Source organism: Sphingomonas sp. 2SG (assembly GCF_005503285.1).
Classification (GTDB): Bacteria; Pseudomonadota; Alphaproteobacteria; order Sphingomonadales; family Sphingomonadaceae; genus Sphingomonas; species Sphingomonas taxi.
This window is the reverse complement of record NZ_SCMZ01000003.1, coordinates 1-55,539: the sequence shown is the minus strand read 5'-3', so window position 1 is coordinate 55,539 and position 55,539 is coordinate 1. Positions and strand designations below refer to the sequence as shown.

Sequence of the window (55,539 nt, the reverse complement as noted above, 5' to 3'; positions counted from 1 at the left end):
TCTGCTTTTCGGGCAGCTTGGTGCGATATTGGTCGAAGCGCCACGCGCGCTGCGCGGCGGCGGCGGCGAAGCGCGCGGCGGCCTTCGCGGTCGGGCTGGCGGCGGAAAGATCGGTGGTAACCTCGGTGGCGCCGGAGGTGAGCAATCTCGCGACGAGCGCGCCGCCCGCTTTCTCCCAATCCGCCTCGCCATTGGCACCGACGCCGAGCAGCAGCACCTGGCGCGTGGCGTCGCCCTCGGCGACGAACAGCTCGACGATCGCGCCGGCCTCGCCGTCGAAGCGCGCGGCGCGGGCCGCGGCGGTGGCGAGCGCTTGATGCCCGTCGCCGAGCCCCGCCCAACTGGCGCGGCCGGCGAGATCCTTCTCGATCGGCAGCGCGAGGATCGCAGGGGCAGTGGAAGCGGCGGACGAGAAGGCGATCTGCATATAGGGTGACTTCCTGGGACGAGAACAGGCGCATGATCTAAGGTCGCCGGGCGGCAAGCACAACGATTGCAGCGCCGCGCGGGTGATGCGATAGGCGGGCGTGGGTGCGGCACCGTTCAGGGCGGGGCCGGCCACGCCGAAAGGGTATTCGGATAATCGTGTTGCGTTTCGACCTTATGGCCGGCTGTGCGCTCGCCGCGGCCCTTCTCGTCGCACCGGCGGCGGCGCAGGACCTGCAGAACCGCCCGGTCGCGCCGCCACCGGCGAGCGATCCCGCCTTGGCGACGCCCGCCGGCGACGATCAGGTGCAGTTCAGCGCCGGCAGTCTCGACTATGACAGCAATGCCGACATGGTCACCGCGCTCGACGAGGTGCGGATGTTCCGCCAGGGCGACCGGCTGCGCGCCGACAAGGTGGTGTGGAACCGCAAGACCGGCAAGGTCGTCGCGACCGGCAACATCGCGGTCACCAATCCGCAGGGCGACGTCGCCTACGGCGATTCGATCGAGCTGACCGATTCGCTCAAGGACGGGGTCGTCCAGAACATGCTGGTCGTGCTCGAACAGGGCGGCCGGATGGCGGCGGAGCGCGGCACGCGCCGCATCGACGGCTCGATGCAGCTCGACAAGGCGGCGTATACGCCGTGCGCGGTGCAGACCTCCGAAGGCTGCCCGAAGACGCCGTCGTGGCAGATCACCGCGGTGCGGATCACCTATCGTCCCGATCGCGAGCGCGTCTATTTCGGTGGCGGCCAGTTCCACCTGTTCGGCCTGCCGGCGCTCCCCCTGCCCGCTTTCTCGATGCCGGTCGGTGGCGGATCGGAAAGCGGCCTGCTCGCGCCCGACCTTCAGCTCGACCGGGTCAACGGCCTCGAACTGGTGACGCCTTATTATTTCCGGCTGGCGCCCAACAAGGGGCTGACGCTCACCCCGCACGTCTTCTCCGCTGTGCTGCCGATGATGCAGGCGCGCTACGAGGCGCTCGGCACCAACGGCGCCTTCCAGGTGACCGGCTACGTCACCGAGAGCCGGCGCAGCGACGATCTCAACACGGTGACGCCGACCGATACCGAACGCGCGTTCCGCGGCTATATCGACGGCATCGCGCGCTACCAACTGACCCCCAATTGGAGCGTCAGCGGATCGGCGCGCATCGCCAGCGACCGCACCTTCCTGCGCCGCTACGACATCTCGCGCGACGACCGGCTGCGCACCACCGCCTCGCTCGAGCGGATCGATCCCAACACCTATTTCGCGCTGACCGGCTGGTACATCCAGACGCTGCGGGTCAACGATCCGCAGGGCAACCAGCCGATCGCATTGCCCGAGATGGACTTTCGCAAGCGGATCGATCTCGCCGGCGGCAAATTGCAGTTGCAGGCGAACACGCTGGCGATCACCCGCACCGAGGGACAGGACACGCAGCGCGCGTTCGTCGCCGGGCAATGGGACCTGCGGCGGCTGACCAACTGGGGCCAAGAGGTGACGTTCACCGCCTACGCCCGCGCCGACGCCTACAACACGCACGATTCGCTGCTGACGACGGTCGCCAGCTATCGCGGCATCGACGGCTTCCAGGCGCGCGCGATCGGCGCGCTGGCGGCGGACATCAAATGGCCGTTCGTCGGCGAGTTCCTCGGCGGCACGCAGCGGCTGACGCCGCGGCTGCAGATCGTCGCCAGTCCCAAGGTCGCCAATCTCGACGTGCCCAACGAGGATGCGCGCGCGGTCGACCTGGAGGATTCGAACCTGTTCGCGCTCAACCGCTTCGCCGGCTACGACCGGTGGGAGGACAGCAGCCGCGCCACTTATGGCGCGGAATGGGCGGTGGCGGTGCCCGGCGTGACCTTCGACACGGTGATCGGCCAGAGCTATCGCCTGTCGGAGCGCCCGACGATCCTGCCGAGCGGCACCGGGCTCAGCGACCGTTTCTCCGACTTCGTCGGGCGCACGACGCTGCGCATCCGCGACTTCGTCTCGATCATCCACCGCTACCGGCTCGACAAGGACGGCCTTGCGGTGCGCCGCAACGAGGTGGATGCGACGATCGGCTCGCGCTCGACCTATGTCCTTGCCGGCTATCTAAGGCTCAACCGCAACATCTTCCCGGCGATCGAGGATCTCCAGGATCGCGAGGAGGTGCGGCTCGCCGGCCGGGTGCAGTTCGCGCGCTTCTGGTCGGTGTTCGGCTCGACCGTCATCGACCTCACCGACCGCAGCGAGGACCCGCAGTCGCTGTCCGACGGCTTCGATCCGATCCGCCACCGGCTCGGCGTCCAATATGAGGACGACTGCCTGCGGCTCGGCATGACGTGGCGGCGCGATTATCAGGATACCGGCGACGCGCGTTCGGGCAACAGCTTCCTGTTGACGCTGGCCTTGACCAACCTCGGTCGCTAAGCCGCAGTTCAGATGGATCGGGGCATGACCGGAACAGGCGTCGTGCCCGATGCGCGACGCCGAGCTTTGGGGTAACGGAAGAACGTGACGCAGAACAATCGACGCAGCGCCCGGATCGGTCGCACCATGAGCTGGCTCGCGCTGGCGGCGATCGCCACCGGCGCGGTCGCGCAGACGGTGCCCGACCAGCAGGTGCCCGAGACCAACCTCAACATCCCCACCAATCTGCAGATCTTCGGCAAGCTCGACCCCAACGTGCGCAAGCCGACCGCGATCGTCAACGACACGGTCATCACCGGTACCGACGTCGACCAGCGGCTGGCGCTCACCGTCTTCAACAACGGCGGCCGCGGCCCGGCGGCGGAGCAGGTCGACGAGTTCAAGTTGCAGATCCTGCGCCAGCTGATCGACGAAACGCTGGAGATCCAGGAGGCGAAGACCGCCGAGATCACCGTCACCGCGGCCGAGCTCGACCAGAGCGAGGCGGGTCTCGCCAAGCGGTTCAACATGACCGTGCCGCAATTGCGCGTCGCGCTGCGCAAGGCCGGATCGTCGGAGCGGTCGCTGCGCCGTGCGATCGAGGGCGAGCTCGCCTGGAGCCGCTATCTGCGCCGCAAGATCGAGCCGTTCGTCAACGTCGGCGACGAAGAGGTGAGCGCGATCCAGAAGCGGATCGAGGCGTCGCGCGGCACCGAGGAATATAATCTGCGCGAGATCTACCTGAGCGCGAACGACGCCAACCGCGCCGAGGTGTTCGCCAAGGCCAAGCAGATCATCGGCGAGATCCAGAAGGCACAGCAGCCGTTCGAGCTGTTCGCGCGCAACTATTCGGAAGCGTCGACGCGCGGCGTCGGCGGCGATCTCGGCTGGATCCGGCTGGTGACGCTGCCGCAGCCGCTCGCCGATGCGGCGCAGCAGATGCAGGTCGGCCAGGTCGCCGGCCCGATCGAGACGCCGGGCGGCTTCTCGATCCTCTACCTCACCGACAAGCGCACGATCGGTGCCGCCGACCCGCGCGATGCGCGGCTCAGCCTGAAGCAGCTCACCGTCGGCTTCCCCGCCGGCACGACTCAGGCGCAGGCGCAGGTGCGCGCCGCGACCTTCGCCAAGACGGTCCAGTCGATCCAGGGCTGCGGCACGGTCGAGAAGGTCGCCGCGACGATCGGCGCCGAGGTGGTCGACAACGATTCGGTCCGCATCCGCGACCTGCCGCCGCAGTTGCAGGAGATCCTGCTCAAGCTGCAGGTCGGCCAGGCGACCCCGCCGTTCGGCTCGCCGACCGAGGGCGTGCGCGCGCTGGTGCTCTGCGGTCGCGACGATGCGCAGCAATCGGCGGTGCCGGGTGCGGCGCAGATCCAGGGCCAGCTCGAACAGCAGCGTGTCAATTTGCGCGCGCAGAGCAAGCTGCGCGATCTGCGCCGCGACGCGGTCATCGAGTATCGTTGACATGAGCCAGGCGCCGCTCGCGATCACGATGGGCGATCCCGCCGGGATCGGACCGGAGATCGTCGCCAAGAGCTGGGCGGTGCGGGCGCTGCGCAGCCTGCCGCAGTTCGCGCTCGTCGGCGATCCCGCTGCGGTGCGGCGGGTGTGGAGCGGGCCGGTCGAGGCGATCGACGATCTCGATGACGCTGCGGCGGTATTCGACCATGCGCTGCCGGTGCTGGCGGTCGGCGATGCCGGACCGGTGACGCCGGGCGCGCCCGAGGTCGGCGGTGCGAAGGCGGCCTTGCAGGCGCTGGAACGGTCGATCGCCTTGGTCCGCAGCGGCGCGGCGCGGGCGCTGGTTACCGGACCGGTATCCAAGGCGCAATTGTACGGCATCGGCTTCAACCATCCCGGCCAGACCGAATTCGTCGCCGAACGCTGCGGCATCGCCGCGGAGGATGCGGTGATGATGCTTGCCGGGCCGAGCCTGCGCGTCGTGCCGATCACCGTCCACGTGCCGCTGGCGCAAGTGCCGTCGTTGCTGTCGGTCGAGCTGATCGTCGCCAAGGGCCGCGCCACGGCGCTGGGGCTGACCCGCGATTTCGGGATCGCCGCGCCGCGGCTCGCCTTCGCCGGGCTCAACCCGCATGCCGGCGAAGGTGGTGCGATCGGGCGCGAGGAGATCGACATCCTCGCACCGGCGATTGCGCAGCTGCGTGACGAGGGGATCGACGCGACCGGGCCGTTCCCCGCCGATACGCTGTTCCACGCACGAGCCCGCGCCGGCTATGACGCGGTGCTCTGCTGCTACCACGATCAGGCTTTGGTGCCGATCAAGACGCTGCATTTCGACGAGGGCGTCAACATCACGCTCGGCCTGCCGATCGTGCGGACCTCGCCCGATCACGGCACCGCCTTCGACATCGCCGGCCGCGACGAGGCGCATCCCGGCGCGATGATCGCGGCGATCGCGCTGGCGGGTCAGGCGGCGGACCGGCGCGCGCGGGCATGACCGACGCTCCTGCGGGCGGCAAGCTGCCGCCCCTGCGCGAGGTGATCGCGCGCTACGGGCTCAACGCCAGCAAGGCGCTGGGCCAGAATTTCCTGTTCGACGGCCAGTTGCTGGCACGGATCGCGGCGGTGCCGGGGGATCTCGATGGCGCGGAGGTGCTCGAGGTCGGGCCGGGGCCCGGCGGGTTGACCCGCACGCTGCTGGCGGCGGGGGCGAACGTCACCGCGATCGAGCGCGACCGGCGCTGCATCCCGGCGCTGGCGGAACTAGGCGAGGCCTATCCCGGCAAGCTGCGCGTGATCGAGGGCGACGCGCTGGCGGTGGATGCGCCGGCGCTGTTCGCCGGGCGGCCGCATATCGTCTCCAATCTGCCCTATAACGTCGGCACTGCGTTGCTGGTCGGCTGGCTGACCGCGGAATGGCAGCCGTGGTGGCAGTCGTGCACGCTGATGTTCCAGAAAGAGGTCGCCGAGCGGATCGTCGCCTCGGCGAACGACGACGCCTACGGGCGGCTGGCGGTGCTGAGCCAATGGCGCTCGTCGGCGCGGATCGCGATGCCGGTACACCGCTCGGCCTTCACCCCGCCGCCCAAGGTGATGTCTGCCGTGGTGCATATCGTGCCGGGCGAGGCGCCGGAGGGGGTCGAGGTGCGCGTGCTGGAGCGAATCACCGCGGCGGCGTTCGGCCAGCGACGCAAGATGCTGCGGCAGAGCCTGAAGGGCGTGCCGGGGGCCTTGGCCGGGCTGGAGCAGATCGGGATCGATCCGACGCGACGGGCGGAGACGGTGAGCGTCGACGAATTCGTCGCGCTGGCGCGGGTGGTGGGCGGCGCGAGTTGAGCCTAGAGGCCCAACGCGTGCCACACCGAGCCTCTCCTATGGCTGCGGTATGAGGCTTGATCGGTTCCCTAATTAGATCCGTCACCCCGGACTTGTTCCGGGGTCCACCGGGCCGCAGGAGAACGGTGTCCGCTCAAGCCTTTCTCCTCGCCGCGGAGTGGACCCCGGAACAAGTCCGGGGTGACGAGGTGGGTTTGGAACACGAGGGACTCACACTAACAACCATATGCGGTCCCCCGCCCCGTGCCGGGCGTTTATTCCTTCGGCGCGGTCGGCTTGGTTTCGGTCTGCGCGGTGGTGACCGGCGGTCCCTTGGCGATCGCTGCCGCCAGCTGGTTCGCCTCCGGGCAGCCGGCCTTGCAGAGCGTGCGGATCTTTGCGAGATTGGTCTTGGCGATCGCCACCGCACCCTTCGCGACCAGCGCCTCGCCCTGCCCGCGCAACGCGACGACGTCATTGGGTTCGAGCGTCAGCGCCTCGCGGTACAAGCGGATCGCCTTGCCGGGCAGGCCACGGCTCTCGGCGACCTCGGCAAGCGTGACGAACGCCTGACGGTTGCGCGGATCGACCGCGACCGCGGTCTCGAGCAGGTCGGTCGCGCCGTCGAGATTGCCGGCCGCTTTGGCGGCGCGGCCCTGCGCCAGCAATTGCAGCGAGCGCGCGTCGATCTGGTCGTCGGGTCGCTGGCCGCTGAGCGAGGTCGAGACACAGACGAGGGTCAGCGCAGCGGCAAGAGCGACGGACGTAACGCGCATGAAGGTCTCCACTGGGGGCACGGCTGCCGGATTAGCAGGGGCGGGTCAGCCGCGCGACAAAAAAGCCGTCGGTGTCGTCGCTTGCCGGATCGAGCCGATAGCCCTTTCCGCGCGGCGTGCCGGCGGGCAGATCGAGCGGCGCGGCGGTCCAGCCGGGATGATCGGCGAGGAAGGCGTCGACCTGATCCATGCCCTCGGCATCGAGCAGCGAACAGGTGATATAGACCAGAGCGCCGCTGGGCCGGACCAGCGCCGCGCCGACGGCGAGGACGTGCCGTTGCTGCGCGGCAAAGCCGGCGAGCCGGTCGGGCGTCAGCCGCCAGCGTGCCTCGGGATTGCGCCGCCACGTGCCCGTGCCCGAGCAGGGCGCGTCGATCAGCACGCAATCGGCGGCGTCCTGCCAGTCGGCGAGCGCCTCGGCTTCGCGCCGGGGGTCGAGCAGCCGCGTCTCGACGATGGTCACGCCGGCCCTGGCGGCGCGGGGCGCGAGGCGCGACAGGCGGCCGCGGTCGATATCGGCGGCGAGAATCTGCCCCTCGTCGCGCATCGCCGCGGCGAGCGCGAGCGTCTTGCCGCCGCCGCCCGCGCAGAGATCGACGATCCGCTGGCCGGGCTGCGCCAGCGCCGCGAGGCTGACGATCTGGCTGCCGGCGTCCTGCACCTCGGCCTGACCGGCGAGCGTGTCGATATTGGTGCCGGCGGGCAGCCGCAGCGCGTCGGGCAGACCGGGAATCGGTGTACCGCCGAGCCGTTCAGCGAGCGTCGCCGGATCGGCGAGCAGCCGGTTGACGCGTACGTCGAGCGGGGCGCGACCGATCAACGCCGCCTGCTGCTCCGCGCCGATCCCCGAGGCGGCGAGCGCGTCGGCGAGCCAGGCGGGCATGACGCCGCCGGGGGCCGCGCCCTCGCCGGCGGCGATCGGTGCGGGGCCGTGCGTCGAGCCATCGAAGGTGGCGGCGATCGCCGCGTCGTCGGCGGCGACCGCGAGCAGCGCGGCACGGCCCGAGGGGGGCACTTCGCCGGCGCGGCGGATCGCGGCATAGACGAGCTCGCGCACCGCGCGGCGGTCCTTCGACCCGGCGTAGCGGCGGGTGGCGAAATAGCGCGCGATGAGCGTGTCGGCGGCGGCGCCACCGCCGCGCGCCGCGGCGATGACCGCGTCGAGCAACTCGATCGCGGCCTGGGTGCGGGCGGCGGGGGTCACTTAGCGGGTCGGGTAATTGGGGGCTTCCCGCGTGATGGTGACGTCGTGGACGTGGCTTTCCTTGAGCCCGGCGCCGGTGATCTGGACGAATTGCGCGCGCTTCTGCAGATCGGGGATCGTCGCCGAGCCCGTATAGCCCATCGCCGCCTTGATGCCGCCGACGAGCTGGTGGATCACGTCGCGCGCCGGCCCCTTATAGGCGACCTGCCCCTCGATCCCCTCGGGGACCAGCTTCATCTGGTCCTTGATGTCGCCCTGGAAATAGCGGTCGGCCGAGCCGCGGCCCATCGCGCCGACCGAACCCATGCCGCGATAGCTCTTATAGGCGCGGCCCTGATATAGGAACGTCTCGCCCGGCGCCTCCTCGGTGCCGGCGAGCAGCGAGCCGACCATGCAGGTCGAGGCGCCCGCCGCCAGCGCCTTGGCGAGGTCGCCCGAGGTGCGCAGGCCACCGTCGGCGATCACCGGCACGCCGTGCTTGGCGGCGGCTTCGGCGCAATCCATCACCGCGGTGAGCTGCGGCACGCCGACACCGGCGACGACGCGGGTGGTGCAGATCGACCCCGGGCCGATGCCGACCTTGATGCCGTCGGCACCGGCGTCGATCAGCGCGCGCGTCGCCTCGCCGGTGGCGACGTTGCCGGCGACGACCTGCACCGAGTTGGAGAGCTTCTTCACCCGCTCGACGGCGCGCGCGACGTCGCGATTGTGGCCGTGCGCGGTGTCGATGACGATCAGGTCGCATTCGGCGTCGACCAGCGCCTCGGTCCGTTCGAACCCCTTGTCGCCGACGGTGGTCGCGGAGGCGACGCGCAAGCGGCCGGAGGCGTCCTTGGTCGCGGTGGGATAGGTCACCGCCTTCTCGATGTCCTTGACGGTGATGAGGCCGACGCAGCGATAGGCCTCGTCGACCACCAGCAGCTTCTCGATGCGGCGCTGGTGGAGCAGCACGCGCGCCTCCTCCTGCCCGACGTCGGTCGAGACGGTGGCGAGATTGTCGTGCGTCATCAGCTCGGCGACCGGCTGTTTGGGATCGCCGGCGAAGCGGACGTCGCGGTTGGTGAGGATGCCGACGAGCTTGCCGTCGCGCTCGACCACCGGAATGCCGCTGATCTTGTGGTGCGCCATCAGCGCCTGCGCCTCGCCCAGCGTCGCGGTCGGCGCGATCGTGATCGGGTTGACCACCATACCCGATTCGAACCGCTTGACCTGGCGCACCGCGGCGACCTGTTCCTCGATCGACAGGTTGCGGTGGAGCACGCCGATGCCGCCCAATTGCGCCATGACGATCGCCATGTCCGCCTCGGTCACCGTATCCATCGCCGAGGACAGGATCGGGATGTTGAGCGCGATGCCGCGCGTCAGCTGCGTGCGCGTGTCGGCGGTGCTCGGCAGGATGTCCGACTCGCCGGGTACGAGCAGAACGTCGTCGAAGGTGAGGCCGAGCCGGATGTCCAAGGTGCCGTTTCCTCGCGGGAGGGATAAGTGGCGGGCCATGTAACCGCAGCGCAGCATCTGCGCTAGAGGGCGGCGAGATGCGCCGCGACGTATTCCGTCACCACGCCGACGAGCGAGCCGCCGAAACGCGGGTTGAGTTCGAGGATGCGCAAGGCGCCCTCCTCCCATTTGTAGTTGAAGCAGCAGGTGCCTTCATAGCCGAGCGCTTCGAGGATCGCGGTGCAAGGGCCAAGCGCCGGGCCGGGATCGGCGGGGGTGATGCTCGCCGGGCGATCGACCGCGCCGCGGACGCCGAGCGGCTGGCCCATGTCGTAGCGATAGGCGACCTGGAAGCGGATCGCGCCGCCGACGCGGAGCAGGTGGAGGACGTATTCGTCGGCACCGGCGACCGCGCGCTGGCGGAAGACGTCGGGATGATCGCTGCCGTCATCCTCGCCGGGACCGCGGATCATCGCGCAGCCGAGGCCGAAATCGCCGCGCCGGGTCTTGCGAATATAGGGATAGTCGGTCGGCCGCGCGCCGAGCAGCGTGGGCACGGTGTCGCCGAAGCCGTGATCGATCAGCCAGAGGTTGAATGCCAGTTTGTCGTCGCACAGCGCGACGAGGTCGGCGGTCGGGAGCACCGCGCGCCCGCCACGCGCGCCCTCGATCTGCCCGACGCGCAGCGGCACGACGAGATCGAAGCGCGACAGGTCGACCGCGTCGAAGGGGGCGAAGCTCGCCTCGTACCGATGATGATCGATATGGCGGGCGATCGCGGGCATCTGCGTGGGATGGTTGCCGAAAAGAATGCGCTGCATGGTGACCTTTGTCGGACGTCGAGCTGTGCTAGGATCGTGCAACGGCGTAGGGATTCGCGCCGGCGGGAGGGCTCATGGGTATCACGATTGCTGCATTCGCACTGGTCCTGGTGCTGTTCTATCTGTTCACCAGCATCAAGATCGTCCGGCAGGGCTATCAATATACGATCGAGCATTTCGGCCGCTACACCGCCACCGCAAGCCCGGGCTTCAACTTCTACCCCGCCTTCTTCTACCGGGTGGGGCGCAAGGTGAACATGATGGAGCAGGTGATCGAAATTCCGGGTCAGGAGATCATCACCAAGGACAATGCGATCGTCTCGACCGACGGCGTGGTCTTCTTCCAGGTGCTCGACGCGCCGAAGGCGGCCTATGAGGTGTCGGACCTGTATGTCGCGTTGCTCCAGCTCACCACGACCAACCTGCGCACGGTGATGGGATCGATGGACCTCGACGAAACGCTGTCGAAACGCGACGAGATCAACGCGCGGCTGCTGTCGGTCGTCGACCATGCGACGGTGCCGTGGGGGGTCAAGATCACCCGTGTCGAGATCAAGGACATCCGCCCGCCCGCCGATATCGTCACCGCCATGGGCCGGCAGATGAAGGCGGAGCGCGAGAAGCGCGCCAACATCCTCGAAGCCGAGGGCACGCGGGCGTCGGAGATCCTGCGTGCCGAAGGACAGAAGCAGGCGCGCATCCTCGAATCGGAAGGGCGCAAGGAATCCGCCTTCCGCGACTCGGAGGCGCGCGAGCGTGCCGCGGAAGCCGAGGCGAAGGCGACGCTGGTGGTGTCCGAGGCGATCGAGCGCGGCGGGACGCAGGCGATCAACTATTTCATCGCGCAGAAATACGTCGAGGCGATCGGCAAATTCGCGACCAGCCCCAATGCCAAGACGATCCTGTTCCCGGTCGAGGCGACGCAATTGATCGGGACGCTCGGCGGGATCGGCGAACTCGCCAAGGATGCGCTCGGCAAGGCCCCTGCCCCGACCGCCGCCACCGGGGCGGCCAGGCCCGAGGTGAAGCGCGGGCCGTTCGAACTGCCGCCGGCGTGACGCTGGACACGATCGGCGGAGCGGGCGGCGCGTGGCTGATCGCGGCGCTGCTGCTCGGGATCGCCGAGCTGGTGATCCCCGGCGTCTTCGCGGTGTTCCTCGCGATCGCCGCGGCGGTGGTCGGCGTCGCGGTGCTGGTGTTGCCCGGCCTGCCGGTGGCGGCGCAGATCGTCGCCTTCGCGCTGTGGAGCATCGTCACCGTCCTGATCGGCAAGCGCTGGTACGTGGATTTTCCGGTGCCGAGCAGCGATCCGCAGCTCAACGACCGCGTCGCGCGGCTGATCGGCACCACCGCGGTGGTACAGGTGGCGATCGGCCCCGAGGGCGGCCGCGTCGTGGTCGGCGACGGATCGTGGCCGGCGCGCGGCGTGGTCGCGGAGGCCGGCGCACGGGTGCGGATCGTCGCGATCCGCGACGGTATCGCGATCGTTGAGCCGGCGGGCGGTTAATTCGCTGCGCACCACGCTTGCCGGGTGTAAGCGGCACGGCGATCTGCTATATGGAACCTGTGACCCAGAGCATCCCCCACAGCTTCCCGATCGGCATCGATCCCGCCGACATCGATTTCATGGGGCACGTCAACAACGCGAGCTACCTGAAGTGGGTACAGGACGCCGTGGTCAGCCACTGGCAGAAGCTCGCGCCGGCGGAAGCGGTCACCGCGCATCTGTGGGTCGCGCTGAAGCATGAGATCACCTACCGCAAGCCGACCTTCCTCGGCGACGACGTGATCGCGACGGTGCTGCTCGAAAAGGTACAGGGCGCGCGTGCCTTCTATGAGACGGTGATCCGGCGCGGCGAAGAGGTGCTCGCCGAGGTCAAATCGAGCTGGTGCTGCCTGGATGCGGAAACGTTGCGGCCGGCACGGCTAGCGCGTGAGATCGTCGAGCAATTCTTCCAGCGGGGCGATGGGCCGTTGCCGGCGGCGGGGCCGGTCGAGCGCGGCTGACCGGGGTCGGGGCAGCGGCGATTACGCGACCCAGGCCATCTGCGAATAGTCCCGCCAGAGCATCCGGGTATCGCACGTGCGGCCTAGGCTCGTGGCGAGTCGCGCGACCTCCCCTGCCAGCTCGGCGCGCGGCGTGACGTCGAAATGCGCGAGCCATGCCAGAAACGGCTTGCGCCAGATCGCCGGCCAGCCCGACTGCGTGCCGAAGTCCACCACCACCAACCGTCCCATGTCGCGCGTCACCGCCAGCCCCTGCGCCAGCGCCTCCCGCCATGGCGGGATCATCGACAGCGTGTAGCTGAACATCACGCGATCGAACCGCGCCAGCCCGAACAACATCTGCGAATCGAAACCGGCGGCATCGCCCTGCGCCAGCACGATCCGGTCCGACAGGCCGGCGGCGGCGACGTTGGCGCGTGCGGTGGTCAGCATCGCGGCGGAGATATCGATGCCGTAGAGCCGGACGCCGGGCCAGGCGCGGGCCGCGCGGATGAGATTGCGTCCCGTGCCGCAGCCGATCTCCAGCAGCGTACCGCCCGCATGCAGGTCGAGCCCGTCGATCAGCCGATCCCGCCCGAACAGATAATATTTGCGGGTGAGATCGTAGATATGTCGCTGCCCGCCGTAGATGCGATCCATCCGGCTGGCATGGTCCCGCTCAATCATCGGCGAGCACGTAGAGATGGACGCCGCCATAGATCGCCGACCGGTCCTGCGCGGTGAACCGACGCGACGCCTCCGCCTGATAGCGCCAGCGCGCGACGATCGCGTCGGGAACGCGGCCGGGGATGATGTCGGCCTCGCCGGCGGTGCGGAACAGGATGCGCGCACCGGGCCGCGCGGTTCGGGTGATCTGCGCCCATAGCTCGCCGAGCTGTTCGTCGGTCATCCAGTCCTGCGCGTCGAGCAGGATATAACGGTCGCGCGATGCGGCGGGCAGGCCGGCGAGATGTTCGGTCATATTGGCGTGGCGGAGATCGACGCGGCCGACGCGGGCGACGATCGCGTCATAATGCTCCGCTTGCAGATAGGGCGGCAGCGGCGCGGCGGGTCCCTCACCGTAACGGCGGCCGAACGCCTGCCAGGCGAAATAATTGTCGCGCAGGTCGAAGCCGCAGGCGAGCTTTTCCAGCCGCTGGCGCAGCACCGCCGCCATCCGTCCGTCGCCGGCGAGCGCCTCGAACTGCGCCGGCGGGATGCCGAGGCCGAACAGCGAGGCGGGCTGGTCGGTCAGCCATTTGACGAAGCCGCGGTCGAACACCGGCGCGAAATCGCGTTCGAAGATGGCGCGCTGCTCCTCGATCGTCTCGGCTTCGAGCAGCAGTCGCGGATCGACGCCGTTGAGCCTGGCGAGCAGATGCGCCGCACCGATGAAGCGGCCGAGCAGCCCGCGCTTGTGAACGCCGCTGGCGAAACCGGCGATCCGGCGCCGGCCGCTGAGATCGCGCCCTTCCCAATAGCGGCGCGTCGGCTCGTCGATATGCGGACGGATATGCCGTTCGTACGCCGCGAGATTGTCGCGGCTGGCGGCGTGCCCGAAGAAGCGGTGGAAGCTCGCATGATCGGGCAGATGGCGGGCCGCGGCGAGCTTGAGCGTGCCGAGCGCGATATGCGCGGTGTTGAGGTCGACCGCGTCGATCGCCTTGGGGTCGGCGGTCAGATAGGACAGCATGTTGCAGCCGCCCGAGGCGATGGTGACGACATGGCTGTCGGGCGTGATCGCCAGCGCCGCCATGTCGACCACCGGGTCTTCCCAGATCTGCGCATAGACGAGGCCGCGGAACGCCCAGGTGAAGGCGCGTTCGAGCAGGCCCTGTCTGGAAAGATGGCCGTGCCGCTGCATCGCGGCTGCCACTGCCTTTTGCGTTCCGCTCATCGTTCCGCCCCTGATTGTCCTGGGGCGGGCCCATGCGCCGCCAATGTGACGGCGCATGGTCGGTTGCGCGATGCTATCGTGACAGCATCACGCCGCTTCGGTCACCTGCGGTGCCGATCGACGCACGCCGGCATCGACATGGTCGTCGAATTGCGCGAAATTCTCGACGAACAAATCGACGAGTTTCGCGGCGGTGGCGTCATAGGCGGCGGTATCCGCCCAGGTGCTGCGCGGGTCGAGGATCGCGCCGTCGACGCCCGGCACCGCGACCGGCACCTGGAAGCCGAAATTGGGATCGGTGCGGAACTCGCCGTGCTTGAGGCTGCCGTCGAGCGCGGCGTTGAGCAGCGCGCGCGTCGCCTTGATCGGCATGCGATGACCGACGCCATATTTGCCGCCGGTCCAGCCGGTGTTGACCAGCCAGCAATCCACCCCGCCCTCGGCGATCCGCTCCTTGAGCAGATTGCCGTAGACCGAGGGATGCCGCGGCATGAACGGCGCGCCGAAACAGGTCGAGAAGGTCGCGTCGGGCTCGGTGACGCCGATCTCGGTGCCGGCGACGCGCGCGGTATAGCCCGACAGGAAATGGTACATCGCCTGATCGGGGGTCAGCTTGGCGATCGGCGGCAGCACGCCATAGGCGTCCGCGGTCAGCATCACGATGTTCTTGGGCACCCCGCCCATATTGTCGCGCGAGGCATTGGGGATGAAGTCGATCGGATAGGCGCCGCGGCTGTTCTCGGCGAGGCTGTTGTCGTCGAGATCGAGCTGGCGGGTGACCGGGTCCATCACGACATTCTCGAGCACCGTGCCGAAGCGCTTGGTGGTCGCGAAAATCTCCGGCTCGGCATCGGGCGACAAGCGGATCATCTTGGCGTAGCAGCCGCCCTCGAAATTGAACACCGCCGTGTCGGACCAGCCGTGCTCGTCGTCGCCGATCAGCGTGCGGCTGGCATCGGCGCTGAGCGTCGTCTTGCCGGTGCCCGACAGGCCGAAGAACACCGCGGTCGCGCCGTCCGCGCCCATGTTGGCCGAGCAATGCATCGGCATCACGCCGCTCTTCGGCAGCAGATAGTTGAGCAGGCCGAACACCGACTTCTTCATCTCGCCGGCGTAGCGGGTGCCGCCGATCAGGATCAGCTTCTCGGTGAAATTGACCGCGATCACCGTCTCGCTGCGCGTGCCGTGGCGGGCGGGATCGGCGCGGAAGCTCGGCAGGTCGATGATCGTATATTCGGGGACGAAGCCCTGCAGCTCATGCTCCTCCGGCCGGACCAGCATCGTGCGGATGAAGAGGTTGTGCCAGGCAAGCTCGTTGACGACGCGGACGCGGACCCGGTTCTCCGGCTGCGAACCGCCGTAGAGATCCTGGACGAACAGATGCTCCTTGTCGCGCAGCGCGGCGAGGAAATCGGCCTTGAGCGCGGCGAAATGCGCCGGGTCCATGCCCTTGTTGGACTTGCCCCACCAGACGCTGTCCTCGGTCTCGGCGTCGCGGACGATGAACTTGTCCTGCGCCGAGCGGCCGGTGTGCGCGCCGGTTTCGACCACCAAGGGCCCGTCGGCGCTGAGCTTGCCCTCGCCGCGGGCGACCGCGGCCTCGACCAGCCGCGCGGTGACCAGGTTCCAGTGGAGATCGGCTCTCGTTTCGATAGACTGGCTCGCGAGACCTGCGTGCGGAATGCGCTCGTTCACGTACATCCTCCCAATGCGTTCGGCCCGGCGCGCGCATCCTGGGGAGGGTCTGCACGCACGCCGGTGATCGGCCTGCGCATAAGCCAGCCGCGACGTAGCGTCAAATCGCCGCGCGACGGACGGTGGGTCGTTACGGGACGGAATGATGGCCTTTCCGGCGTTTGTGAGCCGCTACACAGGGGAGACGATCCTCAGGTTGAGCCTCGCGCCGCTTTGCCCTACCGCAGGCCGATGATGCCGAGGGTCCCCCACGTATGACCGCGACGATCGCGCTGGTCGACGACGACCGCAATATCCTGACCTCGGTCTCGATTGCCCTGCAGACCGAGGGGTTCCTGACCCGCGTCTATTCGGACGGCGAGACTGCGCTCAAGGCGCTCACCGACAATCCGCCCGATCTCGCCATCTTCGACATCAAGATGCCGCGGATGGACGGACTCGAGCTGCTGCGCCGGCTGCGCGAGAAGAGCCAGATCCCGGTGATCTTCCTGACCAGCAAGGACGACGAGCTCGACGAGGCGCTCGGCCTGGCGATGGGTGCGGACGATTATATCGCCAAGCCGTTCAGCCAGCGGCTGCTGATCGCCCGCATCCGCGCGATCCTGCGCCGGACCGAGGTCGCCGCCACCACGGCGGAGGATCCGGCCGCGACCGGCAGCGAACCGCTGGTGCGCGGGCGGCTGTCGATGGACCCGGCGCGGCATCGCACCACCTGGGGCGGCGAGCCGGTGACGCTGACCGTCACCGAATTCCTGATCCTCGAAACGCTCGCGCAGCGGCCGGGCATCGTCAAGACGCGCAACCAGCTGATGGATGCGGCCTATCAGGACGACATCTACGTCGACGACCGCACCATCGACAGCCATATCAAGCGCCTGCGCCGCAAGTTCCGCGGCGTCGATCCCACCTTCGACGCGATCGAGACCCTGTATGGCGCCGGATACCGATTCTCCGACGAGTGAGCCGCGGCCGGAGGGCGGCGATCTCGCGCTGCGCTGGTCGGGGCAGATCTCGCTCACCCGCCGCATCCTCGCGGTCAACATCATCGCGCTGCTGCTGCTCGCCGGCGGCTTCTTCTATCTCGATTCGTATCGCAGCCGGATCGTCGACAGCCGCGTCGCGCAGGCGGCGCGCGAGGCGCGGCTGATCGGAGAGGCACTGGCGATGGTCGCCCCCGACCAGCGCGACGACCTGCTGCTGCGGCTGACACGCGACACGAACGCGCGGCTCAGGGTGTTCGACGCGACGGGGCGGACGATCGTCGACAGCCGCGCGCTGGGATCGCGCAACGCGGTGCTGCTCGATCCCGACAAACAGGCGTGGGACCAGGTGGTGGCGCGCTGGCTCGACGCCGGGATCGACATCATCGTCGGCGCGGCGCGTGCGCCGCTCTACCGCGAGCGGAGCGACGGGCGGCAATGGCCCGACGTGCGGCGGGCGCGTACCGGGCTGAGTTCGGCGAGCGTCTGGCGTGCGCCCGACCGCACGCCGGTGATCACCGCCGCGGCGCCTTTGCCGAGCGGCGGCGTGGTGATGACGACGATCAACGCGCGCGACATCACCCAGACGGTTCGGATCGAGCGCTTCCGATTGAGCCTCGTGCTGCTGCTGGTGACGATCGTGTCGGTCGCGCTGTCGCTGTTCCTCGCGCGGACGATCGTACGGCCGTTGCGCCGGCTGGCGCGGGCGGCGGTGCGGGTGCGCCTCGGCCGGGCGCGCGAGGTCGTCGTCCCCCGTTTGCCCTCGCGCCGCGACGAGATCGGCAGCCTGGCGCGTGCCCTCTCCGACATGAGCCTCGCGCTGCGTGCGCGGATCGATGCGACCGAGGCGTTCGCCGCCGACGTGACGCACGAGATGAAGAACCCGCTCGCCTCGCTGCGGTCCGCGGTCGAGGGGCTCGACGCGGTCAGGGACCCCGACTTGCGCGCGCGGCTGCTGTCGATCGTCCGCGACGACGTCCATCGGCTCGACCGGCTGATCACCGACATCTCCGAGGCGTCGCGCCTCGACGCGCAGCTCAGCCGCGCCAAGTTCGAGGCGATCGATATCGCGGCGATGATCCGCGCGCTGGTCGGCCAGCGGCTCGCTCGCGAGGTCGAGCGCGGCGTGCGGCTGCGCTTCGATCATGCCGGGGCGCCGCTGGTGACGCTCGGCGAGGGCGCGCGGCTCGAACGCGTGTTCGACAATCTGATCGACAACGCCCTCTCCTTCTCGCCCGACGGCGCGCTGATCGCGATCGCGGTGGCGCGCGAGGGCGACGATCTCGTCGTCCGCGTCGAGGATGAGGGGCCGGGCGTACCCGAGGAAGCGCGCGAGGCGATCTTCCGCCGTTTCCAGTCGATCCGCCCCGAATCGGAAGCGTTCGGCCAGCATTCCGGCCTCGGCCTCGCGATCGCGCGGACGATCGTCGAGGCGCATCAGGGCAGCATCGCGGTCGAATCGCGCGAGGACCGGTTGGGCGGTGCGCGCTTCGTCGTCCGCCTGCCGCTCGTTGCCGAATGATCGCGCGCGAACGCCGCCACGCGACCTGCGTCGCGATCCATGGCCGCGCGGTGCTGCTCGAAGGGCCGCCGGCGGCGGGCAAGTCCGACCTCGCATTGCGGCTGATCGATCGTGGCGCGATGCTGGTCAGCGACGACCAGACATTGCTGGTGCGCGACGGTGCGGTGCTGCTGGCCAGCGCGCCGGCGACGATCCGCGGCCAGATCGAGGTGCGCGGGATCGGCATCGTCCGCATGGCCTCGGTCGACGACGTGCCGGTCGCGCTGATCGTCCGGCTCGACGGCGCGCCCGTCCGCATGCCAGAGCGGCAGCGGCGCCGGCTGGCGGGACTCGACGTGCGCGAGATCGCGCTCGACGCGTTTCACGCCGCGACGCCGCTCAAGATCGAATGGGCATTGCGTCAGCCCGAGGCGACACCGGAATGAGGTTCCTGCCATGACCAAGGACATATTGCTCGTCACCGGCCTGTCCGGCGCGGGCAAGTCGACGGTGCTCAAGACGCTCGAGGATCTCGGCTGGGAGGTGGTCGACAATCTGCCGCTGGTGCTGCTCGACCGGTTGCTCGACGCCCCGCTCGCCGCGGGGGCGGCGGACGACAGCCAGCCGCTGGCGATCGGCATCGGCGCGCGCACCCGCGATTTCGACCCGACGCGGATCGTCGAGCGCATCCGCTCGCTGCGCGACGATCATGGCCTCGATATCGGCATGCTGTTCCTCGACTGTTCGGGCGCCGAGCTGGAGCGGCGCTATTCCGAGACGCGGCGGCGCCACCCGCTCGCCCCCGACCGGCCGGCGGGCGACGGCATCGCGCGCGAGCGCGAATTGCTACGGCCATTGCGCGACTGGGCCAACCGGCTGATCGACACCACCGATCTCACCGCCAATGCGCTGGCGCAGCAGGTGCGCACGACCTTCGCCGGCCATGGGCGCGACGCGCCGGTGCTGTCGATCCAGTCGTTCGGCTTCGCGCGCGGGCTGCCGCGCAACGCCGATCTCGTCTTCGACATGCGTTTCCTGCGCAATCCGCATTGGGACCCGGTGCTGCGGCCCGGCACCGGGCTGGACGCCGACGTCGCCGCTTATGTGGCGGCGGACCCCGCCTATCCGGCGGCGATGGAACAGATCGGCAGCCTGCTCGAATTGCTGCTGCCGCGCTATCGTGCCGAGGGCAAATCCTATGTCAGCGTCGCGATCGGCTGTACCGGAGGGAGACATAGATCGGTCCATGTCACCGAGCGTCTCGCTGACCGGTTGCGCAAAGCGGGTTTTTCGCCCACCATTACGCATCGCGACCTCGGGGCCGCACCGCAGGACTCGCTCGAGGGGCCGCCGGCCAGCAAATGAGTAACGTATCTGAGATGATTGGCCTCGTTCTGGTGACGCACGGGCGGCTTGCGGAAGAATTCGTGACCGCGATGATCCATGTCGTCGGCCCGCAGGATCGCATCGCGACGATCTCGATCGGTCCCGATGACGATATGGAGGAGCGGCGCGCCGATATCGCCACCGCGATCGGCGCGGTCGATTCGGGGCGCGGCGTGATCGTGCTGACCGACCTGTTCGGCGGCACGCCGTCCAACCTCGCCATCTCGCTGATGGAGCGCGGCCGGGTCGAGGTGATCGCGGGGATGAATTTGCCGATGCTGATCCGGCTCGGCTCGGCGCGCAAGTCGATGAAGGTCGTCGAGGCGGTCGCCGCGGCGCGCGAGGCGGGGCGCAAATATATCTCGGTCGCCTCCGAAGTGCTCGGCGAGGCGGCGGCGTGAGCGACGAGATCGCCCGCACCGTCCTCATCACCAACAAGCGCGGGCTCCACGCGCGGGCGAGCGCCAAGTTCGTCACGCTCGCCTCGACCCAGCCGGTGGAAGTCAGGGTCAGCAAGGACGACGGCGCGGTGACCGGCACGTCGATCATGGGACTGATGATGCTCGGCGCCGCCAAGGGCGATTCGATCACGATCAGCGCGAGCGGCGACGGCGCCGAGGCGGCGGTCAGCGCGCTGTGCGAGCTGGTCGAGGCCAAATTCGGCGAAGATTGAGCTTGCGCTGACCGGCCGCTGTGCCGGAGGGGGGACCTATGCCCCGTGAGATCACCGCCTTTTCCAACCCCCTCGTCAAATATGCCCGCGAGCTGCGCGACAAGCGCCATCGCCGCGGCGCGCGCCAGTTCATGGCCGAGGGGCTGCGTATCCTCACCGAGGCGCGCGAGACCGGGCGGCTGCCGCGCATCCTGTTCTATGCGGCGGGCAATGCCGACCATCCTTTGGTCCATGCCCTGTCGATCGACGTCGAGATGGCGGGCGGCGAGTCGATCCAGACAACGCCCGACATCCTGTCCAAACTGTCGGGCAAGGACAATCCGCAGGCGGTGGTCGGCGTATTCGACGAGTTCGACCGGACGCTCGCCGATCTCGATCGGACCACGGCGAAGATCTGGCTGGTCGCCGAGCGGCTGCGCGATCCCGGCAATCTCGGCACGATCCTGCGCACCGCCGATGCGGTCGGCGCGGGCGGGCTGATCCTGATCGGCGAATGCGTCGATCCCTTTTCGGTCGAGGCGGTGCGCGCCAGTATGGGGGCGCTGTTCACCATTCCCGTCGTGCGAAGCGAGTGGGCGCCGTTCCTCGGCTGGCTGCGCGAGGGGCCGGGGCAACTCGTCGGGCTGAGCCTCGATACCGAGCATGATTATCGCGCGGCGCGCTACGCGGCGCCGACCTTCCTGCTGACCGGCAACGAGGCGCAGGGGATGCCGGCGGACTATGCCGCGGCGTGCGACCTGCTGGTCAAGATCCCGATGCTGGGCAAGGCGGACAGCCTCAACGCCGCGGTTGCAACGGCGGTGATGGCCTATGAGGTGCTGGCGCAGCTCGGCTAGGGCTCATCCTCGCGTCTTGCCGGGCAGCCAACATGGACGAGTTGGACGCCTTAATCAAAACGATCGAGCCCTATCATTTCGACATCTGCACCGATCAGAAAACAGCCATTCGGTACCACGACGGTCTCAAGTGGACATCAGCGCCGGATACGACCGCCGCATCAAAGCCTTGCCGATCGGCTTAGCCTCCGACCATGCCGCTGACCCGAATCGCGCCGCCACGGTTGACGATCCGGCCGGACACCATGCCGCTGATCCGCGCCCGGGCGCCGGCCTCGACATAGACGTCTCCTGCGACCATGCCGCTGATCCGGACATCGCAGCCAGAGCGAACGATCACGTCGCCCGCCACCATGCCGGACAGCCTGCCGTCGTGATCCATGATGACGTCGCCGTCGTGCATGCCCTTCATCGTCGCGACCCTATTCTGCCGCGTCGGGGAGGCGCAGCGCTTCCTCACCGTAGCGCGCCAACGCCTCGACGGGTTCCGCAACGCCGATCTCGCGCGCACCCGGCTCGATATTGAGGTCGCGGAACTTGCGCGCCGACACCAAGGCGCGGCTTTCGAAGCTCGAGACGAAATTGTTGTAATTGTTGACCGCCGTCGTCAGGCCGCCGCCGACCTTACGCAGATCCTCGCCGGCCTTGGCAAGCCGGTCGTAGAGTTCCTTGCCGAGCGCGCCGATCGCTCGGGCCTCGGTCGCCAGTTTCTCCTGCCGCCAAACCGCCGCCACCGTGCGCGCGATCGCGATCAGATTGGTCGGGGTGGCGAGCAACACCTTCTTGTCGAACGCATAGTCCCACAGGCCGGCATCGTGCTCCAGCGCGGCGGACAGGAAATGCTCGCCGGGAACGAACATCACGACATATTCGGGCGTGTCGTCGAACTGCGACCAATAGGCCTTTGCCGACAGGCCGTTGATATGCGCGCGCATCGAGGCGGCATGCGCGGTGAGACCGATGTGGCGCTCGCTCTCGTCGACCGCGCCGAAGGCGTCCTGATAGGCGTTGAGCGACACCTTGGCGTCGATGATCAGCGACTTGCCGCCGGGAACGCGGACGATCGCATCGGGGCGCAGGCGGCCCCCTTCCCCGTCGGCGACGCTGACCTCCATCGCGAAATCGGTATGTTCGGCGAGGCCGCAGGTCTCGAGCACGTTGCGGAGCTGCTGCTCGCCCCAGCGGCCGCGCGCCTTGGGCGCGTTGCGCAGCGCGTTGACCAATTTGGCCGCCTCACCCGAGACGCGTTCCTGACCGAGCCGCATCTGTTCGATCTGGCCCTTGAGATCGCCGAAGGCGTCGCGGCGTTCGGCCTCGACCTTGGCGACGCCCTCCTCGTAGCGGGCGAGACGGTCGTTGACCGGCTGGAGCAAGGATTTGAGGTTGGTGCCGGCGAGTTCCTCCGAATGGCGGAAGCGCGCTTCGGCGCGGTCGAGGAACGCCTTCTGCGCATCGGTCAGCGCCTTGTTGGCGAGGTCGTTGAACTGCGCCGCCATCTGCTCCTTGGCGTCGCGCATGTCGAGCAGGCGCGCTTCGAACGCCTCGACCTGCGCGCCGGTGCTGGCGAGCGCGGTGCGGGCGGCGTCGCGATCGGCGCGGATCGTCGCGAGTTCGTCGCGCAAGGCATCGAGGGTAGCCGCACGGTCCTCCGACTGGGCGCGCAGCGCGGCGAGGTCGCGCATCGCCTCGTTGCGCTCGCGCTCGACGGCGTCGCGGGCGCGGGCGACCAGTTCGGCGTCGGCGGCCTTGCTCTGCGCCACGGCGAGATCGGCCGCGAGGCTGCCTGCCTTGCGGTTGGCGAGCAGCGCGCCGACGAGCAGGCCCGCGGCCAGCGCGAGGATGGCGATGATGACGATCGTCAGGTCCACGTTCATTCCCTTTGGCGGCCGGCAAACCGCGCCGGCAGTCTTGTCGTGGCGAGGAACATAGATCGAACGTCGGGGGGAGGACAGTCCCTAAATACGGCAGACGGGATGCGAGAGGCTACCAAGGCGCGGCCCCTTCCTTCAGGGAGGGGGACTTGGCAAATGCCTTAGCGGCGCATCTTCGCCAGCTTCTTCATGACCATGTCGCGCTTCAGGCGGCTGATATGGTCGATGAAGAGCACGCCGTTGAGATGGTCGATCTCGTGCTGCATGCAGGTCGAGAGCAGGCCGGTGAGCTCTTCCTCGTGGCGCTCGCCCTGTTCGTCGAGCCAGCGGACGCGGCAGCTCGCCGGGCGGGCGACGTCGGCATATTGTTCGGGGATCGACAGGCAGCCTTCGTTGTAGCTGCTCGTCTCTTCGCTGACCGAGAGGATTTCGGGGTTGATATAGGCGTGGGGCGCCTTGATCGGCTTGTCGTCCTCGTCCTTCTCGTCCTGCAGGTCGATGACGAGGATGCGGCTGTCGATACCGACCTGAATTGCGGCGAGGCCGATGCCGTTGGCGTCGTACATCGTATCGATCATGTCCCGGACGAAGGCGCGCGTCTCGTCGGTGACCTGCTCGACGGGCTTGGAGATCAGGCGCAGGCGCGGATCGGGGACTTCGACGATGGGGAGGACTGCCATGCCCGGTCAGCTAGGTGGCGAGGAGTTTGGCGTCAAGTTCGAGCGTAGTCCTCCCCGGCACGGGGAGGAATTAGACCGGACGTCGCGCGCGCAGCGCCTGCGCGAGCGTGCCTTCGTCGAGATAATCCAGCTCGCCGCCGACCGGCAGGCCGTGGGCGAGCTGGGTCACGCGCACCGGGAAGCGCTCGATGCGGTCGGCGAGGTAATGCGCCGTCGTCTGGCCCTCCAGCGTCGCGTTCATCGCGAGGACGACCTCGTCGATGCCGCCGCCCTCGATCCGGGTGACCAGTGCGTCGATCGCGAGATCCTCCGGGCGGATGCCTTCGAGCGCCGACAGCCGGCCGCCGAGGACGTGGAAGCGGCCGGGAAACAACCGCGAGCGTTCGAGCGCCCACAGGTCCGCCACTTCCTCCACCACGCAGAGCGAGCGCTGGTCGCGGCGCGGGTCGGCGCAGATCGCGCAGGGGTTGGCGGTGTCGACGTTGCCACAGGTGGCGCAGGTCTCGAGCCGTTCGTCGACCGCCTCGAGCGCGGCACGCAGCGGACCGAGCGCCGCCTCGCGCTTCTTGAGCAGATGCAGCACCGCGCGGCGCGCCGAACGCGGGCCAAGGCCGGGGAGGCGCGCGAGCGCCTGGGTCAGGGCTTCGATTTCGGGAGAGGCCATGACGGAACAGATAGGGGGTTGCGCCGTCGCCCGCCAGCGCGTTGAAGGCAGGCCATGCGGATCATCTTTATGGGAACCCCCGACTTCGCCGTACCGACGCTGGAGGCGCTGGTTTCGGCCGGGCATGACGTCGTCGCGGCCTATAGCCAGCCGCCGCGCCCCGGCGGGCGGCGCGGGCGCGAGACGGTCGCCTCGCCGGTGCAGCAGCGCGCCGAGGCGCTCGGGATCGCGGTGCGGCATCCGGTCAGCCTGAAGGGCGCGGAGGAGCAGGCGGCGTTCGCGGCGCTGGACGCGGATGTCGCGGTGGTGGCGGCGTACGGGCTGATCCTGCCGAAGCCGGTGCTGGCGGCGCCGCGGTTGGGGTGTCTCAACGTGCATGGCTCGCTGCTGCCGCGCTGGCGCGGGGCGGCGCCGGTGCAGCGCGCGATCCTCGCCGGCGATGCCGAGACCGGGGTCGGCATCATGCAGATGGAGGCGGGGCTCGATACCGGCCCGGTGCGGCTGGAAGGGCGCGTGGCGATCGATCGCAAGACCGCGGGCGAACTGACCGCAGAGCTGGCCACGCTGGGCGCGCGGCTGATGGTCGCGGTGCTCGGCGATCCGGACGCGCATGCGCCGGTGGCGCAGCCCGAGGAAGGCGTCACTTATGCCAGCAAGATCGACAAGGCGGAGGCGCGGATCGACTTCACGCGTAGCGCGGTCGAGGTCGAGCGACTGGTGCGCGCGATGCACCCGGCGCCGGGGGCGTGGTTCGAGATCGCGGGCGAGCGGGTCAAGGTGCTCGCCGCGGACGTGCTGCCGTTCAGCTTCCCCGGCGGCGAGGGGACGACGGTGGACGATGCGCTGACGATCGCCTGCGCCGACGGCGCGATCCGGCCGACGCTGGTGCAGCGCGCCGGGCGCGGTGTGACGAGCACGGCGGAGTTGCTGCGCGGCTTTCCGGTGCGATCGGGCACGCAGCTTTGACGCGGTTCGCGCTGACGGTGGAATATGACGGCCGGCCGTTCATGGGCTGGCAGCGGCAGAAGCATGGGCCGAGCGTGCAGCAAGCGCTGGAGGAGGCGGTTTTCGCGGTGACCGGCGAGCGGACCGCGGTGCATGCGGCGGGGAGGACCGATGCCGGGGTGCATGGGCTGGGGATGCGCGCGCATGTCGATATCGGCAAGGATATCGCGCCGTTCCGGTTGATGGAGGCGCTGAATGCGCGGGTGCGGCCGGCGCCGGTGGCGGTGCTCGATTGCGTCGTGGTGGCGGACGACTGGCATGCGCGGTTTTCGTGTCTGGGGCGGGCGTATGACTATCGCATCGTCAACCGGCGCAGCCCGCTGACCTGGGAGGCGGGGCTGGCGTGGCAGGTGCCGCAGCTGCTCGATGCCGACGCGATGGCGGCGGCCGCGGCGGTGCTGGTCGGGCGGCACGACTTCACCACATTCCGCTCGGCGCATTGTCAGGCAGACAGCCCGGTGCGGACGCTCGATCGGCTGTCGGTGACGCGGGCGGGTGAACGGATCTCGATACGCGCGGCGGCGCGGTCGTTCCTTCACCATCAGGTGCGCTCGATGGTCGGGTGTCTGGCGCTGGTCGGTATGGGGCGCTGGTCGGTGGACGACGTGCGGGTTGCTTTGGAGGCGCGGGACCGGGCGCGTCTGGGGCTCAACGCGCCGCCGGACGGGCTATTCTTCGTGTCAGCGGTATATTGAGTTCACGCGGAGGCGCGGAGGCGCGGAGATCCCGCCCTTGGCGCAAGTTGCGCGATCGGGAGACGTTGGCGTTTGTGGCTGCCGCGAGCGGGAGCTGGCGACGATCGTTGATCTGGCCGCGGGCGCAACATCTCCGCGCCTCCGCGCCTCCGCGTGAACCATTCTTCTTTTCAGGCCGATGATGGTTTCGCGCGAAGACGCGAAGACGCGAAGGTGTTGCGATCGGGATAGCTGGGGCGCGTTCCCCATGCGGCGCATTGTCTTCCGGTCGCTTCGGTCGCCGCTTGGCGGGGCCTCGTCGCGTCTTCGCGTCTTCGCGCGAAATTACCGCACGAAGCGGGCCGCGAGTTCGACGTGGGTGGACCAGCGGAACTGGCCGACAGGCTGCACCCAGTCGATCCGCCAGCCGCCGTCGATGAGCAATTTCGCGTCGCGGGCGAAGCTCGACGGGTTGCACGAGACGTAGCCGATCACCTTCGCCTGACAGGTGGCGAGCGCCTCGGCCTGATCGCGGGCGCCGGCGCGCGGCGGATCGATGACGATCGCGTCGAACCGGTCGAGCTCGGCCACCGTCAGCGGGCGGCGGTAGAGATCGCGGTGTTCGGTGAAGACGGGAAGCTGGCCCCTGCCCGCCGCCGCCTTGAGCGAAAAGAGCGCGTCGCGCGCGCCCTCCGCCGCGTAGACGCGTGCCGGCAGTGCGAGCGTGAACGTGCCGAGGCCGGCGAACAGGTCGGCGATCGTCGTCGCGCCGCTCGTCGCCTCGCGCATCGCGGCGACGAGCGCGTCCTCGCCCTCCTGCGTCGCCTGCAGGAATGCGGCGGGGGGCAGCGGCACCGGGTGGCCGCCGAGCGTGATCGTCACCGGCTGCGGCTCCCAGCGGGTCTCGGCGCCGATGCCGCTGTCGAGCGTGAAGCGCGCGATGCCGTGGCGTTCGCAGAAGCTCGTGATCGCCTCGGCGGCGGCGAGGCCGTCGGCGGTGAGGTTGGTGACCATCACGTCCGGACCCTGGTCGGACAGGGTCAGGTGGACGTCGCCGCGCCGCTTGAAGCCGAGTTTCTGGAGCAGGGTGCGCAACGGGCCGACGACCGCGAACAAGGCGGGCGCGAGGATATGGCATTCGCGCATGTCGACGATCGCATGGCTCTTCTCGGCGGTGAAGCCGAGCGTGACGCGGCCGCCCTTCCCCTCCGCATGCAGCGTCGCGCGGCGGCGGGTGTTGGGCGGCGAGACGAGCGGCGGGCGCAGCGTGGCGGTCAGTTCCTGACCGTCGAGCGCGCTGGCGACGCGGTCGGTGACGAAAGCGGCATACGCGTCGTCGTCGAGATGCTGGAGCTGGCAGCCGCCGCAGTCGGGGAAGTGGCGGCAGGGCGGCGCCTGATGGTGCGGACCGTGGGTCAGCGTGCCGTCGTCGTTGAGCAGGTCGCCGGGCGCGGCGAAGGCGGCGTGGCGGCCATCGGCGGTGACGCCGTCGCCGCGCGCCGCGACGCGCAGGATCGTATCGGTGGAGGTCATGCGCCGGCTCTGGCCGGGGTGAGCGCATTTGCCAAGTCGTCGGCGATGAAGCTTTTCCCTGCGATCCGCGCGGCGCGGGCGTGGAGCCAGACACCGGCGTCGGCGGCGGCAAGCGGATCGGCATGGGGTTGCGCGAGCTGTGCGGCGATCGTGCCGGCGAGGACGTCGCCGGTGCCGGCGGTCGAAAGCCACGGATTGCCGGCGGGGTGGACGCGCGCGCTGGTGGCGTCGGTGACGATCGTCGTCGGGCCTTTGAGAACGACGATGGCGGCGGCGCGGGCCGCGGCGCGGCGCGCCTGATCGATCAGAGCGCCGTCGGGGGTGCCGAAGAGCGCGCGGAACTCGCCGGCGTGGGGGGTGAGGACGACCGGATTGCGGCGGTCGCGCAACGCGTCCGGGTCGAGCAGGTGGAGCGCGTCGCCGTCGATGACGAGCCGGTGCGTGTCGGCGGCGATCAGCGCGGCGAGCCGCGCGCGTGCCTCGTCGTCACGGCCGAGGCCGGGACCGATCAGGATCGCGCCGATGCGGTCGTCGGCGATCGCTTCGGGGTCGTAGGGGCGGTGGACGATCGCGTCGGGACCGCCCTGCCCGCTGCCGCCGTAGAGCGCGACATAGCCCGCACCGCTGCGCAGTGCGGCGACGGCGGCGAGGCGGGCGGCGCCTTCCATTGCCCCCGTGACGATCGCGACCATGCCGCGGGTATATTTATGCGAGGCGGGGCCGGGTTGCGGCAGCGTCGGCCGGCGGGCGACGGCGACCGTATCGAAGCGGTCGATAGCGAGGTCGATCAGGCGGACGGTGCCGCAGGCGGCCGCGGCGGGGTGGAGGACGTGCGCGGGTTTGAGCGCGCCGAGCGCGAGCGTCAGCGTGACGGGGTGGTCCGTGGCCCAATCGGGGGCCCGGGCGCTGTCGGCGTCGGTGCCGCTGGGCAAATCGGCGGCGATGACGAGGCGCGCGGCGCGCGACAGGCGGGCAAGCGTCGCGTCGATCGTCGGTGCGAGCGGACGCGTCATGCCGGTGCCGAACAGGCAATCGATCAGCACCGGCGCGGGTGCGGCGTCGGCGAGCGGCTCGATCGGGCCGGTCCAGCCGGCGCGCGCGGCGATGGCGGCGTCGGTTTTCGGCGGGGCGCCGGCGGCGACGCGGACCGGGTGGCCGAGGCGGGCGAGCGTCGTCGCGGCGACATAGCCGTCGCCGCCATTGTTGCCGGGGCCGCAGACGACGAGAACGTCCGCGCCGGCGGCGAGGCGCCGCGCGGCGGCGGCGATGCCCTCCCCCGCCCGCTGCATCAGCGCCGTGACCGACGTGCCGGCGGCGACCGCGGCATCTTCCGCGGCGCGCATCTGCGCGGCGGTGAGGATCGGCTGGCCGTCGATCGCGATCATTGGGCGGGCTTGATCGTCGCGGGGAGACGAAAGCGATCGGTGCCAAGCGCGACGTCGATCACACCCGGCTCGGGGATCGTGACCTTCGCTGGTTCGGCACCGTCCGCCGCGACCACGCCGCGGCCGTCGCGCGTCACCAGCAAACGGTGAAAGCCGCCATCCGCATGACGCACGGTGAGGATCAAGCCGCGTTCGCTCTGCGTCTGCTCGACGGTGCAATCGCGCTTCAGCGACTCCCCGTCCCGCGCACAAAGGATGTTACCGTCGTCCTCTGCCGCCTCGGCCTGCGCCGATTCGACCTGCGCCAGCGTGTTGCCGTCGGCGCGCGGATCGCTGCACGCGGCGAGGAGCAGCAGCGTCGCCCCCGCCGCGCCGCGATCAGATATCCGCATAGACGTGCGTTTCGGCCTTGGCGCCGGGATGGGTGACAGCGCCCTGCCAGGCAGGACCGACGTTCTGGGCATAGCGCCACAATGCGCCCGAGCCGTAATCGTTCACCCGCGGGCGCCACGCGGCGCGGCGCTCGGCGAGCACGGCATCGTCGACCAGCAGGTCGATCGTGCCCGCCTCGGCGTCGATGCGGATCGTGTCGCCGTCCTCGACCAAGGCGATCGGGCCACCCTCGGCGGCTTCGGGTCCGACATGGCCGATGCAGAAGCCGCGCGTCGCGCCCGAAAAGCGACCGTCGGTGATGAGCGCGACCTTCTCGCCCATGCCGAGGCCGTAGAGCGCGGCGGTGGTCGACAGCATCTCGCGCATGCCGGGGCCGCCCTTCGGCCCCTCGTAGCGGATGATGAGCACCTCGCCCTCGTTGATGCTGCGCGCCTCGACAGCGGCGAAGCAATCCTCCTCGCAATCGAAGACGCGCGCCGGTCCCTCGAACTGGAGGCGGTGCATGCCGGCGACCTTCACGATCGCGCCATCGGGGGCGAGGCTGCCGCGCAGGCCGACGACACCGCCGGTCGGGCTCAATGGCGTGGCGACGTCGTAGATGACCTTCTGGTCGGGGTTCCACGTCACCTGATCGATGTTCTCGCCCAGCGTACGCCCGGTGACGGTCATGCAATTGCCGTCGAGCAGGCCGCCGGCGAGCATCGTCTTCATCAGCATGTAGACGCCGCCCGCCTCGTACATGTCCTTCGCGACATACCGCCCGCCGGGCTTGAGGTCGGCGATATACGGCGTCGATTTGAACGCCTCGGCGACATCGAACAGGTCGAAGTCGATGCCCGCCTCGCTCGCCATCGCCGGCAGGTGCAGCGCGGCGTTGGTCGAGCCGCCGGTGGCGGCGACGACGCGGGCCGCGTTGATGAACGCCTCGCGGGTGCAGATGTCGCGCGGGCGGAGTTGCTTGGCGACCAGCTCCATCACCTGCGCGCCGGCGGCGACGGCGATCTGCTCGCGCGTCGAATAGGGTGCGGGGACCATGTTGCTGTTGGGCAGGCTGAGGCCGATCGCCTCGCCGACGCAGGCCATGGTGTTGGCGGTGAACTGGCCGCCACAGGCGCCGTGACCGGGACAGGCGACCTTTTCGAGTTCGTGGACCTCCGACAGCGGACAGGCGCCGGCGGCATATTTGCCGACCACCTCGAACACGTCGACGACGGTGACGTCGCGGTCGTGGAAGCGGCCGGGCAGGATCGAGCCGCCGTAGACGAAGATCGACGGGATGTTGAGGCGCAGCATCGCCATCATCATGCCGGGCAGCGACTTGTCGCAGCCGGCGAAGCCGACCAGCGCGTCGTAGCAATGGCCGCGGACGGAAAGCTCGACCGAATCGGCGATCACCTCGCGGCTGACCAGCGACGCCTTCATACCCTGATGGCCCATCGCGATACCGTCGGTGACGGTGATCGTGTTGAAGCGGCGCGGCATGCCGCCGCCCTGGATCACGCCGGCCTGCGCGGCATCGGCCTGACCGTCGAGCGTGGTGTTGCACGGCGCCGAATTGTTGCCGGCGCTGGCAAGCGCGACGAAGGGCTTGGCGATATCCTCCTCGCCGATGCCCATGGCATAATAATAACTGCGATGCGGAGCGCGTTCGGGGCCGACGGAGACGTGACGGCTCGGCAGGCGGGACTTGTCAAACTGGGTCATGGCGACGCCCTATGTCGCGGGAGGCCCCTTCAACGCAAGCTTGTTACGCGTAATATCGGATGCGGGCGCGGCGCAGAATGCGGTCCTCAAGCGAAAAGTACAGCGATATCATGCCGTTCTCGATAATGGTCGAGGCGGCGAAGGCGATGTCAGTCTTGGCGCGATCCTCGGGCGGCGGCGGCAGGATGACGGGTTCGAGGCCGCGGCCGGTGACGTGCGCGAAGTCGGGCGAGAAACTGATCCAGCCGATCCGCCAGCGCGCGTCGAGCGTCGCGCCATTGTAGAACATCACCGGATCGGCACCGGGCAATTGGCAGACCGGGCCGGTGGAGAGGTGCCAATTGTCCCAGGAGTCGGCGCGTATCGGAAAGGGATCGGCGAGCGACGTCCACGGATCGCCGAGCATTTCGGCCCGGGCGATGCCGACGCGCGAGGCGCCGATACCGCGCTCTTCCGCAGCGGCATATTCGTAGAACAGGCGCCAGTCGCCCGCCGGGGTCTGCGCGAAGGTCGCCTCCTTGATATTGCCTTCGCCGGCCGGTGCGGCGAGCGCGACGCGGCGTTTGACCAACGTATCGAGCGAGGGGCCACTGGCGGCGATCAGCACGCCTTGCGAGCGGGCGGCGTCGACGCCGGTGTAATAGACGACATAGCTGCCGTCGTCGGCGATCAGCACGGTCGGGTCTTCGCAACCGCCCGCGTCGGCGTCCTGCGGATCGGTCCCCGGGGCGATGGCGAGTTGCGCGTCGAGCGTGAAATGGAGGCCGTCGTCGCTCCAGCCGCTGGCGATCAGCCCGGTCGGATCGTGCGGCCCGAGCGGATCGGGGACGCCGCGCACCAGCATGCGGTAGCGGCCGTGCTCCTGCCACACGAACGGGCTCATTAGGTCCATGCCGTCGATCGGCGAACCCGGGGCGATGGTGACGGTGTCGAGCGCTTCGACGGCGTAGGTGGGCATCGGGCGCTTCTTATGCGCCCTGCGCGATGACGAGCGACAAGGCGCCGTCGATCGTCACGGTGGTGCCGGTGATGTAATCGGCGGCGGGCGAAAGCAGGAAGGCGACGAGCGTCGCGACCTCGTCGGCGGTGCCGGCGCGGCCCCAGGGGATGTTCGCCTCCAGCTTGGCGCGATAGTCATGGTCCGCGACCGCATGCGCGTTCATCGGGGTCAGGATCATGCCGGGGGCGATGCCGTTGACCGCGATCCGCGACGGCGCCAGCTCGAGCGCCAGCGTCGCGGTGAGCTGGGCGAGGCCGCCTTTGGCCGAATCGTAATCGGCGCCGCCGGGGCGCGGCGCGCGCTCGTGGATCGAGGAAATGTTGACGATACGGCCGCCGGCCTTCACGGCCTCGGCCGCGCGGACGAAGCGGCGGCAGGTGAGGAACGGGCCGTAGAGGTCGGAGCGGATCACCCGGTCGAACTGGTCGAGCGGCATGTCGACCAGCTTTGTGCCCGCCATGTTGAGCCCGGCGGAATTGACCAGCCAGGTTGCGGTGCCGAAGCGCGCCTCGGCCTCGGTGAAGAGGGTCTCGACCGCGGCTTCGCTGGAGACGTCGCATTGGACGGCATAAGCGCAAGTTTCGCCGCCGGCCGCGGTCGCAACCCCCTCGGCTGCGGCGGCGTCGCGGAAATAGGTGAAGACGACGCGGGCGCCGGCCTTGGCGAGCGCCGCGACGCAGGCCGCACCGATGCCGGATTCCCCGCCGGTCACGATCGCAATCGGTTCGCCTGCCACGCCTGTTCCTTCCTGAAAGCCTGGACCGTCAATGCGATCCGCAGGGCCTTCGTTCCGGTGACAAATGCGTCATGCGCGGGGGCGCACCTGTCGCTTCGCGCGATCACCTCCCCGTGTTCCCGCGAAGGCGGGAACCCAGAGCCAAACAGAGTAACGTTCGGTAGCGCGCGACTCCTGGGCTCCCGCCTGCGCGGGAGCACTGGCAGGATTTGGCAGAGGCCCCGCTTTAGAGCGCTTCGAGGGCCTTCGCCACGCCGTCCATCGTGAACGGCTTCTGCAGCACCGGCCGGTCGCGGAATTGCGCGTCGACGCTGTCGTCGCTGCCGCCGGTGGCGAAGATGAAGGGGATGTCGCGCGCCGCCAACGCTTCGGCGATCGGCGTGCTCTTTTCGCCGCCGCGCAGGTTGACGTCGAGGATCGCGGCGTCGATGCCGCCGTCCTCGACCCGCGCCAGCGCCCCGGCGACCGTGTCGACGGTGCCGGCGGACGTCTTGTCCAGGACCTCGAGGAAATCCTCGAGCATCATCGCAATGAGGGGTTCATCCTCGACGATGAGGATCTGCGTAGGAGAAGCCATCCCGCGCCCTTACCCGCGGTCATTGTGCAATGCCAACATATGATTTCGCGCGCGGTGTCCCGTTCCGGCGGCGGAGCCGCGATCAGCGCCCGACCAGCACGTCCCTCGCCGCCTCGGCGAGCTGCTGCACGCTGAACGGTTTGGGCAGGAAGGCGACGTTGTCGAGGTCGATCGAGCGGCGCAATTGCTCCTCGGCATAGCCCGACATGAAGATGATCGGCAGATCGGGATAGCGGTCGCGGGCGTGGCGGACCATTGTCGGGCCGTCCATCGTCGGCATCACCACGTCGCTGATCAGCAGGTCGGGGCGACCGTTGCGGTCGAGCAGTTCGAGCGCCGCCTCGCCATTCTCCGCGGTCATCACGGTATAGCCCTGGCGGGTCAGCGCGCGTTCGGCGACGGCGCGGACCATGCCTTCGTCCTCGACGAGCAGGATCGTGCCGGTGCCCCACATCTCGACCGGCTTGGGGCTCGGCCGCGAGGCGGGGACGCGGCTGACAGTGCCGGCGGCATGGACCGGCAGGTACATGGTGAAGGTCGCGCCCTGCCCCGGCTTCGATTCGGCGAAGATCCAGCCGCCCGATTGCTTGACGATGCCGTAGACGGTCGACAGGCCGAGGCCGGTGCCCTTGCCGACCTCCTTGGTGGTGAAGAAGGGTTCGAAGATCTTGGGCAGGATCTCCGGGGGAATGCCGCCGCCCTCGTCGCTCACCACCAAAGCGGTGTAGTCGGCGACGGGCAGGATGTCGGACGCCATCGCGCGCACCTCGGTGGCGGTAACGGACTTGGTCTGGATGGTCAGCGTGCCGCCGCCGCCCGGATTGTGCGCGAGCATCGCATCGCGGGCGTTGACGGCGAGATTGACGACGACCTGTTCGAGCTGGCCCGGATCAGCGCGCACCGCCCCGAGATTGCGCCCGTGCGTGACGTCGAGGCGGATCTGTTCGCCCATCAGCCGCTTGAGCAGGTTGGAAACCTCGGCGACGACGTCGGGCAATTGCAGCGTCTGCGGCCGCAGCGTCTGCTGGCGGCTGAACGCGAGCAACTGGCGGGTCAGGCTGGCGGCGCGGTTCGAATTGGTGCGGATCTGCTGGATATCGTCGTAATCGCTGTCGCCGGGCGAATGGCGCATCATCATCAGGTCGCAATGGCCGATGATCGCGGTCAGGATGTTGTTGAAATCGTGGGCGACGCCGCCGGCGAGCTGGCCGACCGCCTGCATCTTCGTCGCCTGCGCCACCTCGCGCTTGAGGCGGCTTTCCTCGCTATTGTCCTTGAGGCTGAGCAGCACCGCGGCATCGCCGAGGCCGCGCGCGCCGGCGATGGTGAGCGCGACCGGCTCGTCGGGATGGCTCTTGAGCCGGACCGCCATGTCGGAGGAATGCGTCGCGCCGCCGGCGAAGCGGCGGATCGCATCGGCGACCGCGGCCTTGTCCTCGCGCACGACGAGATCACCCGGGTAGAGCGGCGGCGCCTTCGGCTCGACACCCGCAGCGCGGATGAAGGCGTCGTTCATCTGCAGGAACTTGCCCTCGCGGTCGACGAGCGCCATGCCGAACGGCATCAGGCTGACGAGGCTGCGCACGTGCGCCGAGGCCGAGGCGCCGATCGCCGGCGCGCTGTCCTCGTCGTCGAGCAGCGCGACGAGCACCGGGGCGTCCTCCGAATCCATGAAGGGGATCTGGACGACGCGCAGCGGCGTGCCGTCGAGCCCCTCGCGTTCGAAGCGGACGAGGCCGCGGCTGTCGGTAATCAGCAATCGCGCGAAGTCGCGCCCCTCCAGCCGCTCTCCGCCGCCGAGGGCGCGCTGGGCCAGCACCCGGTTGGCGGCGCGGACGCGGCCATCGGGGCAGATCAGCGCCGCCATCACGCCGGCACCGCCGAGGCGGTCACCGGTCGCCCCCTCGATCAGCGCCTCCGTCGAGGCGGCGACGTCCTGCTCTTCGGTCACGCTGAAGCGCCAGACGAGCATGTCGCCTTCGTCGCCGGCGCGGGTGATGCGCGCGCAGACGCGGTGGACGCCGACCTGCAGATTGCGGACGACGCCATTGCCCTCGCGCCAGGCGATGCGGCCGGCATTGCCGAGCAGGGCGACGCCGTCATTGTCGAGCGGCAGGCCGGGCGGGGTCGGGAAGCCGGCGAACAGCGCCTCATAGGCGTCGTTGGCGCAGACCAGTCGACCGGCGCGGTCCGTGATCGCCACGGCGTCGCTGCTCGCCTGCGCGACGGCACGGGTGAACTCCCAGTCGACCGCGCGCGCCTCGCCGGCGTGTTGTGGGGTCAGCAGGCGCCAGGCGAAGACCATGCCGGCGGCGATGATCCCGACCGCGAAGAACCCCGCCGCGGCGACGAGGCTGCCGACGACGGCGAGGATCAGTGCCGCCGCGGCAAGCGTGATCACGCCGGCGATCAACGCGGCGGTGCGGGTGGGGTTATCGAGGATCGGGGACGAGGCCATCTCCGCGCCGTCATCGCGGGATCGGGCCGGTCAGGTCAAGCGATTGGTAGCAGTCCGGCGCAGGAGTAAGCCGTTGCGGCGTATTGGTTCCTGTTTGGCATTGGCCAAATGTCCCTGCCGGCGGATTGACCGCCCATGGCGGCCTGCCGGACCCTTGGCCTTACGACACCCCCGCCATGCCGTCGTTGCGGCATGGCGGGACAGGACGCAGCTACCAGATGCGCACGCGCTGTTCGGGCGGCAGGACGATCTTGCCGGTCGGCGCCGGCTTGTAGGCGGCATACCAGGGGTCGAGGTTGCGGACGACCCAGGTGCGCTGCTGCGACGGGCTGTGCGGATCGGTCATCAGCCGCTGCTTGAGATTGGCCTCGCGATAGTTGCGGCGCCAGACCTGCGCCCAGCCGAGATAGAAACGCTGGTCGCCGGTCATGCCGTCGATCACCGGCGCCGCGCGGCCGCCCAGCGACGTCTTGTACGCGTCATAGGCGACCGACAGGCCGGCGAGATCGGCGGTGTTCTCGCCGAGCGTCAGCGCGCCCTTCACGTGCATGCCGGGCAGCGGCTCATAGGCGTCATATTGCGCGACGAGCTTGCCGGTGAGCGCCTTGAACCGCGCCACGTCCTGCGGCGTCCACCAGTCGGTGAGCTGGCCCTTGGCGTCGTATTTCGAGCCCTGATCGTCGAAATGGTGGCTGAGCTCGTGGCCGATCACCGCGCCGATGCCGCCGTAATTGACCGCCGGATCGGCGTTGGGGTCGAAGAACGGCGGTTGCAGGATCGCGGCGGGGAAGACGATCTCGACCATGCCGAAATTGGCATAGGCGTTGACCGTCATCGGCGTCATGCCCCATTCCCAGCGCTGTAGCGGCTTGCCGAGATGGCCAATGTTATAGGCGTAGCGCCATTCCGCGCTGCGACGCTCGTTGCCGAAGGCGTCGCCGGGGACGATCTTCAGCGCCGAATAATCGCGCCAGCGGTCGGGATAGCCGATCTTGGGGGTGAAGGCGGCGAGCTTGGCATGCGCCTTGACCTTGGTTTCGGGCGCCATCCAGTCGAGCTTGTCGATGCGCGTGCCCATCGCCGCCAGCACGTTCTTGACGAGGCTGTCCGCCGCCGCCTTGGTCTCGGGCGGGAAATATTGCGCGACATAGACCTTGCTGACCTCGTCGGACAGCGCGCCGCTGGTGAAGCCGACCGCGCGCTTCCAGCGCTCCTCCTGCTGCGGCGTGCCCGAGAGCAATGTGCCGTAGAAGGCGAATTGCTCTTGATCGAAGGCGGCAGGCAGCACGTCGGCATAATTGTCGAGGCTGCGGATCAGCAGTTGATCCTGCAGCACCGCGACCGGAGCATCGGCGATCAGTCTGGCGATCCCGGCGATCGCCGACGGCTGGCTGACGTTGAGGCTGTCGACCGGCGTGCCGAGCGCTTTGAGGTAAGTGACGAAGTCGAAGCCCGGCGCGCTGCGCGCCAGATCGGCGACATTGGTCTTGTTATAGGTCTTGTTGGCGTCGCGGCTGTCGATCCGCGTCCAGCTGACCTGCGCGATCTGCGTCTCGAAATCGACCAGCGCCTTCGCGCGCGCCGCCGCATCGCGCTCGCCGGCGAGGGTGAACATCTTCGCGATATGTGCCTCATAGCCCGCCTTCTCCTTGGCGTTCTTGGCGTCGAGGTAATAATCGCGGTCGGGCAGGCCGAGCCCGGCCTGACGAACCCCGACGATATAGACTTCGGGGTTCTTGGCGTCCTGACCGACGCCGGTGCCGAAGGGCGTGCCGACGCCCTGCCTCGCCGCCTTGGCGATCAGCGTCGGATAGTTCGCCTTGGTCACCGCCTTGATCTCGGCGAGCCACGGCTTGATCGGGGCAAGGCCCTTCTTCTCGATTCCCGCGGTGTCGAGATAGGTCGCATAAGCGGTGCCGATTTTCGACCCGCTGGTCTTGGCGGCGGCTTCGAGGATGCCGCGGGTACGGTCGCGCGAGCGGTCGGCGAGCACATCGAACGCGCCGAAGCTCGACTTGTCGGCGGGGATCGCCGTGGTCTTCGCCCAGGTGCCGTTGGCATAATCGTAGAAATCGTCGCCCGGCGCGACCGCGGTGTTCATGCCGGCGGTGTCGAAGCCGTAGCTGCCGAGTTCGGGCTTGCCCGATGGTGCGGCGGGTGCGGGCGCGTTCTGCGCGTGGACGATGCCGGCGAGCGCCGAGGCGCCGAGCAGACCGGCGAGGAGGAAGGACTTCATGCAAGCTCCCGAAAACGAAGCCGCCGCCCGCTCGACTGGGAGCGGGCGGCGGATAGACACTTGATTACCAGATCTTGATGCGGTCGGCGGGGGCGAGATAGTATTTCTGCCCCGGCTTCACGTCGAACGCCGGATACCAGGCGTCGAGGTTGCGGACCACATAGGCGCGCCACTGGCCCGGCGTATGCGGATCGGTAGTGAGCTGGTTCTTGATCGACGCCTCGCGCGCCTTGGTCTGCCAGACCTGCCCGAAGCCCATGAAGAAGCGCTGGTCGCCCGTGAACCCGTCGAGCACCGCCGGCTTCTTGCCCTTGAGCGACAGCTTGTAGGCGTCATAGGCGACGTTGATGCCGGCGAGATCGGCCATGTTCTCGCCCAGCGTCAGCTTGCCGTTGACGTGGCTGCCCGGGATCGGCTCGTAGGCGCCATATTGCGCGACGACCTTGTCGGTCAGCGCGGTGAAACGCTGGACGTCGGCGGGCGTCCACCAATCGGCGAAATTGCCCTTGGGGTCGAACTTGCGACCCTGATCGTCGAAGTGATGGCTCAGCTCGTGGCCGATCACCGCACCGATCGCGCCATAGTTCACCGCCGGATCGGCATTGGGATCGAAGAACGGCGGCTGGAGAATCGCGGCCGGGAAGACGACCTCGTTCATCAGCGGGTTGGCGTAGGCGTTGACCGTCTGCGGCGTCATGAACCATTCGCTGCGGTCGACCGGCTTGCCGATCTTGTTGAGCTGGCGGTTGTATTCGAACTCGGCGACGCGGTCGGCATTGCCCAACACGTCCCCCTTGACGACACGCAGCGCGGTATAGTCGCGGAACTTGTCGGGATAGCCGATCTTGGGCGTGAAGGCGGCGAGCTTGGCGCGCGCCTTCACCTTGGTCTCGGGCGCCATCCATTCGAGCTTGGCGAGGCGCGCGTCCATCGCCGCGATCAGGTTGCGGACCAGCTCGTCGGCCTTGGCCTTCGCCGCGGGCGGGAAGTATTTCTGCACGTAGATCTGGCCGACCGCCTCGCCGAGGCTGCCGTTGACCAGATCGACGCCGCGCTTCCAGCGCTGCTTGAGCTCCGGCGTGCCGTTGATCGTCGTGCCGAACAGGGCGAATTGCGCGTTGACGAAGTTCGACGACAGCAGCGGCGCGGCGTTCGAGATGGTATGGAACGCCAGATATTCGCGCCACACCGGCAGCGGCGTCGCCGCGACGATCTTGGCGATGCCGGTCAGCGCCGAGGGCTGGCCGACGATCACGCGGGACTGCGCGCCAAGCCCCTGGGCGGCGAGCATCGCCTTCCAGTCGAAGCCGGGCATGCTGGTGGCGAGATCGGCGACCGGCGCGGGGTTATAGCCCTTCTCGACCTCGCGCAGCTCGGCACGCGCCCAATGGACCTGCGCGATCTGCTTCTCGAGATCGTAGATGCGCTGCGCCGAGCCCTGCGGATCGGGCTGGCCGGCCATGCGCAGCATGTCGGCGATATAGGCGACGTATTTGGTCCGTGCCTCGGCGAACTTGGCGTCGTCCTTCAGATAGTAATCGCGGTCGGGCAGGCCGAGGCCGCCCTGGCCGAGATAGACGGCGTAGACAGTATTGTCCTTGAGGTCCTGTTCGATGCCGGCGCCGACCGGCACGTCGATGCCGTGCATCGTCGCCTCGCCGAACGCCTTGGCGAGATCGCTTTGCGAGCGGATCGCCGCGATCTTGGCGAGATAGGGCTTGAGCGGGGTGGCGCCCGCCGCCTCGATCGCCGCGGCGTCCATGAAGGTCGCATAGGTATCGCCGATCTTGGCGGCGACGGGATCGCTGCCCGGATTGGCCGCCGCCCCCTCGATCACCGCACGGGTGCGGGTATCGGACAGATCGCGCAGGATGCCGAAGCCACCCCAGCTCGCCTTGTCGGCGGGGATCTCGGTCCGCGCCATCCACGCGCCGTTGACGTAATTGTAGAAATCGTCGCCGGGCGCGATCTTGCGGTCCATCGCGGTCAGGTCGACGCCGAAGTCGCCGAGCTGCGGCTTGCCGTTGGTGGCGACGGGTGCCGTGGCGGAGCGGGCGGCGGTCTGCGCATAAACCGCGCCGGATGCGGCCGAAGCGAGCAGAATAGCGCCAAGTACCTGTTTACGCATCAAAATCCCCCATAGTATCGAATGTTATCATGTCTGTTGTACCGGCTTGCCGCCGTCCGTCAAACCCGGTTTGCCGCATGTCGATGACGCCATTTGCGGGCGATCCACAATCGCCAGCCGAACGCGCTGAGCGCATAGCCGAGGCCCGCGCAGACGCTGGTCAGGATGACGAGGCCGAGCGCGAACGCCGGCCCCTTGTCCCACAGCCAGCCGAGCGCGCCGGTGACGCGGTGGAGCCAGTCGGTCGCCTCCGCCACCGGCTGGACGATCGCCGGCGCGTCGCTGTGCAGGATCCACGCGCCGATGCGATAGGCGACGAACCACAGGAAGGGGGTGGTGAGCGGATTGGTGATGAAGGTGGTGAGCGCCGCGACCGGCACGTTGGCGCGGAACGGCAGCGCGAACAGCGCGGCGATCGCGATCTGCGCGACCGGGAAGAGGAAGCCGGCGACCATGCCGAGCGCGACGCCGCGCGGCACCGAGCGGCGGTTGAACCGCCACAGGCCCGGTTCCATCACCCGATGCGCGACCGGCCGCAGCAGCCGGTTCGATTCCATCGATTCGCGGGTCGGCATGTTGCGGCGACACCAGGCGACGCTTTTCTGGAACATGCGGTGCGCGTTCGCTCCGGTCAGCCGCGGTCGCGCATGATGCGACCGGCTTCGCGCTTCCATTCGCGCTCCTTGATCGCGGCGCGCTTGTCGTGGTCCTTGCGGCCCTTGGCGAGCGCGAGTTCCACCTTCGCCCGGCCGCGGCCGTTGAAATAGACGCTGAGCGGGACGAGCGTCATCCCCTCGCGCGCGACGGCGCCGTGCAGCTTGTTGATCTCACGTTCGTGGAGCAGCAATTTGCGCGGCCGCTTGGCCTCGTGGTTGAAGCGGTTGCCGTGGCTGAATTCGGGGACGTTGGCGTTGACCAGCCAGACCGAGCCGTCGCGTACCTCGGCATAGCTTTCCGCGATACTGCCCTCGCCGAAGCGCAGCGACTTCACCTCGGTGCCGGTCAGCGCGATCCCCGCCTCGTAGACGGTATCGATGGTATATTCGAACCGGGCCTTGCGGTTCTCGGCGACGATCTTCTTCTTGTCGAAGGTGGCGGGTTTGGGACGCGACATGTGACCGGCGATGTAGGCGGTGTTGCGGGCAAGGGGAAGCGGGTCACAGTTATAACATTCTGGCTTTCCCTTATCATCACCCCGGCCTTGCGCCGGGGTCCCGCTGTTCATCCGTACGGCGGACCGCAAGAAGCGGGACCCCGGCGCAAGGCCGGGGTGACGGATGGGTGCGTGACGAAGCGGCTTAAACGAGTCCCGCGTGCGCCAGCGCCGCATCGACCGCGTTGCGCGACGCCTCCGACGGCCAGGTCATCGGCAGGCGAAGCTCCTGCGGGAAGCCCGGCCGGACGCGGGTCATCGCATATTTCACCGGCCCCGGCGACGCATCGGTGAACAAAGCGTCGTGGAGCGGATACAGCCGGTCCTGCAACGCCAGCGCGGCGGCATAATCGCCCGCCAGACACGCCGCCTGGAATTCGGCGCACAGTCGCGGCGCGACGTTGGCGGAGACCGAGATACACCCCCTGCCCCCCATCGCGTTGAACGCCAGCGCCATATCGTCGTTGCCGGAAAGCTGGACGAAATCCGGCCCGCAGCCGGCCCGATGCGCCGAGACGCGCGCGATCGCGCCGCTCGCATCCTTCACCGCGACGAATATGTCGGGGAAGGCGGTGACGATCCGCACCAGCGTCGCCGGCTGGATGTCGGTCACCGTGCGGCCGGGTACGTTGTAGAGCACGATCGGCAGGTCCGCCTGTTCGGCGAGCCGGGCGAAATGCTGGTAGATGCCCTCCTGGCTCGGCCGGTTGTAATAAGGCGGGACCATCAGCGCCGCGTCGGCCCCCGCCTCCTTGGCGCGGCGGATATTGGCGGCGGCGACCTGCGTGTCGTTCGAGCCGGCGCCGGCGATCACCGGCACGCGGCCCGCCGCCTGATCGACGCAGATGCGAACGATGCCGAAATGCTCGTCGGCGGTCAGCGTCGCCGCCTCGCCGGTCGTGCCGCAGGGGACCAGCGCCGACGATCCTTCGGCGATCTGCCAGTCTATAAGATCACGATAGACGGCTTCGTCGAAGGCCCCGTCGGCGGCGAAGGGCGTGACCAGAGCGGGGATGGAACCAGAGAACATGGGACTTTTCGGGCTCCTGCTGCGCCGGGTCGGGATTTTCGTTCAGGACAGATACGGGTCGAGACCGTATGATGTCCACATGCACCCGACCAGCCTGCCGATCTCGATCCTCATCGCCGCCTTCGCCGGAGTCACCGCGGCGCCCGTACAGCAGCAGATCCCGCCCGGCAATCAGGCGAGCAGCCCCGACGCGCTGGAGCGCTACCGCACCCAGATGGCGAACATGTCGCCGCAGGCGCCGCAATCGCCCGCCGACGGCGCGATCGCGGCCGCGATCGCGCAGTGGAAGACGATCCAGCAGACCGACGCGCTGCCCTTCGACAGCTATGCCGGCTTCCTGATGGCGCATCCCGGCTGGCCGAGCCAGACCGCCAACCGCCGCGCTGCCGAGCGGCAGGCGGTCAATGCCTCGCCGAGCAACGTGCTCGCCTTCTTCACCCGCTTCCCGCCGCAGTCGACCGCGGGTCTCGTCGCGCAGGCGCGCGCCTATCAGGCGGTCGGGCGCAGCGCCGAGGCGCACGCCGCCGCGCGCGCGGCGTGGCGCAAGGGCGGGCTGTCGGCGAACGACGAGGCGACGATCCTGACAAGTTTCGCCAGCGCGCTGACGCCCGACGATCACGACGCGCGGATGGACGCGCTGCTGTGGCAGAATGCGACCGGGGTCGCGGGCCGGCAGATCGCCTATACCAGCCCGGCGCGTCGCCCGGTGTTCGAGGCGCGGCTCGCGTTCCGCACCAATGCCGCCACCGCCGCCGATCTCGCGATGCGCACGCAGGACCAGTTCGCCAGCGACCCCGGCTATGTCGCGGATCGCGCGGTGTGGCTGCGCAATTCGGGCGCGTCGCCGACCGCGCGGAGCTGGCTGGCGCGACCGCGCAGCCTCGCCTCGCGGCCGGGCGCGGTCGAGGCATGGTATGAGGTGCTGCTGACCAACGCGCGCGGTGCCGCGGCGGACGGGCAATATCAGCTCGCCTATGACATCGCGCGGCAGGTCGACGACGCCTATCCCGCCGGCACCGACGTCTCAACCAAGCCCTATGGCGAGCGCGACGATTATACGAGCCTCGTCTGGCTCGCCGGGCAGACCGCGATGAAGCAGCTCGGCCGGCCCGCCGACGCGATGGTGATGTTCGACCGCTACGGCCGCGGCAGCCAGGCGCCACAGACGCGCGCGAAGGGCTTCTACTGGGCCGGCCGCGCCGCCGAGGCGGCGGGCAAAGCGGCGGAAGCCGCCGGTTATTACGCGCAGGCGGCGGGCTATCGCGATCAATTCTACGGCCAGCTCGCGCTCGAGCGGACCGGGCGGCCGCTGGTGGCGCCGCCCGCGATCGGCACGCCGGCGATCGCGCCCGAGGTGCGGCAGGCCTTCGCCAGCCGCGAGACCGTGCGCGCGGCGCGCTTCCTCGGCCAGATCGGCCAGTGGCAGGACCAGACCGCCTTCATCCGCCAGATCGCGGCGGACGCGACGACGCCGAACGATCATCTGCTCGCCGCCGAGCTCTCGTCGCAGATCGGCCGGCCCGACCTCGGCGTGCTGGTCGGGCGCAGCGCGATGCAGAACGGGCTCAGCGACTATTCCGCAACCGGCTTCCCGACGGTGGCGGTGCCGGTCGGTTACGAGGACAATTGGACGCTGATCCACGCGATCGCACGGCAGGAGAGCCAGTTCGACAAGACCGCGGTCAGCCATGCCGGCGCGCGCGGGCTGATGCAGCTGATGCCCGCCACCGCGCGCGAGCAATCGGGCAAAATCGGCATCGCCTACGACCCCGGCGCGCTGACCACCGATCCGAAAATGTCGATCATGCTGGGATCGAGCTATTTCCAGCGCATCTTCACTATCTACGGCAGCTATCCGCTCGCCATCGCCGCCTATAACGCCGGCGGCGGCAACGTGAACAAATGGCTGCGCGCCAATGGCGATCCGCGCACCGGCGCGGTCGACATGGTCGACTGGATCGAGGCGATCCCCTATCAGGAAACGCGCAACTACGTGCAGCGCGTGATCGAGAATGCGGTCGTCTACGACCTCATCAATCCGGCGCGTGCGAAGAGCCGTGGACCGGCGAATACGAGCTGGTATCTCGGCAAGGGCCGTCCGGGCTGAGCCATGGCGATGGAGCAACGGCCGAATTACATCACGCCCGCGGGCTATGCGGTGCTGCGCGCGGAATATGACCGATTGTTCGGCACCGAGCGGCCGGCGCTGGTCGAGACGATCGCCTGGGCGGCGGGCAACGGCGACCGGTCGGAGAACGGCGACTATATCTACGGCCGCAAGCGGCTGCGTGAGATCGACCGCCGGCTCGGCTGGCTGTCGAAGCGGATGAAGGCGGCCAAGGTCGTCGATCCGGCCCGTGCCGAGGACCGGACGCGCGTCTGGTTCGGCGCGAAGGTGACGATCGCCGACGAGGACGACAACGAACGGATACTGACGTTGGTCGGCGACGACGAGGCAGAGGCGGGTGCCGGCCGCATCGGCTGGAACGCGCCGATCGCGCGCGCGCTGCGGGGGGCGACGGTGGGCGATCTGCGCCGCGTGCTGCTGCCCGCGGGCGAAAAGGAATATGAGGTGATCGCGATCGCCTATCCCGCGGCGTAAGCGGCAACGGACCGTTTCGGCCCTTCGTATTGCGCCGTTTGCCGGCCGGCGCGATGTTTCGGGATGACAACGAAAGGTCCCCGTCATGCCGATCCCCGACCGCTGGTCCCCCTATCTCCTCAGCGTCTTCCGCTTCGTCTTCGGCCTGCTGTTCCTCGGCCATGGCGTATCGAAGTTCTTCGGCCTCCCACCTTTTCCGATGCCGCTAAATCCGCTGCTCACCGTCGCCGGGGTGCTCGAACTGGTCGGCGGCGCGCTGATCGCGGCCGGGCTGCTGACCCGGCCGGTCGCCTTCCTCCTGTCGGGACAGATGGCGGTGGCCTATTTCCTCGCGCATGCGCCGCAAGGCTGGCTGCCGCTCGCCAATGGCGGCGAGGCGGCGATCCTCTATTGCTTCGGCTTTCTGTACCTTGCCGCCGCCGGGGGCGGGCGGTGGAGCGTCGACGCGCTGCGCTGGCGGGGCTGAGCCGGCTCTGATAGGCCGGGCGGATGCCCGACGACAACAATCGCAACATCGCCCTGCTGATCGACGCCGACAATGCCTCCTGGCATGCGATCGACCCCGTGCTGACCGTGCTCGCCGAACTGGGTACGGTCAACATCCGCCGCGTCTACGGCAATTGGTCGAAGCCCGCGCTCAAGGGCTGGCGCGACATGACGCTCAAGCACGGCATCGAGCCACAGCAGCAGTTCGACCTGACCAAGGGCAAGAACGCCACCGACATGAAGATGACGATCGACGCAATGGACCTGCTGTTCCGCGGGCGGATCGGCGGCTTCGGCATCATGTCGTCGGACAGCGACTTCATGCCGCTGGCGATGCGCATCCGCCAGGACGGCATCCCCGTCTACGGTTTCGGCAATCTCAAGACGCCCGAGGCGTTCAAACAGGCGTGCACGCGCTTCATCGACGTCGGCGCGCTGGTCAGCGAGGCGAAGGCGGAGGCGACCGCCCCGGCGGCTGCGGCGGCGAAACCGGCGAACGTCGACGTCCCGATCGGCGATGCGCTGCCCCCCTCGATCGCCGCACCCAAGGCGAAGAAGCCGATCGATCCCGAACTGATCGCGCTGCTGATCGACGCCTATCAGTCGGTGAAGCGCGACGAAAAGGGCTATGTCAGCCTGTCGGCGATGGGCCAGCTCGCCGGCAACCGTTCGAGCTTCGACGCGCGCAACTACGGCTATCAGCGCCTGTCCGACCTCATCCAGGCGGTGCCGAACTTCCAGAGCGAGCGGCGCGAGGACGGGCGGGTGTTCGTCAAGCGGGTGCGGTGATGGCTGCGGCGACGTTGGCTCATCGCCGACGGCATGATAGATTACGGTCATGACCGAGGTGCTTCCGCTCAACGTCGTCCCGCTGCCCGTCAGGCTCCGCGCTGCCGATTACATGCTGCTCGACGAAACCGGAGCGTTTCAGCCCTACCGCAAGACCGAGCTGCTTGACGGGGAAATCGTCTACATGAATGCGCAGCATCGGCCGCACGGGCGCGTCAAGATGGCGCTGTATCGTGCGCTGTCCGAGGGGCTGCGTGCGATCGGGTCTGCCTATTCGGTCGCCGTCGAGGTGAGCGTAGCACTCAGCGAACACGATGCGCCGGAACCCGATCTGACGCTGACGAGCGAGCCCGACGGCGATGGCTTCATTCCGGCCCGTTCGGTCGGGCTGATCGTCGAGATCGCGGATGCGACCTTGCGGTCGGACATGACCCGCAAAGCGGCAATCTATGCCCGCGCGGGCATTCCGGAATATTGGGTTGCCGACGTCAACGGGCGGGTTATCCATCAGATGTGGCATCCGCATGCCGGAGCCTATGCCGACCGACGGACAATATCGTTCGGGGATGGCTTGGACTCTGCGACGATATCGGGCCTAGTCGTGCAAACCACGGCGCTTTAGCGTTCCGCATCCTCCCATCGGTAGCGATAGGCCGCCGCCTGCCGGTGCCGCACGAACGTCATGGCGTCGGGCCCGGTCCACGGGCCGGTGTAGCCCGCCTTTGCCGCATTACCGATCCACCAACCCTGCCCCGGCAGACGATCCGACTGGCGGACCACCAGCACGGCGAGATCGGGTTCTCCCACCCGTGCGCCGGTTTTGTCGATCGTATCGAGCGTACAGCACAAGGCGCGCATCTTGGGTCGGGTGAAGCGATGACCCAGAGCCGCCAGACATTCGCCGTAGGTCAGTGCCCGCCCGTCGCGCGCGGCGGCTACAAGTAGTGACCGCACCCGCGATACGTCGGCGATCGCACCGGGCCCCTCGGCAAGCGTGAACCCGTTCACCGCGAGCCAGCCGCCGAGATCGTCCTCGTGCGGCCGGCTCGCCATCATCACCGCGTGAGCTTCTTGTACGCCAGCCGCGTCGGCCGATCGGCCGCGTCGCCGAGGCGACGGCGCTTGTCTTCCTCGTAGCTTTCGTAATTGCCCTCGAACCATTCGACGTGGCTGTCGCCCTCGAAGGCGAGGATGTGCGTGCAGAGGCGATCGAGGAAGAAGCGATCATGGCTGATGACCACCGCGCAGCCTGCGAACGTCTCCAGCGCCTCTTCGAGCGCGCGCAGCGTCTCGACGTCGAGGTCGTTGGTCGGTTCGTCGAGGAGCAGGACGTTGCCGCCCTCCTTGAGCATCTTGGCCATATGGACGCGGTTGCGCTCGCCGCCCGAGAGCTGGCCGACCTTCTTCTGCTGGTCGGGGCCGCGGAAGTTGAACGCGCCGACATAGGCGCGCGTGCCGAGTTCCTGCTTGCCGAAGCGGAAGACCTCGAGCTCGTCGGAAATCTCCTGCCAGACGTTCTTGTTGGGATCGAGATCGTCGCGGCTTTGGTCGACATAGCCGAGCTTCACCGTCGAGCCGACCTCGATCGTGCCGCTGTCGGGCTTTTCCTGGCCGGTGATGAGCTTGAACAGCGTCGACTTGCCCGCGCCGTTCGGCCCGATCACGCCGACGATGCCGCCCGGCGGCAGCGTGAAATCCAGGCCGTCGAACAGCAACTTGTCGCCATAGGCCTTGGTCAGGCCCTTGGCCTCGATCACCTTGCCGCCGAGCCGTTCGGGCAGCTGGATGAGGATCTGCGCCTTGCCGGCGACGCGATTCTCCTGCTTCGCCATCAGCTCGTCGAACGCGCGGATACGCGCCTTGGACTTGGTCTGGCGCGCCTTGGGAGTCTGGCGCATCCAGGCGAGTTCGTCGGCGATCGCCTTCTGCTTGCCGGCCTCTTCGCGCTCCTCCTGCTCGAGGCGCTTGGCCTTCTTCTCGAGATAGCCCGAATAGTTGCTCTCGTAGGTGTAATACCGCCCGCGATCGAGCTCGAGCACCCAGTTGACGACGTTATCGAGGAAGTAACGGTCGTGCGTCACGAGGATGACGTTGCCGGTATATTCCTTGAGATAATTCTCCAGCCACGACACGCTTTCGGCATCGAGGTGGTTGGTCGGTTCGTCGAGCAGCAGGATGTCGGGCTTTTCGAGCAGCAGCTTGCACAAGGCGACGCGGCGCTTCTCGCCGCCCGACAGGCGGGTGACCTCGGCATCGCCCGGCGGACAGCGCAAGGCCTCCATCGCCTGTTCGAGCTGGCTGTCGAGCGTCCAGCCGTCGACCGCGTCGATCTTGGCCTGGAGCTCGCCCATTTCTTCCATCAGCGCGTCGAAGTCGGTGTCGTCCTTGGGATCGCCCATCTCCGCCGAAATGGCGTTGAAGCGATCGACGAGGTCGGCGACCGGGCGGACGCCGTCCTTGACGTTGCCCATCACGTCCTTGGTCGGATCGAGCTGCGGCTCCTGCGCGAGATAGCCGACGCGCACGCCTTCGGCGGCCCATGCCTCGCCGGTGAAATCGGCGTCCATGCCCGCCATGATCTTCATCAGCGTCGACTTGCCGGCGCCGTTGGGGCCGATGATCGCGATCTTCGCCGACGGAATGAACTGCAGATGGATGTTGTTGAGGACGGGCTTGTTCGCGCCGGGGAAGGTCTTGGTCAGACCCTTCATGACGTAGGTATACTGGACGGCCATGTGCCGACGGCTCCTGATCGATAAGGACGGGAAATCTTGGAGCGGCATGTAGCGATCCGATGCCCCCCGTGCAAATGCCGCCGCCGCGGCCCGCCCGGCTTGTGCTCGACGCGGCCATCGCTCACACCCTGGCGATACGATCGAACAGGGAAACGACCGAATGACGCGCATCGCACTGACCTTGCTGGCCCTCGCTTCTTCCACCGCGCTGGCGGCGCAGCGCACCGCGCCGCCGCTGCCCGCCCCGGTCGATGCCAAGGTCGCGGCGCTGCGCGACGCGGCGCTGAAAGACGACGTCGCCTATGACATCGTCGAGGGGCTCACCACCGAGGTCGGCCAGCGGCTCGCGGCGACCGAGGCGGAGGCGCGGGCCCGTACCTGGGGCGTCGCCAAGCTCAAGGCGCTCGGCTTCAAGAACGTCCATGTCGAGACCTATCAGATGCCGGTCTGGCTACGCGGCGAGGAGCGCGCCGAGGTGCTCGCGCCTTTCCCGCAGACGCTCAAGCTGGTCGCGCTCGGCAATTCCGGCGCGACGCCCGCGGCGGGCCTGACCGCGCCGGTGGTGGTGTTCCGCTCCTATGGCGATCTGGCCAACGCCCCCGCCGAAGCGGTGCGCGGCAAGATCGTCTATGTCGGCAATGCGATGGTGCCGACGCAGGACGGATCGAGCTACGGCGCCTACGGCCCTGCCCGCTTCGTCGGCCCGGCGCTGGCGGCGCGGCTCGGCGCGGCGGCGATCGTCATCAAGTCGATCGGCACCGATCATCATCGCAACCCGCATACCGGCGTCACCGACTTTCCCGCCGGTGTCGCACCGATCCCGTCGGCGGCCTTGTCGGTCAGCGACGCCGAACTGCTCGAACGGATCGCCGACCGCGGCAAGCCGATCACGCTGAAGCTGGTGCTCACCCCGCGCTTCGCCGGCACCGGCACCTCCGGCAACGTCATCGCCGAGGTGCCGGGCAGCGATCCCAAGGCCGGGATCGTGCTGGTCGGCGGCCATCTCGACAGCTGGGATCTCGGCACCGGCGCGATCGACGATGCCTCGGGCGTCGCGATCACCACCGCCGCCGCCAAGCGCCTGCTCGACGGGCCGCGGCCGAAGCGGACGATCCGCGTCGTCTGGTTCGGCGCCGAGGAGCCGGGCGGCTATGGCGGCAAGGACTATGCGCGGGTGCATGGCGGCGAGCGGCATGCGACCGCGGGCGAGAGCGATTTCGGCGCGGACCGCATCTGGCGCTACGAGGTCAACCTTCCCGACAGCGCCAAGCCGATCGCCGACCGGCTGCAGACCGCGCTGGCGCCGCTCGGCATCGGGCGCGGCGCGGGCGTGGGTGGCGATGGTACCGACGTCGGCCCGACGCTGGCGCTCGGCGTCGCCGCGATCGACCTCAACCAGGACGGCACACGTTATTTCGATACCCACCATACGCCCGACGACACGCTCGACCGGATCGACCCCGAACAGCTGCGCCAGAACGTCGCGGCGTGGACGACGATGCTCGCGATCGTGGCCAATGCGCCGGAGGAGATCGGATCGGTCACGCCGCGGCGATAACGGCCAAAGAATGTCGGAACCTTTCGCCCCGGTGAATTTCGTGATTGACCGGGGGGAGTCGTGCGGTATTTGAGCTGTCTCGCGACGGCGATCGGGCCGGCCGCGATTTTGCTTTGCTTTGCTTGGGAGCAACCGAATGAAGAAGATCGCTTTCGTTCTCGCTGCCGCCGGCCTGATGTCCGTCGCTGCCTGCCACAAGTCGCCTGAAGCTGCTGCCGTTGAGAACAACGGTGACATGCTGGCCGACAACATGGAAGCGCAGGCCGACAACATCGACGCGCTGGCCGACAACACCTCGAACGCATCGGCTGCTGCCGCGCTCGAGAACGTTGCCGACAACACGAACGCCGCAGCGGACAACGTCCGTGACGCAGCCGAGGCCAAGGCCGACAACCTCTAATCGCGCGGCGTCGGGTTCGCCCGACGCGCCGATCGGGCTGTCGCACGATCTCGAAGGGCGCTTCCCATGCGGGAGGCGCCCTTTTTCGTGGCCCGCGCTCCCACGCACCGGCTTTTTCTTTGCCGCCGGTTGCGCTAGCGAACGCCGAGGTGGGGCCTGTAGCTCAATGGTTAGAGCTGGCCGCTCATAACGGCTAGGTTGCGGGTTCGAGTCCTGCCGGGCCCACCATCCTTCGCCAAATGCCCGAGGAAATCATACGCTTTCGGGTAGGTTGGGCACGATCGGATTGAGGCGGTCAGGCAAATCACCGACACTGGGCGAAAGCGCTGGTCATCGCGGCGCTGGCCATGTGGCCTTGCTTCTCCGATGCAGAGAGTGCCCTCCGAATCACCGCGCCAGCGGGCGACACCCTTGATCTTCCCTGAGTCGCACCGCTCTGAGCGATTGCTTTCCGAAGGCCGTGCGAGGCGCATTGGAACCGCGTGATCAGATCACCGCCACTTCCGGGAATGGTGCGGCAGCAAGTCGACCCCGCGAGATGCTCGTTTGGCATCAGCAACGCGGCACGTCCTCACCAAGGGCGCCGGGGTTCTACATCAAACGCTCAACCAGTCGGCCGTGATCTCCCCTCGGTGCCCCTCCGGGGCAAGCATCGCGCGCAACGCTTCCAGCAGAGACGGCAGCGCCTGCATGAAAGCATAGGGCGGATTGACGATGAAAAGGCCTGCTCCATTGTAGATGTCGGGCTGATCGCCATCGTACAACCAATGCTCCACCTCCAGCATTTTTGGAATGCGGAGCTTCTTCAGCTGCTCTTTCCATCGCCCGTGCGCGGCGCGGTCCTTGAGCGGATACCAGACCACCGTCACGCCGTGCGCCCATTTGCGGTAAGCGGCGGCGAGGGTCGCGGTGATACGGGCGCGTTCATCGAGCTGTTCGTACGGCGGGTCGACCACCACGACGCCGCGTGCGGTTCGAGTCGGCAGCATCGCCAGCCAAAGCTCGTAGGCGTCGCGTTCGTGCACGGCAGCGGAAGTATCGCGCATCACCCTGCGCAGGGTATGAGCCTCCTCGGGACGCTTTTCGTTCAGAATAAGGAAGTCTTGCGAACGCAGAAGCTGCGCGAGGACCCGCGGCGAACCAGGATAGAAATGCGGCTCGGGTCCGACATTCACCGCCTGTACCGCCGCGCGATAGTCGTCCAGCAAGGGGTTCGGGTCGGCAAAAGCTCGACGAACGCCTTCGATGGATTCGCCCGTGCGTTGGGCTTCCGCGCCGTCGAGGTCGTACAGCCCGCGGCCGGCATGCGTGTCGATCAAGGTCAACGCGCCCGGTTTTTGTTGCAAGGCCTTTACGAGCGCTATCAACAGGCTGTGCTTGACGACATCGGCACTATTGCCTGCGTGAAAGGAATGGCGATAATTCATCGTGAACTCGGATCCTGCCGATCTACCTTATACGTGTATGCATGCTGCTGAGCGCCAGATGAGCGCGAAGCAATTGAACAACCGATCCACCTTGAGCCCGCGCCAGCGATCGACGCGGAGGCGCATGGGAATGTCCGATGATCGAGGCTTCGGTCGCGGCTGCTTCAATTGCCTTGGGCATCGACCTCGAACACAACCGGCTTGCCCCGCGACATCGGTTCCCAGCCCGCCGACATCGCGGCGCGCACGCATCGCGAAATAGTGGCGTCGTCCAGTTGCAGACGGCCGCGCGGCAAGCCCTTCAATAGCCGCTTCGGCGGCGGGAATTGCACCCATGCTTCGCGTTTTGCATCGCGCTGGAGAAGGGCGATGATCATTCCCTTCCACCCTTCATCATCCGACTGATGCGGTTCACGCTGGAGGTGCCAATCATACGTGGCGCCATCGACTTCGACGGCGCCGCCGTTGCTCTGGGATTTCGACATGGCGGCGGCCCTAACATGCTATGCCGCCCAAAGCACGGGTCCGGGGGCGTATCGGATCATGGCTTGGCAGACGGACGTGCAAAACGCAGTGCGGCTGCAATGACCCAAAGCCGGTCACTCGCAGGCAAGTTTCGCGCGCCCGACTTCCACCATTCGTTCAGTTTCCGCATGGAAGGCCTGTGGCCCGCGTCGATCATGTCCGACGTTGCGCGGGGCAGCCCCGCCCCGTAAGCTCACCGCAGGGGGAGAGACTATGCGATCGACGTTGGTTTTGCTGGCGGTTGTGCCTGCCGGGGCATGGGCTCAGGCTGTGCCGCCTTCGGTTGCCGGCCGCAGCGCGCAGGGCGACGTGGCGGTCACGATCTATGCCAACGACACCGCGCTGATCCAGGACACGCGGCAGATGACCCTGCCTGCCGGCATCTCCCGGCAGGAATTCCCCGACGTATCGAGCGAGATCCGCCCCGCCACCGTCCGCCTGTCGGCCGAGGGCACGACGATCGTCGAACAGAATTACGACTATGACTTGCTGTCGCCGCGCGCGCTGATGGAAAAGGCGGTGGGACAGACCATCACCCTCGTCCGCACCAACCCGGCAACCGGCGCGGAGACGCGCGAACAGGCCCGGGTGCTCGCCTCCAACGACGGCGTCATCCTGCAGATCGGCAGCCGGATCGAGGTGCTGCGCGACGATGGCCTGCCCGTGCGGGTCGTCTTCGATTCGTTGCCGCCCAACCTGCGCGCGCGTCCGACGCTTTCGATCACTTTGGATGCGAAGAACGCCGGGCGGCGGCCGGTGACGATCAGTTATCTGACCGGCGGCCTGTCCTGGTCGGCCGACTATGTGGCGCTGTTCGACGAGGGCAAATCGACCGTCGACGTGCAGGGCTGGATCACGCTCGGCAATAGCGGCGGCACCACCTATGTCGATGCCGACGCGCTGCTGGTCGCGGGCGGTCCCGGTGGCAACAGCAGCCGCAGCCTGGGGCTGGCGCCGGGCACCCGGCCGGGGACGCAGAACGCCGGCCGTGCGCGGCTGGGCGATTTCTACCTCTACCCACTCGGCCACCGCACCACCATCGCCGCCAACCAGCAGAAGCAGGTGAGCTTCCTGTCGGTCGGCGGTGTCGCCGCGCGCAAGCTGTACGCGTTCCGCAACGGCTGGATGGGCAGCGATCAGGAGCCGCGCTCGGCCGACACGGTGATCGGCTTCTCCACCGCGCGCGAGGGCGGGCTCGGCGACGCGCTGCCGGCGGGAACGGTGCGCGTCTATATGCGCGACGCCACGGGGCAGCCGCAGTTCGTCGGCGAGAACGGCATCGGCCACACGCCGATGGGCAGCCAGCTCGCAATCAAGACGGGCGAGGCGTTCGACGTGAAGGTTCAACCCGCGGTCGACAAGCGCGAGAAGATCCTGGCCGACGAGTGGGAACGCACCGCCCGCTACCGGATCAAGGTTCAAGGCGCGCCGACCCGCACGGTCGAGGAATCGCGCAGCGTCACCTACTGGCGCACCGCGATGCGCTACGTCCTGACCAACGCCCGGCCCGAGCCGGTGACGGTCGACGTCAGCCAGACGGGCCTTGGCGACAGGTGGGAAGACACGCGCGTAACGGCGGAGAGCCAGCCGGGCGAGCAGCGCTCGCTCGACGAGCGGATATGGCATGTGCGGGTGCCCGCAAACGGCACCGCGACGCTGACCGCGACCTTCGACACGCGGTACTGACGATCGTGCGACTCGCCTGGCTCGCCCTGCTGCTGGCAGTGGCCACGCCGACGGTGCTCGACGCGCAGGTGGTGGTCACCTCGACCAAGCCCGACGACGTCAGCGTCACCGTCTATGGCGCGCCGGATCGCCGGGGTCGCGAGATCGACCGCAACCACCCCGCCGGTGTCGCGCTCATCACCGAACGGCGGACGATCACCCTGCCGGCGGGCACGGCGGTGATCCGGTTCGAGGGCGTTGCGGGCAACATTTTGCCCGAGTCCGCCGTCGTCGCCGACCTGCCGAGCGGGGTCATCGAGAAGAACCTCGACGCCGACCTGCTCTCGCCGCGCTCGCTCTACGACCGGGCGCTCGGTCGGCGGGTCCTCATCCGTCGGACCGACCGCGCGACCGGCAAGGTGGTCGAACAGCCTGCGACGATCCGCTCCGCCGCCCGCGGCGCCGCGCTGGTCACTTTGGCTGCCGGCACCGAAGCGCTGCGATGCACCGGCCTTGCGGAGGCGATCGTCTATCCGGAGGTGCCAGCCGGTCTGTCCGACAAGCCGACGCTGTCGATCCGAACCACCAGCGCGCACGCGTCCACCGCCACCCTGACCCTGTCCTACCTCGCCACCGGGTTCGACTGGCAAGCGGACTATGTCGTGACGATGCAGCCCGATGGCCGCTCCGCTGATCTGTTCGCGTGGGTGACGCTCGCGTCGAACGACGTCACCAGCTTCCCCAACGCGCGGGCAGCAGCCGTGGCCGGCAAGGTCAATCGGGTGGAGTCGGACCGGCCACCGATAGTCGGCATCGACCGTCATCGCGCATTGAGGCTGCAATGCTTCC

54 protein-coding genes and 1 tRNA gene (1 of these 55 only partly in view) are annotated in these 55,539 nt (G+C 68.5%); 26 read left to right on the top strand and 29 right to left on the bottom strand.

Annotation, left to right across the window (positions count from 1 at the left end; all coding sequences use genetic code 11):
* Positions 1-427: the 5' portion of a leucyl aminopeptidase gene (locus FFS23_RS02385; RefSeq protein WP_137897302.1), read on the bottom strand. Its footprint begins 1,046 nt before the window's first position; only the first 427 of its 1,473 coding nucleotides appear in the window; its start codon is at positions 425-427; its stop codon lies off the left edge, out of view.
* Between the two features lie 176 nt (positions 428-603).
* Between FFS23_RS02385 and FFS23_RS02380 the strand changes: the two genes are divergently transcribed.
* The 4 genes from FFS23_RS02380 to rsmA all read left to right on the top strand — a co-directional run bounded on the left by FFS23_RS02380 (position 604) and on the right by rsmA (position 6,105).
* Complete coding sequence (locus FFS23_RS02380; RefSeq protein WP_171009332.1) at positions 604-2,826, top strand: LPS-assembly protein LptD; 2,223 nt, start codon at positions 604-606, stop codon at positions 2,824-2,826.
* A 126-nt stretch (positions 2,827-2,952) separates the two neighbouring features.
* A complete protein-coding gene (locus tag FFS23_RS02375; protein ID WP_245640824.1) occupies positions 2,953-4,272 on the top strand; it encodes a peptidylprolyl isomerase in 1,320 nt (439 codons plus the stop codon).
* Position 4,273: 1 nt separating this feature from the next.
* On the top strand, positions 4,274-5,266 hold the full coding sequence (gene pdxA / locus FFS23_RS02370; protein WP_137897300.1) for a 4-hydroxythreonine-4-phosphate dehydrogenase PdxA: 993 nt from the start codon (positions 4,274-4,276) through the stop codon (positions 5,264-5,266).
* Positions 5,263-6,105 carry a 16S rRNA (adenine(1518)-N(6)/adenine(1519)-N(6))-dimethyltransferase RsmA gene (rsmA, locus tag FFS23_RS02365; protein ID WP_137897299.1) on the top strand — a complete coding sequence of 281 codons (843 nt, stop codon included), beginning with the start codon at positions 5,263-5,265 and terminating at the stop codon, positions 6,103-6,105. Before pdxA ends, rsmA begins: the two co-directional genes overlap by 4 nt.
* 254 nt (positions 6,106-6,359) lie before the next feature.
* Here the strand turns inward: rsmA and FFS23_RS02360 are convergent, their stop codons facing one another.
* From FFS23_RS02360 to FFS23_RS02345, 4 genes are all read right to left on the bottom strand, one after another.
* Positions 6,360-6,860 carry a tetratricopeptide repeat protein gene (locus FFS23_RS02360; protein ID WP_137897298.1) on the bottom strand — a complete coding sequence of 167 codons (501 nt, stop codon included), beginning with the start codon at positions 6,858-6,860 and terminating at the stop codon, positions 6,360-6,362.
* Positions 6,861-6,891: 31 nt separating this feature from the next.
* On the bottom strand, positions 6,892-8,064 hold the full coding sequence (locus tag FFS23_RS02355) for an RsmB/NOP family class I SAM-dependent RNA methyltransferase (protein WP_137897297.1): 1,173 nt from the start codon (positions 8,062-8,064) through the stop codon (positions 6,892-6,894).
* Positions 8,065-9,522, bottom strand: coding sequence for an IMP dehydrogenase (guaB, locus tag FFS23_RS02350; protein ID WP_038659300.1), 1,458 nt, complete (start codon positions 9,520-9,522; stop codon positions 8,065-8,067).
* Positions 9,523-9,584: 62 nt separating this feature from the next.
* Entirely contained in the window at positions 9,585-10,322 is a 738-nt protein-coding gene (locus tag FFS23_RS02345; RefSeq protein WP_137897296.1) for an ATP-grasp domain-containing protein, read from the bottom strand.
* A gap of 74 nt (positions 10,323-10,396) precedes the next feature.
* On the opposite strand from FFS23_RS02345, the gene FFS23_RS02340 reads away from it, so the two are divergent.
* From FFS23_RS02340 to FFS23_RS02330, 3 genes are read left to right on the top strand one after another with little or no spacing between them, the layout of a single operon-like run.
* Entirely contained in the window at positions 10,397-11,380 is a 984-nt protein-coding gene (locus tag FFS23_RS02340) for an SPFH domain-containing protein (protein WP_137897295.1), read from the top strand.
* Positions 11,377-11,829, top strand: coding sequence for an NfeD family protein (locus tag FFS23_RS02335; RefSeq protein WP_038659292.1), 453 nt, complete (start codon positions 11,377-11,379; stop codon positions 11,827-11,829). The genes FFS23_RS02340 and FFS23_RS02335 overlap by 4 nt, the downstream gene beginning before the upstream one ends.
* 59 nt (positions 11,830-11,888) lie before the next feature.
* A complete protein-coding gene (locus FFS23_RS02330) occupies positions 11,889-12,329 on the top strand; it encodes an acyl-CoA thioesterase (protein WP_137897294.1) in 441 nt (146 codons plus the stop codon).
* A 21-nt stretch (positions 12,330-12,350) separates the two neighbouring features.
* Here the strand turns inward: FFS23_RS02330 and FFS23_RS02325 are convergent, their stop codons facing one another.
* The 3 genes from FFS23_RS02325 to FFS23_RS02315 form a co-directional block, all read right to left on the bottom strand.
* Positions 12,351-12,995: a class I SAM-dependent methyltransferase gene (locus FFS23_RS02325; RefSeq protein ID WP_137897293.1), complete on the bottom strand. Its 645-nt coding sequence runs from the start codon at positions 12,993-12,995 to the stop codon at positions 12,351-12,353.
* Entirely contained in the window at positions 12,988-14,205 is a 1,218-nt protein-coding gene (locus FFS23_RS02320) for a BtaA family protein (RefSeq protein ID WP_137897292.1), read from the bottom strand. The genes FFS23_RS02325 and FFS23_RS02320 overlap by 8 nt, the downstream gene beginning before the upstream one ends.
* Before the next feature lie 87 nt (positions 14,206-14,292).
* Entirely contained in the window at positions 14,293-15,906 is a 1,614-nt protein-coding gene (locus FFS23_RS02315; protein ID WP_249340486.1) for a phosphoenolpyruvate carboxykinase, read from the bottom strand.
* A 248-nt stretch (positions 15,907-16,154) separates the two neighbouring features.
* On the opposite strand from FFS23_RS02315, the gene FFS23_RS02310 reads away from it, so the two are divergent.
* Genes FFS23_RS02310 through FFS23_RS02280 form a run of 7 tightly spaced genes read left to right on the top strand, consistent with a single transcriptional unit; the run spans position 16,155 to position 21,276 of the window.
* Entirely contained in the window at positions 16,155-16,862 is a 708-nt protein-coding gene (locus FFS23_RS02310) for a response regulator transcription factor (protein ID WP_137897290.1), read from the top strand.
* Positions 16,831-18,402: a sensor histidine kinase gene (locus FFS23_RS02305; protein WP_137897289.1), complete on the top strand. Its 1,572-nt coding sequence runs from the start codon at positions 16,831-16,833 to the stop codon at positions 18,400-18,402. Before FFS23_RS02310 ends, FFS23_RS02305 begins: the two co-directional genes overlap by 32 nt.
* Positions 18,399-18,827: an HPr kinase/phosphorylase gene (locus tag FFS23_RS02300; RefSeq protein ID WP_137897288.1), complete on the top strand. Its 429-nt coding sequence runs from the start codon at positions 18,399-18,401 to the stop codon at positions 18,825-18,827. The genes FFS23_RS02305 and FFS23_RS02300 overlap by 4 nt, the downstream gene beginning before the upstream one ends.
* A gap of 10 nt (positions 18,828-18,837) precedes the next feature.
* Positions 18,838-19,746 (top strand): RNase adapter RapZ, encoded by a 909-nt coding sequence (rapZ, locus tag FFS23_RS02295; RefSeq protein ID WP_137897287.1) that lies wholly within the window; start codon positions 18,838-18,840, stop codon positions 19,744-19,746.
* A 14-nt stretch (positions 19,747-19,760) separates the two neighbouring features.
* Entirely contained in the window at positions 19,761-20,168 is a 408-nt protein-coding gene (locus tag FFS23_RS02290; RefSeq protein WP_038659276.1) for a PTS sugar transporter subunit IIA, read from the top strand.
* Positions 20,165-20,440 (top strand): HPr family phosphocarrier protein, encoded by a 276-nt coding sequence (locus FFS23_RS02285; protein ID WP_137897286.1) that lies wholly within the window; start codon positions 20,165-20,167, stop codon positions 20,438-20,440. The genes FFS23_RS02290 and FFS23_RS02285 overlap by 4 nt, the downstream gene beginning before the upstream one ends.
* Before the next feature lie 38 nt (positions 20,441-20,478).
* Positions 20,479-21,276, top strand: coding sequence for a TrmH family RNA methyltransferase (locus FFS23_RS02280; protein WP_137897285.1), 798 nt, complete (start codon positions 20,479-20,481; stop codon positions 21,274-21,276).
* Positions 21,277-21,457: 181 nt separating this feature from the next.
* Here the strand turns inward: FFS23_RS02280 and FFS23_RS02275 are convergent, their stop codons facing one another.
* The 4 genes from FFS23_RS02275 to recR form a co-directional block, all read right to left on the bottom strand.
* A complete protein-coding gene (locus tag FFS23_RS02275; protein ID WP_137897284.1) occupies positions 21,458-21,688 on the bottom strand; it encodes a hypothetical protein in 231 nt (76 codons plus the stop codon).
* Positions 21,689-21,698: 10 nt separating this feature from the next.
* Positions 21,699-23,150, bottom strand: coding sequence for a DNA recombination protein RmuC (gene rmuC / locus FFS23_RS02270; protein WP_502702109.1), 1,452 nt, complete (start codon positions 23,148-23,150; stop codon positions 21,699-21,701).
* Between the two features lie 158 nt (positions 23,151-23,308).
* Complete coding sequence (def, locus tag FFS23_RS02265; RefSeq protein WP_137897282.1) at positions 23,309-23,827, bottom strand: peptide deformylase; 519 nt, start codon at positions 23,825-23,827, stop codon at positions 23,309-23,311.
* A gap of 70 nt (positions 23,828-23,897) precedes the next feature.
* Positions 23,898-24,491, bottom strand: a complete 594-nt coding sequence (recR, locus tag FFS23_RS02260) for a recombination mediator RecR (protein WP_137897281.1) — start codon at positions 24,489-24,491, stop codon at positions 23,898-23,900.
* A gap of 54 nt (positions 24,492-24,545) precedes the next feature.
* On the opposite strand from recR, the gene fmt reads away from it, so the two are divergent.
* The gene (fmt, locus tag FFS23_RS02255; RefSeq protein ID WP_137897280.1) at positions 24,546-25,457 is read left to right on the top strand and encodes a methionyl-tRNA formyltransferase; all 912 of its coding nucleotides are present in this window, start codon (positions 24,546-24,548) and stop codon (positions 25,455-25,457) included.
* Positions 25,454-26,191: a tRNA pseudouridine(38-40) synthase TruA gene (truA, locus tag FFS23_RS02250; RefSeq protein WP_137897279.1), complete on the top strand. Its 738-nt coding sequence runs from the start codon at positions 25,454-25,456 to the stop codon at positions 26,189-26,191. The genes fmt and truA overlap by 4 nt, the downstream gene beginning before the upstream one ends.
* 324 nt (positions 26,192-26,515) lie before the next feature.
* On the opposite strand, the gene FFS23_RS02245 is transcribed toward truA, so the two are convergent.
* The 13 genes from FFS23_RS02245 to dapA all read right to left on the bottom strand — a co-directional run bounded on the left by FFS23_RS02245 (position 26,516) and on the right by dapA (position 42,503).
* The gene (locus FFS23_RS02245; RefSeq protein ID WP_137897278.1) at positions 26,516-27,703 is read right to left on the bottom strand and encodes a class I SAM-dependent RNA methyltransferase; all 1,188 of its coding nucleotides are present in this window, start codon (positions 27,701-27,703) and stop codon (positions 26,516-26,518) included.
* Complete coding sequence (locus FFS23_RS02240) at positions 27,700-29,088, bottom strand: NAD(P)H-hydrate dehydratase (RefSeq protein ID WP_137897277.1); 1,389 nt, start codon at positions 29,086-29,088, stop codon at positions 27,700-27,702. The genes FFS23_RS02245 and FFS23_RS02240 overlap by 4 nt, the downstream gene beginning before the upstream one ends.
* Entirely contained in the window at positions 29,085-29,480 is a 396-nt protein-coding gene (locus FFS23_RS02235) for a hypothetical protein (RefSeq protein ID WP_137897276.1), read from the bottom strand. The genes FFS23_RS02240 and FFS23_RS02235 overlap by 4 nt, the downstream gene beginning before the upstream one ends.
* Positions 29,467-31,185, bottom strand: coding sequence for a dihydroxy-acid dehydratase (ilvD, locus tag FFS23_RS02230; RefSeq protein ID WP_038659242.1), 1,719 nt, complete (start codon positions 31,183-31,185; stop codon positions 29,467-29,469). Before ilvD ends, FFS23_RS02235 begins: the two co-directional genes overlap by 14 nt.
* 43 nt (positions 31,186-31,228) lie before the next feature.
* Positions 31,229-32,143: a glycoside hydrolase family protein gene (locus tag FFS23_RS02225; RefSeq protein WP_137897275.1), complete on the bottom strand. Its 915-nt coding sequence runs from the start codon at positions 32,141-32,143 to the stop codon at positions 31,229-31,231.
* 10 nt (positions 32,144-32,153) lie between these two features.
* Positions 32,154-32,921 (bottom strand): SDR family NAD(P)-dependent oxidoreductase, encoded by a 768-nt coding sequence (locus FFS23_RS02220; RefSeq protein WP_137897274.1) that lies wholly within the window; start codon positions 32,919-32,921, stop codon positions 32,154-32,156.
* Between the two features lie 226 nt (positions 32,922-33,147).
* On the bottom strand, positions 33,148-33,498 hold the full coding sequence (locus FFS23_RS02215; RefSeq protein WP_038659233.1) for a response regulator: 351 nt from the start codon (positions 33,496-33,498) through the stop codon (positions 33,148-33,150).
* Positions 33,499-33,580: 82 nt separating this feature from the next.
* A complete protein-coding gene (locus FFS23_RS02210) occupies positions 33,581-35,956 on the bottom strand; it encodes a hybrid sensor histidine kinase/response regulator (RefSeq protein ID WP_038659230.1) in 2,376 nt (791 codons plus the stop codon).
* Between the two features lie 211 nt (positions 35,957-36,167).
* Positions 36,168-38,192, bottom strand: coding sequence for a M13 family metallopeptidase (locus FFS23_RS02205; protein ID WP_137897273.1), 2,025 nt, complete (start codon positions 38,190-38,192; stop codon positions 36,168-36,170).
* A gap of 64 nt (positions 38,193-38,256) precedes the next feature.
* Positions 38,257-40,320 carry a M13 family metallopeptidase gene (locus FFS23_RS02200; RefSeq protein ID WP_137897272.1) on the bottom strand — a complete coding sequence of 688 codons (2,064 nt, stop codon included), beginning with the start codon at positions 40,318-40,320 and terminating at the stop codon, positions 38,257-38,259.
* A gap of 59 nt (positions 40,321-40,379) precedes the next feature.
* Entirely contained in the window at positions 40,380-40,931 is a 552-nt protein-coding gene (locus FFS23_RS02195) for a DUF2062 domain-containing protein (RefSeq protein ID WP_038659222.1), read from the bottom strand.
* 20 nt (positions 40,932-40,951) lie between these two features.
* Positions 40,952-41,434, bottom strand: a complete 483-nt coding sequence (gene smpB, locus FFS23_RS02190) for an SsrA-binding protein SmpB (RefSeq protein ID WP_038659218.1) — start codon at positions 41,432-41,434, stop codon at positions 40,952-40,954.
* A gap of 184 nt (positions 41,435-41,618) precedes the next feature.
* Entirely contained in the window at positions 41,619-42,503 is an 885-nt protein-coding gene (dapA, locus tag FFS23_RS02185; RefSeq protein WP_137897271.1) for a 4-hydroxy-tetrahydrodipicolinate synthase, read from the bottom strand.
* Between the two features lie 79 nt (positions 42,504-42,582).
* Between dapA and FFS23_RS02180 the strand changes: the two genes are divergently transcribed.
* The 5 genes from FFS23_RS02180 (at position 42,583) to FFS23_RS02160 (ending at position 47,002) form a co-directional block, all read left to right on the top strand.
* Positions 42,583-44,610, top strand: a complete 2,028-nt coding sequence (locus FFS23_RS02180) for a lytic transglycosylase domain-containing protein (protein WP_137897270.1) — start codon at positions 42,583-42,585, stop codon at positions 44,608-44,610.
* Between the two features lie 9 nt (positions 44,611-44,619).
* Complete coding sequence (locus tag FFS23_RS02175; protein ID WP_137897363.1) at positions 44,620-45,105, top strand: GreA/GreB family elongation factor; 486 nt, start codon at positions 44,620-44,622, stop codon at positions 45,103-45,105.
* An 85-nt stretch (positions 45,106-45,190) separates the two neighbouring features.
* A complete protein-coding gene (locus tag FFS23_RS02170; protein ID WP_137897269.1) occupies positions 45,191-45,571 on the top strand; it encodes a DoxX family protein in 381 nt (126 codons plus the stop codon).
* A 23-nt stretch (positions 45,572-45,594) separates the two neighbouring features.
* A complete protein-coding gene (locus FFS23_RS02165; RefSeq protein ID WP_038659202.1) occupies positions 45,595-46,380 on the top strand; it encodes an NYN domain-containing protein in 786 nt (261 codons plus the stop codon).
* Between the two features lie 49 nt (positions 46,381-46,429).
* Positions 46,430-47,002, top strand: a complete 573-nt coding sequence (locus FFS23_RS02160; protein WP_137897268.1) for a Uma2 family endonuclease — start codon at positions 46,430-46,432, stop codon at positions 47,000-47,002.
* On the opposite strand, the gene FFS23_RS02155 is transcribed toward FFS23_RS02160, so the two are convergent.
* Positions 46,999-47,436: a ribose-phosphate pyrophosphokinase gene (locus FFS23_RS02155; RefSeq protein ID WP_137897362.1), complete on the bottom strand. Its 438-nt coding sequence runs from the start codon at positions 47,434-47,436 to the stop codon at positions 46,999-47,001. The genes FFS23_RS02160 and FFS23_RS02155 overlap by 4 nt on opposite strands.
* The gene (gene ettA / locus FFS23_RS02150) at positions 47,436-49,115 is read right to left on the bottom strand and encodes an energy-dependent translational throttle protein EttA (protein WP_137897267.1); all 1,680 of its coding nucleotides are present in this window, start codon (positions 49,113-49,115) and stop codon (positions 47,436-47,438) included. The genes FFS23_RS02155 and ettA overlap by 1 nt, the downstream gene beginning before the upstream one ends.
* A gap of 160 nt (positions 49,116-49,275) precedes the next feature.
* Here ettA and FFS23_RS02145 point away from each other — a divergent pair, with 160 nt between their 5' ends.
* The 3 genes from FFS23_RS02145 (at position 49,276) to FFS23_RS02135 (ending at position 51,301) form a co-directional block, all read left to right on the top strand.
* The gene (locus FFS23_RS02145; RefSeq protein WP_137897266.1) at positions 49,276-50,673 is read left to right on the top strand and encodes a M20/M25/M40 family metallo-hydrolase; all 1,398 of its coding nucleotides are present in this window, start codon (positions 49,276-49,278) and stop codon (positions 50,671-50,673) included.
* Between the two features lie 136 nt (positions 50,674-50,809).
* A complete protein-coding gene (locus FFS23_RS02140; RefSeq protein WP_038659191.1) occupies positions 50,810-51,073 on the top strand; it encodes a hypothetical protein in 264 nt (87 codons plus the stop codon).
* 152 nt (positions 51,074-51,225) lie between these two features.
* A tRNA-Ile gene (locus FFS23_RS02135) sits at positions 51,226-51,301 on the top strand.
* Positions 51,302-51,669: 368 nt separating this feature from the next.
* Here the strand turns inward: FFS23_RS02135 and FFS23_RS02130 are convergent.
* Both FFS23_RS02130 and FFS23_RS02125 read right to left on the bottom strand, forming a co-directional pair.
* Positions 51,670-52,500, bottom strand: coding sequence for a 23S rRNA (adenine(2030)-N(6))-methyltransferase RlmJ (locus FFS23_RS02130; RefSeq protein ID WP_137897265.1), 831 nt, complete (start codon positions 52,498-52,500; stop codon positions 51,670-51,672).
* Positions 52,501-52,664: 164 nt separating this feature from the next.
* Positions 52,665-52,985 (bottom strand): hypothetical protein, encoded by a 321-nt coding sequence (locus tag FFS23_RS02125; RefSeq protein ID WP_137897264.1) that lies wholly within the window; start codon positions 52,983-52,985, stop codon positions 52,665-52,667.
* Between the two features lie 253 nt (positions 52,986-53,238).
* On the opposite strand from FFS23_RS02125, the gene FFS23_RS02120 reads away from it, so the two are divergent.
* Together FFS23_RS02120 and FFS23_RS02115 are read left to right on the top strand one after the other, a co-directional pair.
* Positions 53,239-54,711, top strand: coding sequence for a DUF4139 domain-containing protein (locus tag FFS23_RS02120; RefSeq protein WP_137897263.1), 1,473 nt, complete (start codon positions 53,239-53,241; stop codon positions 54,709-54,711).
* Between the two features lie 5 nt (positions 54,712-54,716).
* Positions 54,717-55,539, top strand: an 823-nt coding sequence (locus tag FFS23_RS02115) for a DUF4139 domain-containing protein (RefSeq protein ID WP_502702108.1), incomplete at its 3' end; no start/stop codon positions are given.

Excerpts from the sequence above, each read along its gene's own strand:
- FFS23_RS02380 (WP_171009332.1), top strand. The coding sequence starts at position 604 with ATGGCCGGCTGTGCGCTCGCCGCGGCCCTTCTCGTCGCACCGGCGGCG.
- FFS23_RS02375 (WP_245640824.1), top strand. The coding sequence starts at position 2,953 with ATGAGCTGGCTCGCGCTGGCGGCGATCGCCACCGGCGCGGTCGCGCAG.
- pdxA (WP_137897300.1), top strand. The coding sequence starts at position 4,274 with ATGAGCCAGGCGCCGCTCGCGATCACGATGGGCGATCCCGCCGGGATC.
- rsmA (WP_137897299.1), top strand. The coding sequence starts at position 5,263 with ATGACCGACGCTCCTGCGGGCGGCAAGCTGCCGCCCCTGCGCGAGGTG.
- FFS23_RS02360 (WP_137897298.1), bottom strand. The coding sequence starts at position 6,860 with ATGCGCGTTACGTCCGTCGCTCTTGCCGCTGCGCTGACCCTCGTCTGT.
- FFS23_RS02345 (WP_137897296.1), bottom strand. The coding sequence starts at position 10,322 with ATGCAGCGCATTCTTTTCGGCAACCATCCCACGCAGATGCCCGCGATC.
- FFS23_RS02340 (WP_137897295.1), top strand. The coding sequence starts at position 10,397 with ATGGGTATCACGATTGCTGCATTCGCACTGGTCCTGGTGCTGTTCTAT.
- FFS23_RS02325 (WP_137897293.1), bottom strand. The coding sequence starts at position 12,995 with ATGATTGAGCGGGACCATGCCAGCCGGATGGATCGCATCTACGGCGGG.
- FFS23_RS02320 (WP_137897292.1), bottom strand. The coding sequence starts at position 14,205 with ATGAGCGGAACGCAAAAGGCAGTGGCAGCCGCGATGCAGCGGCACGGC.
- FFS23_RS02315 (WP_249340486.1), bottom strand. The coding sequence starts at position 15,906 with ATGTACGTGAACGAGCGCATTCCGCACGCAGGTCTCGCGAGCCAGTCT.
- FFS23_RS02310 (WP_137897290.1), top strand. The coding sequence starts at position 16,155 with ATGACCGCGACGATCGCGCTGGTCGACGACGACCGCAATATCCTGACC.
- FFS23_RS02305 (WP_137897289.1), top strand. The coding sequence starts at position 16,831 with ATGGCGCCGGATACCGATTCTCCGACGAGTGAGCCGCGGCCGGAGGGC.
- FFS23_RS02300 (WP_137897288.1), top strand. The coding sequence starts at position 18,399 with ATGATCGCGCGCGAACGCCGCCACGCGACCTGCGTCGCGATCCATGGC.
- rapZ (WP_137897287.1), top strand. The coding sequence starts at position 18,838 with ATGACCAAGGACATATTGCTCGTCACCGGCCTGTCCGGCGCGGGCAAG.
- FFS23_RS02290 (WP_038659276.1), top strand. The coding sequence starts at position 19,761 with ATGATTGGCCTCGTTCTGGTGACGCACGGGCGGCTTGCGGAAGAATTC.
- FFS23_RS02280 (WP_137897285.1), top strand. The coding sequence starts at position 20,479 with ATGCCCCGTGAGATCACCGCCTTTTCCAACCCCCTCGTCAAATATGCC.
- FFS23_RS02275 (WP_137897284.1), bottom strand. The coding sequence starts at position 21,688 with ATGAAGGGCATGCACGACGGCGACGTCATCATGGATCACGACGGCAGG.
- rmuC (WP_502702109.1), bottom strand. The coding sequence starts at position 23,150 with ATGAACGTGGACCTGACGATCGTCATCATCGCCATCCTCGCGCTGGCC.
- def (WP_137897282.1), bottom strand. The coding sequence starts at position 23,827 with ATGGCAGTCCTCCCCATCGTCGAAGTCCCCGATCCGCGCCTGCGCCTG.
- recR (WP_137897281.1), bottom strand. The coding sequence starts at position 24,491 with ATGGCCTCTCCCGAAATCGAAGCCCTGACCCAGGCGCTCGCGCGCCTC.
- fmt (WP_137897280.1), top strand. The coding sequence starts at position 24,546 with ATGCGGATCATCTTTATGGGAACCCCCGACTTCGCCGTACCGACGCTG.
- FFS23_RS02245 (WP_137897278.1), bottom strand. The coding sequence starts at position 27,703 with ATGACCTCCACCGATACGATCCTGCGCGTCGCGGCGCGCGGCGACGGC.
- FFS23_RS02240 (WP_137897277.1), bottom strand. The coding sequence starts at position 29,088 with ATGATCGCGATCGACGGCCAGCCGATCCTCACCGCCGCGCAGATGCGC.
- FFS23_RS02235 (WP_137897276.1), bottom strand. The coding sequence starts at position 29,480 with ATGCGGATATCTGATCGCGGCGCGGCGGGGGCGACGCTGCTGCTCCTC.
- ilvD (WP_038659242.1), bottom strand. The coding sequence starts at position 31,185 with ATGACCCAGTTTGACAAGTCCCGCCTGCCGAGCCGTCACGTCTCCGTC.
- FFS23_RS02225 (WP_137897275.1), bottom strand. The coding sequence starts at position 32,143 with ATGCCCACCTACGCCGTCGAAGCGCTCGACACCGTCACCATCGCCCCG.
- FFS23_RS02215 (WP_038659233.1), bottom strand. The coding sequence starts at position 33,498 with ATGGCTTCTCCTACGCAGATCCTCATCGTCGAGGATGAACCCCTCATT.
- FFS23_RS02210 (WP_038659230.1), bottom strand. The coding sequence starts at position 35,956 with ATGGCCTCGTCCCCGATCCTCGATAACCCCACCCGCACCGCCGCGTTG.
- FFS23_RS02205 (WP_137897273.1), bottom strand. The coding sequence starts at position 38,192 with ATGAAGTCCTTCCTCCTCGCCGGTCTGCTCGGCGCCTCGGCGCTCGCC.
- FFS23_RS02200 (WP_137897272.1), bottom strand. The coding sequence starts at position 40,320 with ATGCGTAAACAGGTACTTGGCGCTATTCTGCTCGCTTCGGCCGCATCC.
- FFS23_RS02195 (WP_038659222.1), bottom strand. The coding sequence starts at position 40,931 with ATGTTCCAGAAAAGCGTCGCCTGGTGTCGCCGCAACATGCCGACCCGC.
- smpB (WP_038659218.1), bottom strand. The coding sequence starts at position 41,434 with ATGTCGCGTCCCAAACCCGCCACCTTCGACAAGAAGAAGATCGTCGCC.
- dapA (WP_137897271.1), bottom strand. The coding sequence starts at position 42,503 with ATGTTCTCTGGTTCCATCCCCGCTCTGGTCACGCCCTTCGCCGCCGAC.
- FFS23_RS02180 (WP_137897270.1), top strand. The coding sequence starts at position 42,583 with ATGCACCCGACCAGCCTGCCGATCTCGATCCTCATCGCCGCCTTCGCC.
- FFS23_RS02175 (WP_137897363.1), top strand. The coding sequence starts at position 44,620 with ATGGAGCAACGGCCGAATTACATCACGCCCGCGGGCTATGCGGTGCTG.
- FFS23_RS02170 (WP_137897269.1), top strand. The coding sequence starts at position 45,191 with ATGCCGATCCCCGACCGCTGGTCCCCCTATCTCCTCAGCGTCTTCCGC.
- FFS23_RS02165 (WP_038659202.1), top strand. The coding sequence starts at position 45,595 with ATGCCCGACGACAACAATCGCAACATCGCCCTGCTGATCGACGCCGAC.
- FFS23_RS02160 (WP_137897268.1), top strand. The coding sequence starts at position 46,430 with ATGACCGAGGTGCTTCCGCTCAACGTCGTCCCGCTGCCCGTCAGGCTC.
- FFS23_RS02155 (WP_137897362.1), bottom strand. The coding sequence starts at position 47,436 with ATGATGGCGAGCCGGCCGCACGAGGACGATCTCGGCGGCTGGCTCGCG.
- ettA (WP_137897267.1), bottom strand. The coding sequence starts at position 49,115 with ATGGCCGTCCAGTATACCTACGTCATGAAGGGTCTGACCAAGACCTTC.
- FFS23_RS02145 (WP_137897266.1), top strand. The coding sequence starts at position 49,276 with ATGACGCGCATCGCACTGACCTTGCTGGCCCTCGCTTCTTCCACCGCG.
- FFS23_RS02140 (WP_038659191.1), top strand. The coding sequence starts at position 50,810 with ATGAAGAAGATCGCTTTCGTTCTCGCTGCCGCCGGCCTGATGTCCGTC.
- FFS23_RS02130 (WP_137897265.1), bottom strand. The coding sequence starts at position 52,500 with ATGAATTATCGCCATTCCTTTCACGCAGGCAATAGTGCCGATGTCGTC.
- FFS23_RS02125 (WP_137897264.1), bottom strand. The coding sequence starts at position 52,985 with ATGTCGAAATCCCAGAGCAACGGCGGCGCCGTCGAAGTCGATGGCGCC.
- FFS23_RS02120 (WP_137897263.1), top strand. The coding sequence starts at position 53,239 with ATGCGATCGACGTTGGTTTTGCTGGCGGTTGTGCCTGCCGGGGCATGG.